Origin of the sequence: Thiospirillum jenense (assembly GCF_014145225.1) — a bacterium.
Lineage (GTDB): Bacteria > Pseudomonadota > Gammaproteobacteria > Chromatiales > Chromatiaceae > Thiospirillum > Thiospirillum jenense.
Window position 1 is genome coordinate 57,672 of the sequence record NZ_JABVCQ010000003.1, and the last position, 57,671, is coordinate 115,342.

Here is a 57,671-nt window from a genome sequence, read left to right on the forward strand (position 1 = left end):
CCTTTATGCCCACGTCCGCAAGTTTTGCCTAAACCAGAGCCAATCCCACGACCGACACGCTTGGCTGCTGTATGCTGCCCAGCAGCTGGTGCAAGTTCATTAAGACGCATGAGCGGTTTCCTCTTCCACCAACTTCACCATATAACTGACTTTATTCAACATACCGCGTGTTGCTGGCGTATCTATTACTTCGACCGTTTGATGCAACCGCCGCAATCCTAAACCATGTACGCAAGCACGATGGTGTTTCAGCCGTCCATAAACACTACGCATTAGCTTAACTTTCATCGTCTTTTCATCTGACATGATTTACTCCAGAATATCTGCTATGGTTTTTCCGCGCTTGGCAGCGACCGTTTCAGCATCAGCCATCCCCATCAATCCTTTAATTGTCGCCTGCACAACATTGACTGGATTGCTGCTGCCAATACATTTAGCTAATACATTTTGAACACCAAGCACTTCAAAAACCGCTCGCATTGCACCACCAGCAATAATACCAGTCCCCTCTGATGCGGGCTGCATAAAAACATGTGCCGCTCCATGATGCCCAAGTATTGGATACTGCAACGTTGCGCCTTTTAATTTGACATCGATCATATTTTTACGCGCTGACTCCATTGCTTTCTGAATTGCAACAGGCACTTCCCGTGCTTTACCTGTCCCATAACCAACGCGCCCTTTGCCATCACCTACGACTGTTAAAGCCCCAAATCCAAACACCCGCCCGCCCTTGACGACTTTCGCAACGCGATTGACCGAAATCAACTTTTCCAACAGTTCGTCGCCACTGTCCGTCTTTTGATTAGAAACCGAATTTGCCATTATTTTGCCCTCAAAATTGCAATCCATGCTCACGTGCTGAATCGGCCAGTGCTTTCACACGACCATGATACTTAAATCCCGAGCGATCAAATGCAACACGTTCAACACCAGCTGCCCGAGCCCGTTCTGCAATGACTTGACCTATGAAGGTGGCAGCAGTCACATTACCAGAATGATTTTGTTTTTCATGGAAAGTCTTTTCAACCGTTGATGCGCTTACGACAACATGACCACCATTTGGCGCAATAATCTGCGCATAAATATGACGCGGTGTACGATAAATACATAAGCGATGTACATTGAGTTCTTGTATTTTAGCGCGGGAACGTCGCGCTCTACGCAACCGGGCTTGTCTTTTGTCCATGCAATCAACTCCCTATTTTTTCTTAGTTTCTTTGCGTAAAACTTGTTCATTAGAATAGCGCACACCTTTACCTTTATATGGTTCTGGTGGGCGATAACTCCGTATTTTTGCAGAAACTTGACCAACTTGTTGTTTATCAGCACCCCGAATAACAATTTCAGTTTGAGATGGAGTTTCGATCTCAATACCTTCTGGAATTTCATAATCCACAGGATGCGAAAAACCCAGTGACAAATTCAAAACCTTCCCCTTGACCTGAGCGCGGTAACCAACTCCAACCAGTGTCAAGCGCCGCTCAAACCCCTGACTGACACCAATAACCAAATTATTGATAAGCGCACGAGTCGTACCCGCCAATGCCCAAGCAAGTTGGCGCTCCTGGTCTAACGGCGCTATTTTCAAGTGATTGTCTTCCAAAGCAACTCGTACTAATGGATGGATAAGCCACGCTAAACACCCTTTATTACCCGTTACAGCAATTTTTTGACCTTGAATATTAACGCTCACACCTGATGGAATAGGAATGGGCGCTTTTGCAATTCGAGACATTGAATATTCCTTATTAAATCAAGCGATTAGCGCCAAAACCTCACCACCATGACCAGCTTTACGCGCTGCTCGATCAGTCATGAGACCTTTTGAAGTGGAAATAACCGCAACACCTAAGCCGCCCCATACCTTCGGTAACTCATCCTTTCCACGATACACTCTTAATCCAGGTCGTGACACACGTTTCAGGTATTCGATGACTGGCTTTCCACGAAAATACTTTAACTTGATTTCAAGTCGGGGTTTTCCAGCATCGCCCACATCCAGTGAAAAATCACCGATATAGCCTTCTTCTTTGAGTAAAGAAGCAATTGCAATTTTTTGTTTAGAAACAGGCATCGTAATAATTATCTTGCCACGAGACTGTCCATTGCGAATACACGTCAACATATCCGCGATAGGATCTGACATACTCATCATTTTCCCCTTAGGTCAAACCACTTTAATCGTGTGATACCTATTTTATTACCAACTTGCTTTAACAACGCCGGGAACATCGCCACGCATAACAGCTTCACGCAGCTTATTACGCCCGAGCCCAAATTTACGATAGACAGCATGTGGGCGACCTGTAATACGACAACGCCGCTGTTGTCGTATTGGATTTGCGTCACGCGGTAGCTTTTGCAATGCAAGTAATGCAACATCAATTTGTTCGGGTGTTGACTGACGATTATTGAGAACTAACTTAAGTGCGGTGCGTTTTTTCGCAAATTTTTGTGATATTTGCGTACGTTTTATATCACGCGCAATCATACTTTTTTTTGCCATATCAAATCTTAACTCCGAAATGGAAACTGGAATGCGTCAAGCAGTGCGCGGCCTTCTTCATCGGTCTTCGCTGAAGTCGTAATGACAATATCAAGTCCCCGCAACATATCAATTTTGTCATAATCAATTTCGGGAAAAATGATTTGTTCACGCACACCAAGTGAATAATTACCGCGCCCGTCAAATGCTCTTGGACTCATACCACGAAAATCACGAATTCTAGGAATTGCAATATGAATGAGTCTATCTAAAAACTCATACATACGTTCCCGTCTCAGAGTAACCATGCAACCCACTGGCCAACCTTCGCGTATTTTGAATCCAGCAACAGACTTACGCGCTTTCGTAACTACAGGTTTTTGCCCGGAAATCTTAGTCAAATCAGCTACAGCAAAATCCATGACTTTCTTGTCTGCAACTGCTTCACCGACCCCCATGTTCAGGGTAATTTTGACTAACCGTGGCACCTGCATAACACTTGCATAATTAAATCGTGTACGCAGATCTGTAATCAACTTTTCCTGATAAAGTTTTTGTAACCTTGCCATAGTTTAATTCTTTTAAGTTTCTGCCATTCTCAATTAAAACTGGGGAGCGTCACCTAACATGTGACAGCCATTATTCTCAGTGTCAGCAAAACATAAGTCGCACACAAGTTCATTTAAACATCTACCACTTCACCATCAGATTTAAAAACCCGCACCTTTCGGCCATCGTCAAGCACTTTAAAGCCAACTCGACCAGCTTTACCTGTCACTGAATTAAACAAACCAACATTAGAAATGTGAAGAGGCATTTCCTTATCCACAATACCACCTGGCAAACCACGCTGCGGATTTTGCTTTTGGTGTTTTTTTGCCATGTTCACGTTTTCTACCACGACATACGAACCATCAATAACCCGCAAGACAGAACCACGCTTCCCTTTATCTTTGCCGGTTATGACCATCACATCATCGCCTGTTTTTATTTTACGCATAACTCTAAGCCTAAATTTAACTTGACTAACAAAACACCTTTCAATCTACTAATTGGCAGGCACAACTCACAGCACCTCAGGCGCTAAAGAAATAATTTTCATAAACTTATCACCACGCAACTCACGGGTGACGGGGCCAAAAATGCGAGTGCCGATTGGTTGCAACTGATTATTAAGCAGTACTGCCGCATTACCATCGAATCGAATAAGTGAGCCATCTGCACGTCGTACACCTTTGCGGGTACGCACAACCACTGCATTAAAAACGTCACCTTTCTTTACTTTACCACGCGGAATTGCATCTTTAACTGACACTTTAATCACATCTCCAATGCCCGCATAGCGCCGATGAGAACCACCGAGAACTTTAATACACTGCACTGACCGCGCACCGCTATTGTCAGCAACATCTAATTGAGTTTGCATTTGAATCATAATCGCACTCCAAAAGAAATTTTTGAAAAACTCAAAAATTGAAAAATTGAACCCCAGAACAAATGCAAGCGATTCATTTAATCAACGTGCTTTCTCTAGTATTTTCACGAGACGCCATGTCTTAGTTTTCGATAACGGACGACATTGTTGCACACAGACTACATCACCTAAGCTACATTCATTATTCTCATCATGCACATGGATTTTCAGCGAGCGACGAACAAACTTACCGTAAAGTGGATGCTGAATCCTGCGCTCCACCAAAACAGTAACTGTTTTTTGCATTTTGTTGCTTAAAACCTGACCGGTGATTGTCTTACTAATCTGATTAGCCATTGAATTTGCTCATCGAAATTTCAGTCATGATTGTTTTCACACGCGCAACATCACGGCGAACTTCACGCACCCGAGATGAACGGCTAATTTGATCTGGACTACCTCCCTGCATACGAAGATTAAATTGTTCTTTAAGCAGTTCAAGTAACAAATCTTGCAATTCTGGCATTGCTTTTTGTCTTAGTTCATTCGCCTTCATCACAACACCGTCCTTCTCTCAAATCGGGTTTGCACAGGCAATTTGGCGGCAGCGAGAATAAAAGCCTCACGCGCTAATTCTTCCGGAATGCCCTCAATTTCATACAGCATTTTCCCGGGTTGTACTAACGCAACCCAATACTCCACATTTCCTTTTCCTTTGCCCATGCGCACTTCGAGTGGCTTTTTAGAAACAGGCTTATCTGGAAACACGCGAATCCACAGTTTGCCACCACGTTTTACCTTGCGAGTAATAGCCCGCCGTGCTGACTCAATCTGACGCGCTGTTAATCGCCCGCGCTCTATTGCTTTAAGCCCAAAGTCACCAAAGCTAACGGCATTACCGCTCTGTGCAAGTCCGCGGTTTCTTCCCTTATGCTGTTTGCGAAATTTTGTTCTTTTTGGTTGCAGCATGATTAACCTTTTCTTGAGCGTGAACGTTTTTCTTGAGGTTGTCCCTCAATACGGTCACCAAAAATTTCACCACGAAAAATCCAAGTTTTCACACCTAAAATGCCATAGGTTGTGCGCGCTTCGGCAAAGCCATAATCAATATCAGCTCGCAACGTATGCAATGGCACCCGCCCTTCACGATACCATTCAGATCGCGCAATTTCAGCGCCGTTAAGACGTCCGGCGATATTGACACGAATTCCTTCAGCCCCAACGCGCATAGAGCTTTGCACAGCACGTTTCATAGCACGCCGAAACATAATGCGCCGCTCAAGTTGTTGGGCAATTCCTTCAGCAACTAGTTGGGCATCTAATTCTGGCTTACGTATCTCTTCAATACTAATATGCACAGGAATGCCCATCAGATTTGAAATCTCTGCACGCAACTTATCGATATCTTCACCCTTCTTACCGATGACAACGCCAGGGCGAGCAGTATGAATTGTAATGTGTGCATTTTTTGCAGGGCGGTCAATTTGAATACGACTCACCGACGCATTAGCAAGCTTTTTTTTAAGAAAGGCACGTACCGACAAATCTGTATTTAACAAATTAGCATAATCTTTCGAGTCAGCGTACCACTTCGATGTCCAACTTTTTACAATCCCAAGACGTATTCCAATCGGGTGTACTTTTTGTCCCATGCTAGTTTCTCTGTTGTTTATTTCTCAGCTACAGTCAAAGTAATATGACTAGTGCGCTTTAAAATGCGAGATGCGCGCCCTTTTGCACGCGGTCTGATTCGTTTCATTGTTGGCCCTTCATTCACTTGAATGGACGCAACACATAACTCATCCACATCAGCCCCGACATTCGTTTCAGCATTAGCAATTGCTGATTCGAGAATTTTTTTGATAAGTTTAGCACCTTTTTTTGTGCTAAAGGTTAAATCATATAATGCTTTCTCGACATGTTGACCGCGAATTTGATCGGCAACCAACCGTGCTTTTTGTGCCGAAATTCGGGCAAACCTTAATTTTGCCTCTGCTTGCATGGTCATATTTCCTATCGCTATTTCTTTTTCACTTTACGATCAGCAGCATGTCCCCGAAAAGTTCGGGTTAATGCAAATTCACCCAACTTATGTCCAATCATATTTTCGTTAACGAGTACAGGAATATGCTGCTTTCCATTGTGAACCGCAATAGTCAGCCCCACCATTTCTGGTAAGATGACTGAACGACGCGACCAAGTTTTAATAGGTCTTTTGTTATTCTGAGCAACAGCATCATCTACTTTTTTCAACAAGTGATGGTCAACAAAAGGCCCTTTGCGAACTGAACGTGGCACTGATCAATACCCTCTACCAAAAAAAAATAAAACCATTTGGCTACTTCAATCCGCGGCGCCGAACAATCATACTATCGGTGCGTTTGTTATGGCGCGTTTTGTAACCCTTAGTTGGTTGTCCCCAAGGAGTTACTGGATGACGTCCACCAGAAGTGCGTCCCTCACCACCACCATGTGGGTGATCAACTGGATTCATCACCACACCACGCACGGTGGGACGGACACCACGCCAGCGCACTGCTCCTGCCTTACCTAACTTACGCAAGCTATGTTCGCCGTTACCAACGGTACCAATAACCGCCCGACACTCCACATGCACTTTACGCATCTCACCTGACCGTAACCGCAATGTCGCATAATTACCTTCTCGAGCAATTAATTGCACCGATGCACCAGCGGCACGCGCAAGTTGAGCGCCTTTACCCGGACGCATTTCAATACAATGAATTTCTGTACCAACAGGTATATTGCGCAAAGGCAAACAGTTACCAACACTAATAGGTGCAGTCTCTGATGCCAATACGGTAGCGCCGGACTGTATCCCTTTCGGCGCGATAATATATGACCATTCACCATCAATATATTTCAACAGCGCCAGATTAGCACTACGATTAGGATCGTATTCAATCCGTTCAACAGTCGCCGGAATATTTTGTTTATTACGTTTAAAATCAACTAACCGATACAATCGTTTATGTCCGCCGCCATGATGACGCACGGTAATACGTCCCTGATTATTTCGCCCCCCTACGGACTTTTTTCCAGTCAACAGTGACTGTAATGGGCGACCACGGTAAAGTTGTGCATCAACCAACTTAACGACAAAGCGTCGGCCAGGCGAAGTCGGATTTGTTTTTATAACAGACATAATTAGCTATCCAAGTAAAATAAATCCAGCGTCATCATGCAGCGCCACCAAAGTCAATACTTTGCCCAGACTTAACACGCACATAAGCCTTTCGCCAGTTACTCCGTTGGCCTAAACGTCCGCCAAAGCGCTTTTTTTTACCTTTGACATTTACAACCTGAACATTTTCCACATCAACTGCAAACAAATTTTCCACTGCTTGGCTGATTTCTAACTTGGTTGCGTCCGATAATACTCGAAATGCATACTGTTGGTTTAATTCAGTCATTCTATTCGACTTTTCGGAAACAATAGGACGCAATAACACTTTCAACAAGCGTTCTTGATTCATATTAACCGTTCCTCTAACTTAGTGATGGCGGCTTCAGTTGCAATAATGTGAGCAAATGCAACTAAACTCACTGGATCAACCATGCGCGCTGTTAAAACATCAACATTAGGCAAATTGCGTGATGCTAATGTTAGAGGCGTGTTCACCTCATCAACTAAAATCAGCACATCATTAGTGACCGCCAATTCAGCGAGCTTATTGGCCAGCGCTTTCGTTTTTACTTCGGTCAATTCAAAATTAGGAACAATAAGCAACCGTTCTTGACGTACTAATTCTGACAAAATGGAACGTAACGCACTGCGATACATTTTACGATTCACTTTTTGGGCAAAACTTTGCGGTTGTGCAGCAAAAGTACGCCCACCACTGCGCCACAATGGACTACGCGAAGTACCAGCGCGGGCGCGCCCTGTGCCTTTTTGACGGTGTGGTTTAGCACCACCACCACTCACAGCTGCTCGATTTTTCTGCGCTCGCGTTCCTGATCTGGCATTCGCCAAATAAGCAGTAATCACTTGATGAACCAGCCCGGGTTTATATTCTAAACCAAAGACATGATCTGAAACAGATATTTCACCAAAGTCACCATTTTTATTCCGCGTCACTAATTGCATTGCGATTAGCCTTTATTCTTCTGCTTGACAGTTGGAACTATAATCAAATGGCTACCGGTTGCCCCCGGAACACTTCCTTTAACCAGCAACAACTGACGTTCAGTATCAACCTTGATTAGTTCAAGGTTCTGTTGACAACGGATCGCTGCGCCTAAATGACCCGCCATTTTTTTACCTTTAAACACACGACCAGGAGATTGATTCTGACCAATTGACCCTGGAGCGCGATGCGACAAAGAATTGCCGTGTGTTGCATCCTGACCACTGAAGTGATGGCGGCGAATGGCACCGGTAAATCCTTTTCCTTTACTCACGCCACGAACATCTACTTTTTGCCCAGCTGCAAAAACATCCACTGTGATTTGGTTGCCGAGTTGGAATGATGCAGTTTCATCAGCATTGTCCAATCGGAATTCATGCAGCATTGCAACTGCACCTACTTTTGCTTTAGCGATATGACCAGAAACTGCTTTAGTGACACGCGATGCCTGACGTTGTCCATAACCAACTTGAACAGCATCATAACCATCAGTTTCTAATTGCTTGACTTGACAAACGTAGTTCCCACCAACATCAATAACTGTTACCGGAACAGCAGTGCCATCACTATTGAAAATACGCGTCATACCCGCTTTACGCCCAATCAAACCAACTGCCATGTTTATCCCCTTAACTCAACTTGATTTGCGCATCTACACCAGCAGGAAGATCAAGTTTCATGAGCGCATCAACTGTTTTATCTGTAGGATCAACAATATCCATTAATCGTTTATGCGTACGCAGTTCATATTGATCCCGTGCATCTTTATTAACATGCGGTGAAATTAACACCGTGTAACGTTCTTGTTTTGATGGCAATGGGATTGGCCCACGAACTTGCGCACCAGTACGTTTTGCAGTTTCAACAATTTCACGCGCCGACTGATCAATCAATCGGTGATCGAATGCTTTAAGACGAATACGAATTCTTTGATTAGTCATGTCTTAAAATCTCACCCGATAACCTTCGCAACCACACCCGCTCCAACAGTGCGTCCGCCTTCGCGTACCGCGAAGCGCAGCCCTTCTTCCATTGCAATTGGCGCAATCAATTTAATAGTCATTTTGACATTATCGCCGGGCATGACCATTTCAATTCCTTCCGGCAACTCACAGGCACCTGTAACGTCAGTAGTACGGAAATAAAACTGCGGACGATAACCATTAAAAAATGGTGTATGGCGTCCACCTTCTTCTTTACCTAACACATACACTTCGGCCTCAAAATGCGTATGTGGCGTAATGCTATTTGGCTTTGCTAATACCTGTCCACGTTCCACATCATCACGTTTAACACCGCGCAATAGCACACCAATATTATCGCCCGCCTGCCCTTGATCGAGCAATTTACGGAACATTTCAACGCCGGTACAGGTCGTTTTCACGGTGTCACGCAAGCCAACAATGGCAACTTCTTCACCAACTTTAACAATGCCACGTTCCACCCGACCAGTTACAACTGTGCCGCGTCCTGAAATGGAAAACACGTCTTCAATAGGCATTAAAAAAGCGCCATCAATCGCCCGTTCTGGCTGCGGGATATAGCTATCTAGCGCATCCATTAAGCGTTCAATAGACTGCGTTCCTAATTCAGAAGTATCGCCATCCAATGCCATTTTAGCCGAGCCAGTGACAACTGGTGTATCGTCGCCGGGGAAATCATAGCTTGACAGCATTTCCCGCACTTCCATTTCCACCAACTCTAATAATTCAGCATCATCCACCATATCGGCTTTATTTAAATAAACCACGATATAAGGCACACCGACTTGGCGAGATAATAGAATATGTTCGCGTGTTTGAGGCATGGGTCCATCCGCCGCCGAAACGACTAAAATAGCACCGTCCATTTGCGCAGCACCGGTAATCATGTTTTTGACGTAGTCAGCATGTCCCGGACAATCCACATGTGCGTAATGGCGATTTGCAGTTTCGTATTCGACATGCGCTGTTGCAATGGTAATACCGCGCTCGCGTTCTTCAGGTGCATTATCGATTTGGTCATAAGCCCGCGCTTCGCCACCAAACTTTTTTGACTGCGTCACGGTAATTGCAGCAGTTAATGTCGTTTTACCGTGATCAACATGACCAATCGTGCCAACATTGACATGCGGTTTTTTGCGCTCAAACTTCTCTTTGGACACAGTTAATTTACTCCAAAATATGCACAAGCCTGTTTTTTATTTAATGCTTTTTAGTGATTGTTTCAGCGATGCTAGATGGTACTTCGCTGTATTTAGCGAATTCCATACTATAGGTTGCGCGTCCCTGCGTTGCTGAACGTAGATCAGTAGCATAACCAAACATTGATGAGAGCGGCACCTCAGCACGAATAATTTTACCTGAAGGCGCATCTTCCATCCCTTGAATCATTCCGCGCCGACTATTCAAATCTCCCATGACGTCCCCCATATTTTCCTCGGGTGTCACTACTTCAACTTTCATAATTGGTTCAAGTAGAATGGGTTTTGCTTTTGCGCTGCCTTCTTTAAATCCTATCGATCCAGCAATTTTAAATGCCATTTCACTTGAATCTACTTCATGATAAGAGCCATCATAAAGTGTCACTTTAATATCAACCATAGGAAAGCCAGCCAGCACTCCATGAGTCATTGCTTCCTTGATCCCTTTATCAACCGCTGGAATATATTCTTTTGGCACTGAACCGCCAACTATTGCATTAACGAATAGGTACCCAGCGCCAGGGTCTTGTGGTTCAATACGCAAAAAGACATGTCCAAATTGACCGCGCCCGCCTGACTGCCGCGCAAACTTGCTTTCTTGTTCAACCACCGCGCGAATCGTTTCACGATAACTGACTTGCGGTGCGCCAACATTTGCTTCAACACCAAATTCACGTTTCATTCGATCTACAATGATTTCCAGATGCAATTCACCCATACCAGAAATAATCGTTTGTCCAGATTCTTCATCAGAACGCACTCTAAACGACGGGTCTTCTTGTGCCAACTTTGACAAGGCGACGCCCATCTTTTCTTGGTCACTTTTACTTTTTGGTTCAACCGCAACTGAAATCACTGGCTCTGGAAACTCCATGCGCTCCAAAGTAATCGGTTGATCGAGCGCACAGAGCGTATCGCCAGTAGTCACATCCTTCAAACCGACTGCCGCCGCTATATCACCTGCCCGCACTTCTTTAATTTCTTTACGGTCATTGGCATGCATTTGCAGGATGCGCCCAACCCGTTCTTTTTTACGCTTTACTGGATTAAAAACCGTGTCACCAGAATTCAACACGCCTGAATAAACACGGAAAAAAGTTAATGTGCCAACATAAGGGTCGGTAGCAATCTTAAAAGCCAGCGCGGCAAAAGGTGCATTATCAGTTGATGTGCGTTCTTCAAACACCTGACCTTCATCATCGACAGCACCTTGTATAGATGGAACATCCCCAGGGGCCGGCATATAATCAATCACTGCATCTAACATGGCTTGCACACCTTTATTCTTAAATGCAGAGCCACACAAGATCGGGACAATTTCATTTTTTAGAGTACGAATTCGCAAACCTAATTTAATTTCTTCTTCGGATAATTCACCATCTTCGAGATATTTTTCCATCATTTCATCATTGGCTTCCGCAGCTGCTTCTATCAAGCTTTCGCGCCAAGTTTGACACAAATCAACCATGTCTTTTGGAATGTCACCTAATACAAACGTCATGCCCTTGGTTTCTTCATCCCAATAAATCGCCTTCATTCGTACTAAATCAACAATACCGCTAAAAGTGTCTTCAGCACCAATTGGCAATTGAATAGGTATTGCATTGCCACCCAACCGCTCTTTGACCTGCGATACAACCCGCAGAAAATTTGCACCCATGCGGTCCATCTTATTAACAAAAGCTAAACGCGGTACCCCGTATTTATTTGCTTGACGCCAAACGGTTTCTGATTGTGGCTCTACCCCGCCAACCGCACAAAACACAGCGCAGGCACCGTCGAGTACGCGCAATGAACGTTCGACTTCAATAGTGAAATCAACATGACCTGGCGTGTCAATAATGTTAATTCGGTGTTCTTGGTATTGCTGATCCATCCCTTTCCAAAAACACGTCGTGGCCGCAGAGGTAATAGTAATTCCACGCTCTTGTTCCTGCGCCATCCAATCCATTGTCGCAGTACCATCGTGTACTTCACCAATCTTATGTGACAGCCCCGTATAAAAAAGAATACGCTCTGTGGTAGTCGTTTTTCCGGCATCAATATGCGCCATAATGCCAAGATTGCGGTACCGCTCAATGGGGGTGCTACGTGCCACGACTATTCCGTCCTATTGCTATCTCTAAAAAACTAAATAAACAAAAATGATCCAGTGTTAGCAACTCAATTACCAACGATAATGTGAAAATGCTTTATTGGCCTCGGCCATCCGGTGTGTATCCTCTTTCTTTTTCACTGCGGTACCTCGTGAATCAGCAGCATCCATAAGTTCACCTGCAAGTCGCAATGCCATTGATTTTTCAGAACGCTTACGCGCTGCATCAATTAACCAGCGCATTGCTAATGTATTACGCCGTGATGGTCGCACTTCAATAGGCACCTGATAGGTTGCACCACCAACACGTCGTGATTTTACCTCAACAACTGGACGTACATTTTCCATTGCTTGGTCAAGTAATGTCACCGGATCGGCGCCTTTTTTCTCAGCAACTTGATCGAGAGCGCCATAAATAATTCGTTCAGCGACAGACTTTTTACCATCTTCCATAATCATGTTAATAAACTTTGCTAACAATTCACTACCATGTTTAGGGTCAGGTAAAATTTGACGGCGTGCAACAATACGTCTTCTTGGCATGAGATCGGCTCCAAATCTTTAATCATTAAAACGACTTAAAACTCACTGATTTTTATCTTTTAGGCCGTTTAGCACCATACTTAGAACGCCCTTGTCGCCGTTTTTCAACACCTGAGGTATCTAGCGTACCGCGTATTGTGTGATAGCGCACACCCGGCAGATCCTTAACACGTCCGCCCCGAATCAAAACGACCGAGTGTTCTTGCAGATTGTGCCCTTCGCCACCAATATATGATGTCACTTCATAGCCGTTGGTCAGGCGCACCCGCGCAACCTTACGCAATGCAGAATTCGGTTTTTTAGGCGTCGTGGTATAAACGCGGGTACATACACCACGCTTTTGCGGACACGCATCTAATGCTGGCACGTTGCTTTTTGCAACTTTACGCTGACGCGGTTTGCGTACCAATTGATTAACTGTTGCCATAACTTAAAATTGACTCTCCGACGGCGTCTGACATCTAAAATTCTCACGGCAGCAGCACCCGCTGGTCAACTGCGACCGTTTTAAATTAGTGTTATTTATTTTAAGGATACTCAATCGCGTTACGCCTTATCGTCTCCGCGCAATCCGTAACACATTGCCGAAACCATTCCTCAGGCGTAGGCACACATTCGAATATCAGTTGGTTTTACGCTGACATCGTGTTTAGCGCCCGCAAAATTCACGCTCTAAACGTGACATTCTGACACTTGGTAACACTTGATGCAGGAAACAAACAAGCCGGCCAAAAGCCGGCTGACTGAGAGGCGGAAGTATAGAATCGTAGCGCTGGGTTGTCAATCACCTAAAACCTAGCCCGGCAACTATCTCGACAAAACCTGTGATTCAGAATAATCCTTCATTGCCTGCACTAATTCTTTATTTGCAATCTCTCGCCGTTCAATTGCTGTCGTTTCATTTTCAATCGGTTCAATGCGGCGCCGTTGCCGCCGTTCATTATGATGAGCGAGGCCAGTTCCGGCGGGGATCAATCGTCCAACAATCACATTTTCTTTCAGCCCATTCAAATTATCCAATGACCCGCGTACCGCCGCTTCAGTTAATACCCGCGTAGTTTCTTGGAAAGAAGCTGCCGAAATAAATGATTCTGTTGCAAGTGACGCTTTTGTAATACCCAATAACAACGGCTCCCATATTGCGGGGTATTTATTTTCCGCAATGACACGTTCATTCTCAGCGACCACTGTTGAATGATCAACTTGTTCACCGCGCAATAGTCGGGTGTCGCCAGGATTAATAACATGCACTTTACGCAACATTTGACGCACAATCACTTCAATATGTTTATCGTTGATTCGCACACCTTGTAATCGATAAACATCTTGAATTTCTTTAACCAGATATTCTGCCAGTGCAGTCACGCCTTTCAACCGCAAAATATCATGGGCATTTAACTCACCCTCGGAAATAACCTCACCGCGTGCCACCCGTTCACCTTCAAACACACTCACATGTCGCCATTTTGGAATCAGTTCTTCAATGGTTTCCCCATCATCCATTGTAATAATTAGGCGCTGCTTACCCTTAGTATCTTTGCCAAAACTCACTGTGCCAGTTGCTTCTGCCATTAATGCCTGATCTTTCGGTTTGCGCGCTTCAAATAAATCAGCTACACGCGGCAAACCACCTGTAATATCACGAGTTTTACTCGACTCTTGGGGAATGCGCGCCAGAATATCACCCACTCCCACTTGCGCACTGTCAATCACATTTACGATTGCACCAGATGGTAGATAATAGCGCGCCGGCAAATCCGTCCCTGCGAGATTCAATTCCCGTCCCTGTTCATCAAACAAAATGACCACAGGACGTAAATCTTTGCCTAAGGTGGGACGCTGTTTTGGATCAATAACAACTAATGAAGTTAATCCTGTCACTTCATCAGTCTGAGATTGTACCGTTACATTTTCAATAAAGTCTTCAAAGCGCAAACGTCCGGCAACTTCAGTCACAACAGGATGTGTATGCGGATCCCAAGTGGCAACAATTTGCCCCCCTTCGACGTTATCTCCATCATTTGAATGAACTGTCGCACCATAAGGAATTTTGTACCGTTCTTTTTCTGCACCTTTATCATCAACAACGGTTAATTCACCAGAGCGAGAAACAGCAACAAGATTGCCAGTATGATGCCGCACCGTTTTAATATTATGCAGCTTAATAAAACCCGCTGATTTCACTTGAACATCTCTGACAGCGACCGTTCTTGATGCGGCGCCACCAATATGAAATGTCCGCATGGTCAATTGGGTGCCGGGTTCACCAATAGACTGCGCTGCAATAACACCAACAGCTTCACCGATATTAACACGATGACCACGTGCGAGGTCGCGTCCGTAACACTGGGCGCACACACCAATACGCGCATTGCAGGTAATTGCCGACCGAACTAATACTTGACCAACACCATCTTTTTCTATTTTTTCAACCCATTGTTCATCAAGTAATGTCCCAGCTGGACATAAAATTTCATCGCTGCCTGGGCGATAAATATTTGTTGCGGCGACACGCCCAAGAATACGTTCACGCAATGGTTCAACAACGTCACCGCCTTCAATAATGGACGCCATTACCAAACCATTTTCAGTCCCGCAATCTGGTTCAATAACCACCATGTCCTGAGCGACATCAACCAAGCGGCGAGTGAGATAACCCGAATTAGCCGTTTTTAATGCCGTATCAGCCAATCCCTTGCGAGCGCCATGTGTGGAAATAAAATATTGAATAACGTTCAAGCCTTCACGAAAATTAGCGGTAATGGGTGTTTCAATAATGGAACCATCCGGTTTTGCCATTAAACCTCGCATACCCGCCAACTGTCGAATCTGTGCTGCTGAACCGCGTGCACCAGAATCAGCCATCATATAAATTGAATTAAAAGAATCTTGTTCAACAAGATTTCCGTTACCATCAACAATCCGATCCTTGCCCAATTTTCGCATCATTGATTTAGCAACCTGCTCATTGGTATGAGACCAAATATCAATGACTTTATTGTAGCGTTCACCAGTGGTAACTAATCCAGATGCGTATTGCTGTTCAATTTCTTTAACTTGCTCCTCAGCCGCCGCAAGAATCGCTGGTTTTTCATCTGGAACCTCCATGTCTTCAAGCCCAATTGAAATACCTGCACGAGTTGCCATACGGAACCCGAGGTACATAATTTGATCTGCAAAAACGACAGTTTCTTTTAATCCCAAAACACGATAGCATGTATTGATTAGTCGAGAGATTTGTTTTTTACCTAAATTTTGATCAACCAAGGCAAAAGGTAAGCCATTAGGCACAATTTCCCAAACTAATGCTCGCCCAATTGTCGTTTTTTTGAGGCTAATAGTTTCTTGCGGTTGTCCATCTGCAGAAAAGCTGACTTCACGAATACGAACTCTAATTTTTGCATGAAGATCAGCGTGACCAGTTTCATAAGCGCGCCGTGCTTCGGTAATATCACTTAGGATTAAACCTTCACCTTTTGCGCTAATACGTTCGCGGGTCATGTAATATAAACCCAAGACCACATCCTGCGACGGCACGATAATTGGTTCGCCATTTGCGGGAGATAAAATGTTATTTGACGACATCATGAGCGCCCGTGCTTCAAGCTGCGCTTCTAATGATAACGGCACATGAACAGCCATTTGATCGCCATCAAAATCTGCATTAAAAGCAGTACATACGAGCGGATGCAGTTGAATAGCTTTGCCTTCAATTAACACCGGTTCAAATGCTTGGATGCCTAAACGATGCAATGTGGGTGCGCGGTTGAGCATGACGGGATGTTCACGAATAACTTTTTCAAGTGCATCCCATACTTCAGGGGCGCCGCGTTCCACCATTTTTTTTGCTGCTTTAATCGTGGTGGCAGTCCCATTGTTCTGTAATTCACCAAAAATAAATGGTTTAAATAGTTCCAGCGCCATTAACTTGGGAAGCCCACATTGATGCAAGCGCAATGTCGGCCCCACCACGATGACAGAACGACCTGAATAATCAACGCGTTTACCCAAAAGATTTTGCCGAAATCGCCCCTGTTTTCCCTTAATCATATCGGCAAGTGATTTAAGAGGACGTTTATTAGTGCCAGTGATGGCGCGGCCGCGCCGTCCATTATCTAATAGTGCATCAACCGCTTCCTGTAACATGCGTTTTTCATTGCGCACAATAATGTCTGGCGCAACCAAATCAAGCAGCCGTTTTAAACGATTATTACGATTGATGACACGGCGGTAAAGGTCATTTAAATCAGAAGTTGCAAAGCGTCCACCATCTAACGGGACTAAGGGACGCAATTCAGGTGGCAACACTGGTAAAACAGTTAGAATCATCCATTCTGGACGATTGCCTGACGCCTGCAATGATTCAATTAATTTTAGCCGTTTGCTTAATTTTTTAATTTTTGTTTCAGAGCCAGTGGATTCAATATCTTCCCGCATTAATGAAATTTCGGCAGTAAGATCAATTGTGCGTAATAATTCATAAATCGCTTCTGCTCCCATACGCGCATCAAACTCATCGCCATGCGCTTCTAATGCTTCCAAATATTGTTCATCGGATAAAAGCTGCCGCCGTTCTAAATTAGTCATGCCTGGATCAATCACGACAAACGACTCGAAATACAGCACACGCTCAATATCACGCAAGGTCATGTCGAGTAATAAACCAATGCGTGATGGCAGCGATTTTAAAAACCAAATATGTGCAACTGGGCTGGCAAGATCAATATGCCCCATTCGTTCGCGCCGCACTTTAGCAAGGGTTACTTCAACCCCACATTTTTCACAAACTACCCCACGGTGTTTGAGACGTTTATATTTACCACACAAACATTCATAATCATTTACTGGCCCGAAAATTTTAGCGCAAAATAAGCCTTCACGTTCTGGCTTAAAAGTACGATAATTGATTGTTTCAGGTTTTTTTACTTCCCCATAAGACCATGCGCGGATAGTATCTGGTGATGCCAACCCAATTCTAATTGCATCAAATTCTAATGCTGGAACTGCTTGCTTGATAGTCTTTAATGATTCTTTCAAGATGCTAACTCCTAAATGTTCATTACTGTGATGCGTCAAAACAGCGTTTTATGATAGGCAATCGCTGCATAACAACTTGAGGTGTTGAGAGTAATAGTTTGCGACTGACTATTTAAGTCAACAAACCAGATTTATCGTACCTCATTGACGACATCGTCAATATCATTCTAATTCTATATCAATTGCCAACGAGCGAATTTCTTTCACCAACACATTAAATGATTCCGGCATTTCTGCTTCCATTTTATGGTTGCGATCCACGATATTTTTATACATCTTGGTGCGCCCGTTGACATCATCTGATTTAACCGTCAGCATCTCTTGTAGTGTATAAGCGGCGCCATAAGCCTCAAGCGCCCACACCTCCATTTCACCAAATCTTTGCCCACCAAATTGTGCTTTACCACCAAGAGGTTGTTGCGTAACAAGACTATAAGGACCAGTTGATCTTGCATGCATTTTGTCATCCACTAAGTGATTTAATTTAAGCATGTACATATAACCAACGGTTACAGGACGTTCAAAGGTATCACCTGTACGGCCATCATAGAGTATGGTCTGACCGGTCTGAGATAGTCCGGCCAGCGTTAACATTTGCCGTATTTCATTTTCATCAGCGCCATCAAATACTGGCGTAGCCAGCGGAACGCCGCCGCGCAAGTTATTAGCCAGCTCAATAATTTCAGCATCGGTCAATTCATCAAGATTTTCAGTTTTACCACTACTATTATAAATTTGAGTTAAAAAAGTACGCAGTTCAATAATTGCAACCTGTGCTTGTAGCATCGTTGCAATGCGTTGCCCTAATCCCTTTGCCGCCCAGCCTAAATGCGTTTCTAATACTTGACCAACATTCATGCGTGACGGAACCCCAAGCGGGTTTAAAACAATATCAACTGCTTCACCATCAGCACTATATGGCATATCTTCAATTGGTACGACACGCGAAATAACACCTTTATTACCATGTCGCCCCGCCATTTTATCGCCGGGCTGTACACGACGTTTTACCGCCACATACACCTTGACCATTTTTAATACACCTGGGGCAAGATCATCTCCCTGTGTCACTTTACGTTTTTTCGCTTCAAAACGTTCACGAAAGACCTCGCGCTGTTCTTTAATTTGTTTGGCAACTGTTTCTAATTGATGTGCGGCATCTTCACTGCGCAAACGGATTTCTAACCACCGATCACGTTTATTATTGCGCTCTACTAACTCACTTAAATACGTTTTAGTAATTTTAGCGCCCGCTCTCAACCCGTTAGGTCCGCCATCTGCAACCTTGCCCAATAACATCTTCTCGACACGATTAAACGTATCATTTTCCATAATACGCAATTGGTCATCCAAGTCTTTTCGCACCCGTTCAATTTCGGCTGCTTCAATTTGTAATGCTCGTTTATCCTTATCTATTCCATCGCGGGTGAATACTTGTACGTCAACAACCGTACCCGCCATTCCCGACGGCAGACGCAACGACGTATCCTTTACATCTGACGCTTTTTCACCAAAAATAGCGCGTAATAACTTTTCTTCTGGCGTTAATTGCGTTTCACCCTTTGGCGTGACTTTTCCAACTAGAATATCGCCATCACGCACTTCAGCACCAACATAAATAATGCCAGATTCATCCAGTTTTGCTAATGCCGCTTCACCGACATTTGGAATATCACTAGAAATTTCTTCTGGACCTAATTTGGTATCACGCGCTAAACAAGATAATTCTTCAATGTGAATACTGGTGAACCGATCTTCTTGTACAACTCTTTCGGAAACTAAAATAGAATCTTCAAAGTTGTAACCATTCCAGGGCATGAACGCGACCCGCAAATTTTGCCCTAATGCTAATTCACCCATATCAGTTGAGGGACCGTCAGCTAATATATCGCCACGCCCCACAATATCTCCAGGGCGAACTAATGGGCGTTGATTAATACAGGTGTTTTGATTAGAGCGGGTATATTTCGTTAAATTATAGATATCAACACCCGATTCACCCGTTTCTGTTTCATTATCATTCACGCGGACTACAATTCGAGCGGCATCTACTGAATCAATCGCACCGCCACGTCGTGCCCATACCACAACGCCAGAATCCTTTGCAACGACACGCTCCATTCCTGTACCAACTAATGGTTTTTCGGCTCGCAACGTTGGCACTGCTTGACGCTGCATATTTGATCCCATTAATGCCCGATTGGCATCATCATGTTCCAAAAAAGGAATTAACGATGCAGCAACAGAGACAATTTGGCGCGGCGAAACATCCATATATTGAACATCTGCCGGCGATTTCATTGTGAATTCATTTAAATGACGGCAGGATACTAACGCATCTGTCAAACAACCGTCAGCATCAAGCGTCGCATTTGCTTGTGCGATCACAAAATTGCCTTCTTCAATTGCTGATAAATGTTCAATTATTTTAGTCGCATATCCATTTTGAACTTTACGGTATGGAGTTTCTAAAAAACCATACTTATTTGTTCTAGCATACACTGCCAATGAATTAATCAGTCCGATATTCGGGCCTTCAGGCGTTTCAATCGGACAAACTCGTCCGTAATGGGTTGGGTGTACATCGCGTACTTCAAACCCCGCACGTTCACGAGCTAAACCACCGGGACCTAAAGCGGAAACGCGACGTTTATGAGTCACTTCAGATAATGGATTATTTTGATCCATAAACTGAGACAATTGGCTTGATCCAAAAAACTCTTTAATAGCGGCGGATACTGGTTTGGCGTTAATCAATTCTTGTGGCATTAATCCTTCAGATTCCGCTAATGATAGGCGTTCTTTAACTGCGCGTTCTACTCGAACTAACCCAATGCGGAATTGGTTTTCAGCCATTTCACCAACGCAACGAATACGCCGATTGCCGAGATGATCAATATCATCTACGGTGCCTTTTGAATTACGGAGTGCAATTAAAACGCGCAAGGTATCAACAATATCGGAACTATCACCCTGTTGTGCGTATAATTGACGGGCGAATTCATCATGGCGCTGACTGAAATATCGGCTGTCATATAAAATGCCCGGACCTTCAGTTGCTTCACGCGCTAGACGCCGGTTAAATTTCATTCGCCCAACGGCGGATAAATCATAACGATCTGGTGTAAAAAAGAGATTATGAAAGAGGTTTTGTGCTGCTTCACGCGTTGGCGGTTCACCCGGGCGCATCATGCGATAAATTTCAATTTGAGCTTCCAAATCTGTGCGTGTATGGTCAATACGCAAGGTTTCTGACAAATAAGCACCATGATCGAGATCATTAACAAATAGTGTTTGTAATTCGGTCACGCCTTTTTGACGCAGCGTCATAAATAACTCAGGCGTTAACTCACTATTCGCTTCGGCAATAACCTCATTTGTTTCGGTGTCAATGAGAGTTTGGGCAAGTGTTCGTCCAAACAAAAAGGCTTCTGGGACAACAAGACGTTCAATTCCAGCTTTTTGTAATTCACGGATATGGCGTGTTGTGACGCGCCGTCCCGGTTCAACCAAAACAGTATCGCCAATGCAGATTTCAAAGTTGACAGTTTCACCGCGTAACCGTTCTGGTACCAGCACAAATTCAATGTCATTAATAAAATAAAACTGATCCGTATCAAAAAATAGCCGCAATATGTCATTTACGCTATAGCCCAATGCGCGCAATAACATAGTCGCCGGTAATTTACGACGTCTGTCAATACGAACATACACATTATCTTTTGGATCGAATTCAAAGTCGAGCCAAGAACCACGATAAGGAATGATGCGTGCTGAAAATAACTGCTTGCGTGATGAATGTGTTTTGCCTTTATCACTATCAAAAAACACGCCAGGAGAGCGATGTAATTGCGACACAATGACACGCTCGGTACCATTAATAATAAAGGTGCCAGTTTCAGTCATTAGTGGCAAATCGCCCATATAAACTTCTTGTTCTCGAACGTCTTTAATAACTTTCGCACCAGCGGGCGCATCTTTATCGTAAATCACCAAACGTAATAAAACCCGTAACGGCGCTGCATAGGTCGCGCCCCGCAAATGACATTCACGCACATCAAATGCCGGTTCACCCAAGCGATAACTGACATAATCCAACACCGCATTACCTGAATAACTTTCAATTGGTAATACTGATTTAAACGCTGCATGTAACCCCATGTCTTGGCGTTGATTTGGACGCTTATCGCTCTGCAAAAAGTCACGATAGGAATCAATTTGAGTTGCGAGCAGAAAAGGAACGTCCAAAATACTCGGACGTTTGCCGAAGTCTTTGCGAATGCGCTTTTTTTCGGTGAACGTGTAGGCCATTCTGCCTGATCCTCTTGAGGAAACTAGGAAGTGACGCTGACGCTAATAAAACTGGGTAGTGCCATGATGTTTAGAGGGTATTTGCTAGATAATTGTCATTAAATGACTAGCAAAACCGCTCCATTTTATCAACAGGATCACCACCACAACCAATGCCTTGCTATCTTAAATAACTCCATAGGCACAGGCGCGTATTCTTAAATGATAATACGCGATCAAGTTTTTATAGTTGGATATTAATCAGCGCGGGTCTTTAACTGGAAACAACAAAAGGCCGGCAGCCAATTGCTACCAGCCCGCGTTGTGCGCTTAATGCACAACGACCTAAAAAGGCTGCTTGTTTATTTAATATCGACAGAGGCGCCAACCTCTTCGAGTTGCTTTTTCGCTGATTCAGCATCTGCCTTAGAAATCGCTTCTTTCAGCGTGGTTGGCACTCCTTCAACCGCATCTTTGGCTTCTTTCAAGCCTAGTCCGGTAATTGCACGGACGACCTTAATAACTGACACTTTGTTCGCGCCAAATGAAGTTAAAATGACATCGAACTCAGTTTGTTCCTCAACGGGCGCTGCTTCTGCGGCCGCTGCCGGGGCCATTGCCACTGCCGCTGCCGCAGTGACACCAAACTTTTCTTCCATTGCGCTGATTAAATCAACGACTTCCATCACCGTCATATTGGCAATGGTTTCCAAAATGTCTTCTTTTGATACGGCCATTTATAAGATGCTCCTGAAATCTAATGTGGGAATAAGTCAATTCCCCAAGTACGCTTAATGGCTTACGCAGCCTGTTTGGCATCGCGCACAGCCGCCAATGTTCGTGCCAATTTAGAGGGCACTTCATTAAGCGTCGCTGCCAATTTTTGTACGGGCGCTTTCATCACGGATAATAACTGACTAATCGCTTCTTCATAGGTCGGCATTTTTGCCAACATCGAAAGTTGCGATGGATCCAACAACTGACCAGATACAGCTATCAGTTTGACTTGAAATTTGTCATGTTCTTTCGCAAAGGCTTCCGCGACACGCGCCACTGAACCCGGATCGTTGCGCCCAAATGCAAGCAACAGAGGACCACGCAACCCCGCTTGCATACACGCAAAATCCGTATTTTCTAAAGCACGTCGCGCCAGCGTGTTTTTGACCACTCGCACATAAACACCGGCTTTACGCGCTTCAACACGCAGCTTTGTCAGTTGCTCAACGGTCAATCCACGATACTCGGCACCGATCGCCGAATAGGCAGTCTTTGCGACTTCCGCGACTTCGGCGACGACCAGTTCTTTTTGGGCGTAATTTAGCGCCACGTTCGTCACCTCAATTGATATTATGAGGACTTCAATAGCCCCCCACATGACTAACACGTTTGTATTGATACATCCACTGCATCAACACTAACCACTTGTAACGTGCACTGTTAATTAGGCAAATATACCCAAATCAAAAGCACCGTTTGCGCAGGCAAGTATTAAGCTGGGCATCGCTCAATCCTGATCTCAAACACCAACACCTGCGGTCTTCAACGGCAACTGACAGCGAACGCCAGCGCCTTAAAGTCAAATAACTTAATGCTGTATTACTAAATAAATCTATACGACACATTAAGCAAAATTCGTCAACATTATTATTGATGATAAGCGGGTGCTATTAAAAGAAACAGCAACCCGGCTTATCTCAACTACATTAAAACTTCAGGGAACTTTGGTCTAATAATAACCCCGGACCCATTGTTGTTGAGATCGTGACTTTCTGCATATAAATCCCTTTAGCAGCACTTGGTTTAGCCTTCATCAAATTGGTCAACAAGGCTTCTAAATTTTCCTTGAGCTTGATTGGTGTAAAGTCTGCCTTACCGAGTGGGCAATGAATAATTCCAGCCTTATCAGTTCGATAGCGCACCTGACCAGCTTTCGCATTCTGTACCGCTTCAGCAACATTTGCTGTCACTGTACCAACTTTTGGATTTGGCATTAACCCGCGTGGACCAAGCAACTTGCCAAGTTGACCAACCACGCGCATTGCATCAGGCGAGGCAATCACCACGTCATAAGGCAAATTACCCGCTTTCATGTCCTCAGCCAGATCGTCCATGCCAACGCGCTCGGCACCCGCCGCCACCGCTGCGTCAGCATTCGCACCCTGCGCAAATACCGCCACGCGCACCTGTTTGCCAATCCCATGCGGCAACACCGTCGCGCCCCGCACCACCTGATCGGATTTACGCGGATCAACGCCAAGATTCACTGCCACATCAACACTTTCCACAAACTTGACTTTGGCAAGCTGTTGTAAAAGGGCAAAAGCCTCTTCCGCCGGATACAATTTACCGCGCTGAACTTGGGCGCGAATCGCCTGCATTCTTTTAGTTAACTTTGCCATTAGTCCAGCCCCTCAACATTAAGTCCCATTGCACGAGCGCTGCCGGCAATTGTTCGCACCGCCGCCGCCAAACTGGCCGCATTCAAATCTGGCATTTTAGTTGTTGCAATTGCTTCTAATTGCGCTCGATTGACTGTGCCGACCTTAACTGTATTGGGTGTACTACTCCCTTTACTAATTCCCGCCGCCTTTCTTAATAAGACCGCGGCAGGCGTCGTTTTAGTAACAAAAGTAAAACTACGATCCGAATAAATCGTAATCACAACCGGCGTTGGCAATCCTTTTTCCAAGTCTTGTGTACGCGCATTGAAAGTTTTACAGAATTCCATGATATTAACGCCATGTTGACCCAATGCCGGACCAACAGGAGGGCTAGGATTTGCCTCACCCGCTTTAACCTGCAATTTGACATAGGCAGTAATTTTTTTTGCCATGAAAATAATCCTCGCGGGTACGAACGCTGGCGCAACGCACAACAGCTCCCCAAATGATTGAATACTTTAAACACACATCCACAACGCGAACACTGCTGTTCTGTGAGGGATTTTTAATGGAAAACGAATGATGTGAGTCACATCGTATTGAATAAGCAAAACAGATTGTTTGAACGCTGTTTTTTATTCAATGAGATATTTAACTCTTTTCGATTTGGGGGAAATCCAATTCAACTGGAGTGGGACGCCCAAAAATTAATACTGACACCTTAACTCGACTTTTATCGTAGTCTACTTCTTCAACTACACCATTAAAGTCAGTGAAGGGACCATCAACAACACGCACAATTTCACCTGGCTCATAGAGAACTTTCGGGCGGGGTTTTTCAACTCCTTCCTGAACTCGTTGCAAAATCGCCTGTGCTTGTGAATCAGGAATCGGGGCGGGGCGATCACCCTGTCCACCAATAAAACCCATAACTTTTGGCACATCGCGCACCAAATGCCAAGTTTCATCGGTCATTTCCATTTGAATCAAAACATATCCCGGAAAAAATTTCCGCTCGCTTTTACGTTGTTGACCACCACGCATCTCGACTACTTCTTCGGTTGGCACCAGAACATCCCCGAAATATTCCTCCATTCCAGCGCGAGCAACTCGCTCTTTCAGGGAACGTTGTACCTGTGACTCAAAGCCCGAAAACGCATGGATGACATACCAACGCATTGACATGCGTTATCCCCCATGCCCAGTCAGTAAGCGCAAAATGGCCATCAACATCATATCAAATAGCCACAATAAAACACCCAGTATCAGCACCATGATTGAAACAATCAATGTTGTCTGAAATGTCTCTTGACGAGTTGGCCAAATAACTTTGCGCACCTCGACCCGAGCATCGACTGCAAACCGCCACATCTGCTGCCCTATTTCAGTAGTGAGTGCCAGTGCCGTTGCACCCGAGGCAAAAACCAACAATGCAACCACCCGCAACAACAGAGAATAGTCTGCAAAAAAATAAAACCCCCAGATACCAATAATGACAACCATTATCGCTGCTACGAGTTTGACCGTGTCCAGACTAGTTTCACCAGTCTCGGCTCGAATATTCATTAGATTAGGTGTTATCTGAAATTATCGGAGTTATATGGCAGGCCAGGAGGGAATCGAACCCCCAACCTGCGGTTTTGGAGACCGCCGCTCTGCCAATTGAGCTACTGGCCTAAAAATTCATGACGTCCTGTTATCAATCAATTTGACAACCAACACGTCATTTTATGATTGATTAGGCAATCACCTTCGCAACCACACCCGCCCCAACAGTGCGCCCGCCTTCGCGTACCGCGAAGCGCAGCCCTTCTTCCATTGCAATTGGCGCAATCAATTTAATAGTCATTTTGACATTATCGCCGGGCATGACCATTTCAATGCCTTCCGGCAACTCACAGGCACCTGTAACGTCAGTAGTACGGAAATAAAACTGCGGACGATAACCATTAAAAAATGGTGTATGGCGCCCACCTTCTTCTTTACCTAACACATACACTTCAGCCTCAAAATGCGTATGTGGCGTAATGCTATTTGGCTTTGCTAATACCTGTCCACGTTCCACATCATCACGTTTAACACCGCGCAATAGCACACCGATATTATCGCCTGCCTGCCCTTGATCGAGCAATTTACGGAACATTTCAACGCCGGTACAGGTCGTTTTCACGGTGTCACGCAAGCCAACAATGGCAACTTCTTCACCAACTTTAACAATGCCACGTTCCACCCGACCAGTTACAACTGTGCCGCGTCCTGAAATGGAAAACACGTCTTCAATAGGCATTAAAAAAGCGCCATCAATCGCCCGTTCTGGCTGCGGGATATAGCTATCTAGCGCATCCATTAAGCGTTCAATAGACTGCGTTCCTAATTCAGAAGTATCGCCATCCAATGCCATTTTAGCCGAGCCAGTGACAACTGGTGTATCGTCGCCGGGGAAATCATAGCTTGACAGCATTTCCCGCACTTCCATTTCCACCAACTCTAATAATTCAGCATCATCCACCATATCGGCTTTATTTAAATAAACCACGATATAAGGCACACCGACTTGGCGAGATAATAGAATATGTTCGCGTGTTTGAGGCATGGGTCCATCCGCCGCCGAAACGACTAAAATAGCACCGTCCATTTGCGCAGCACCGGTAATCATGTTTTTGACGTAGTCAGCATGTCCCGGACAATCCACATGTGCGTAATGGCGATTTGCAGTTTCGTATTCGACATGCGCTGTTGCAATGGTAATACCGCGCTCGCGTTCTTCAGGTGCATTATCGATTTGGTCATAAGCCCGCGCTTCGCCACCAAACTTTTTTGACTGCGTCACGGTAATTGCAGCAGTTAATGTCGTTTTACCGTGATCAACATGACCAATCGTGCCAACATTGACATGCGGTTTTTTGCGCTCAAATTTTTCTTTAGACATAAATGCGTTCTCCGCAAACTAAAATCTTTTGGTATCTAATAAACTAAAACGAATAATCGCATAATGTTCAGTGACACGGTGCGATTAAAATTGGAGCCCATGATCGGAATCGAACCGATGACCTCACCCTTACCAAGGGTGTGCTCTACCATCTGAGCTACATGGGCAGTCAATGTGCCGAATGGAAGCGCTTGATTGCACAAGGGAAGTTGGAGCGGGTGATGGGAATCGAACCCACGCCATCAGCTTGGAAGGCTGAGGTTCTACCTTTGAACTACACCCGCGACAAGCTCTAATACGCCAACAATTATTTGGTGGAGGGGGGAGGATTCGAACCTCCGAAGGCTGAGCCGTCAGATTTACAGTCTGATCCCTTTGACCGCTCGGGAACCCCTCCAAAATGAGCTATTCAGTCTATATGCTCAGGCGCACGAGGTCAACTGTTAAAATGCACCACTACCCACACTAACCGCCATACACTGTCATGCCAATCGTGTGTCCCGCTGCGCTGCCAGCACCATTTTAGACCGGCAGCACTACATATTGCACACATTATGAGCGCACCTGACACAACACATCGGTTAAACTAACCCGCTATATGCCTGCCCGCTGGTCAAGATCCCATCATCAATATTTCCCTTTTACTCTTTCAGGAAACAGCACGACATGGTTGCTTTAGAATTGCTCGTTGAGTTTTTATTGACAGTCAGCCTCGCCATGCTCGCGGTCATGTCGGCACACTTGGGACTATTGGCACTGGCGCGCTGGTCAACGCACCGCCCATCATGGTTACCAAGTCCGCCCCGCCTGATCCCCGCGTCCCCACTGACCAATTATCCGGACGTGTTGGTGCAGCTCCCTTTATTTAATGAGGGAGAATTAGTGACACAAATTCTCACCGCGGTCACCGCCCTCGACTGGCCGCGTGACAAATTATGGATTCAGGTGCTAGACGACAGCACCGACGACTCGCTCATCACCAGCCGCCGGGCGGTGGCAGCGGTCAAACACGCCGGATTTCACGTCGAACTACTGCATCGCCGCAAACGCACCGCATTCAAAGCGGGCGCACTAGCAGCCGGGCTGCGCCGCTCAACCGCCGCCTACGTCGCCATTTTTGACGCCGATTTTCAACCACCACCCGACTTCCTCCAGCGCACCGTCGGCGTACTATTGGCAAATACAGATTTGGCCTACGTTCAAACCCGCTGGGGACATGCCAACCGTGATCACAGCCTACTCACCCGCGCCCAAGCCCGCCTGCTAGACGGACACTTCCGCGTCGAACAAGAAGCGCGTGACAGCCTCGGATTACCCGCCCCCTTCAACGGCACCTGCGGCGTGTGGCGCCGTACCGCCATCAACAGCGCCGGCGGCTGGCACGGCGACACGCTCACCGAAGACCTCGACCTCAGCCTCCGCGCACGGCTACACGGCTGGCGCGCCGCCTACCTCAGCGATCTAGTCGTGCCGGGTGTGCTCCCCACCTCACCCCGCGCCTGGCGCACCCAACAATTCCGCTGGACAAAAGGCTTTGCCCAATGTGGCATTAAATTATTACCCGCCGTCTGGAGCAGCCCCCGCCTATTCCACTGGCAACGACTTATGATTACCTTGCAATTAATTCAACCATTAGCATTTTTATTTGGCATTTTATGTTTATTACTCGGTCTACCATTCATTGCGGGCAACATGACACCAGGCTATGTTTTAACCGCTGTTGCACTCATCACCAGTGGTGTTGGATTAATTGGACCCATTGCCGTCTTATTACTCGGCGGCCGCGGTGAACCAAAATTAAGTGTACTCCGCGATGCCCTCATCGCAATGGTATTAACTGCCGGCTTATTGCTCTCAAATGCCCGTGCGGGTTTTGAAGCCATGATTGGTTTTCGCAGCGACTTTATTCGCACACCAAAAGCGCGTTTACACACTTCCAATAACAATCAAAAACGCTGGTGGCGCTGCGGTTTAGCCGAACTCATTGCCGGGTTTAGTTTATTAATCTTCTCACTTCTTGAAGCACCAGCCGCCACCGTTTCACTCACACTGGTCATCGGTGGATTATTAAGTTTTGGTTTGATGCAAGCCCACGAATCCGGCGCTTTTAATAAACCAGCGCAGATATGGGCGCGGTTAGGGGAATAAATATACACTTCCAACAACGATGATAGGTTTATTACAACGTGTCACCCGCGCACAAGTGGAAATCGCCGGGTACTGCGTCGGCACAATTGGTCATGGATTACTTGTGTTCATCGCTGTACAGCCAAATGATAACGAAGCAAATGCCATGCGTTTATTAGAGCGGTTGCTGAATTATCGCGTATTCCCCGACGACGCCGGACGCATGAATCTTAGCTTGCGTAACACGGGCGGCGGTTTATTATTGGTGCCGCAATTCACCCTTGCCGCAGCCACCGATCGGGGCAATCGCCCAAGTTTTACCACCGCCGCCTCACCTGAATTAGGCGCCCGTTTATTTGAATTAACCTGCCAATATGCAACCAGTCAACACGCACCAATTGCTACCGGGCGCTTTGGTGCAGATATGCAGGTCAGTTTAATCAATGACGGCCCCGTCACCTTTTGGCTCACAGCATAATAAAACATATTGCCTGCCATGCCAATTGAACAGCACGATATTGAATTATTAACTGGGCGCCTCAGCGTGACGGTGTATGATGCAGACTGGCCATTAAACACACTCTGCGGCTTTGCGGCACGGGCAAACCCAAAACGTGGTTTTTTATTTGTCAGCAAGGTATTAGGCAAGCATCTGCCGTCATCCCCAAATCAAATGCAACAATTGCATGAATTATTAGCTGCGAAATTAACTGACCTACAGCAACCATGTTTATTTATTGCATTAGCCGAAACAGCAACCGGATTAGGTCAAGGGATTTTTGAAGCAGCACTGAACCAACAACCTAATTTACAAGCATTATTTATTCACAGCACCCGCTATCTATTGCCAGAACGTCCGCATTTTGCATTCCAAGAACCACATTGCCATGCGCCAACCCATTTTCTTTATCAACCAATCACACCCCCGCATTTGCGTTTATTCAACAACGCTCGTGAGTTAGTCATTATTGATGATGAAATAAGTACCGGCACAACGCTATTCAATTTAATTAATCTGTATCGTACGCATAACTCATGTTTAACCCGAATAACCTGTGTTACAATTACCAATTTTAGTGGTCTTGACACCGCCGAACACTGGTCAAATCAACTCGGTCTCCCCGTACGTTTTGTGACAGCATTATCGGGTGAATTTAGGTTTCAGCCAACATTACATCAGCCATATCAATTTGCACCGAATGCGACTGGTTATGATGCACAGCAAGATCAAGCTATTGCACAACATTATGGAAGATTTGGTATTAACCGAGCGGTGATTTTATCAGACACAGAATTAAATTTATTAACTGCGGATTTACCCCCTAATACAGCGGTATTGCTATTAGGCACAGGTGAATTCATGCACATGGCATTTCGGCTTGGATTAGCATTAGAACAGCGCGGTTACGTTGTGAGCATTCAAGCAACCACGCGCTCTCCCATTTTAATTGGTGCAGCTATTCAACGCCGTTTAATTTTCGCAGATAACTATAGTGAAGGCATTCCAAATTATCTATACAATGTTGATCCAACGCAATACACCCGAATTATTATTTGCCATGAAACGCTGTCGTCAGCTATTCAGCCATTGATTCAACAACTCGGCACTAAATGCGTAAATTATTCTGTTTTAACCTAATGAAAGCAGTGATTTTAATGGCAGCATTTGCTATCAAAACGGCGGCTAAACTCATTGCAATGTCTATTTACAATCACACTGCTGGTAAATACCAACTCATAAGCTCACTGACGTTAATCTAACACTATATGCCTGTTTTTGATGTATTCAATCGTTTTCGTGAAGAAATTGCCTGTGTTTTTGAACGCGATCCGGCAGCGCGCAATCTTTTTGAAATAATAACCACTTATCCCGGTTTACACGCCGTCTTTGTTCATCGCATTTCACACTATTTATGGCAAACAGGATTTAAATGGTTAGCGCGTGTTTTATCGAATGTAGCGCGATTATTCACAGGTATTGAAATTCATCCGGGGGCGCGAATTGGTCGGCGTTTTTTTATAGATCATGGCATGGGCGTTGTGATTGGTGAAACAGCAGTAATTGGTGATGATTGTACCCTGTATCATGGCGTAACACTCGGAGGCACCAGTTGGCAAAAAGGCAAGCGACATCCAACACTTGGCAATGATGTTGTAGTTGGTGCCGGCGCAAAAGTATTAGGCCCTATTAACATAGGCGACGGTGTGCGTATTGGTTCTAATGCTGTTGTGATCAAACCCGCCCCCCCAGGGAGTACGGTAATCGGTATTCCAGGGCGTATTATTAACCGCCCTGATGATGCAACCAGTCGCCGCCGTGCGGATACGGCAAAACGAATTGGTTTTGATGCCTATGGGGCGACCCGCGATGTACCTGATCCGGTGGCAAATGCCATTAACCGCATGTTGGATCATATTCACTTACTTGACCAACGTGTTGAAGCTTTATCACATGCATTAGCCGCACAAGGAATGATTGAACACTTTGAACATATTAAAACGTTGGATCAATGTGAATTAGATCAGGAAAGTGCGCCGCCTCAGAATCAATAACATAATGATTGTTGGCAGCTAATAACCGTGAATCAATATTGGTAACGCTCTTTTGAAATTTAATCAAATATTTAGTACAGGTAAAAAATACAGTTTTTGTTTAGTAATGATAATTTAATCGCAAACCCTTGGCGATAAAATCAATCTTTCCAATGGAGTGAACTATTACCATGTCACCATCACTATTAAAACTAGGCATTCCTAAAGGCAGTCTTGAAGAAGCGACGCTTGCGCTTTTTGCTCAAGCGGGCTGGCGTATTATTACGCACTCACGCAATTATTATCCGTCTATTAATGATCCAAATATTCGCTGTTCATTAGTTCGCGCTCAAGAAATGGCGCGTTATGTTGCACATGGTATTTTAGATGTCGGATTAACTGGATTAGATTGGATACTCGAAACCGAAGCCGAAATTGAAACCGTTTGTTCTCTAACATATTCTAAATCTTCTAATCAACCAAGCCGCTGGGTACTTGCCGTACCAGAGGATTCATCTATTCGCAGTATTGCCGATTTAGCGGGTAAAAAAATCGCTACTGAATTAGTGGGATTCACTCGCCGTTATTTAGCAATGCACGGTATTGATGCGCAAATTGAATTCTCTTGGGGCGCTACTGAAGCAAAGGTTGTTGAGGGATTGGTGGATGCCATTGTTGAAATCACCGAAACAGGCAGCACAATTCGAGCGCATGGCTTGCGAATTGTTGAAGAATTATTAGTCACTGAAACAAGGTTAATTGCCAATAAGACTGCATTAAATGATCCTACGCGCCGTGCTAAAATTGACCAAATTGCATTGATGCTACAAGCAGCATTAACTGCCAGGCGCAAGGTTGCATTAAAATGCAATATTGCGGCCGACCGTTTAGACGACTTAGTTGCGTTATTACCCAGTTTACATGCGCCAACCGTCAGTCATTTATACGATCGGCGCTGGATGGCAGTGGAAACGGTGGTAGATGCAGCTGAGGTACGCGATTTAATTCCACGATTACGCGCCGCTGGTGCCAAGGGAATTTTGGAATATGAATTGAGAAAAATTGTGTAATTGAATGATAAATTAATTACATTGTTGTCGTCACCCTGCGCATTTTTTTCATACGCTCATTGCATCATCTATTTGGTCTTATCAGTGACTCGTATTTACACACCCCAGCCATTATCAATCACAGCACCAGTCGTATTAGATGGAAATGCTGCCCGACATTTAATACAAGTACTGCGTTTAACCACTGACGATGCGGTTGTGTTATTTAATGGCGACGGCTATGAATACAGCGGTCATATTGTCACTGCTGCCCGTCATGCAGTTACAATCACGCTCATTCACCGCAGTGAATTAGAACCGCCATCTCCATTAAACATTGCATTAGGGCTTGGAATCACTAAAAGCGAACGAATGGATTATAGTTTGCAAAAATCAGTGGAACTGGGCGCCAGTGCATTTGTGCCACTATTCACAGCGCGTAGTGTCATTAAATTAGATGCGCAGCGATTGAAAAAGCGTCAGCAACATTGGTGGGGAATTATTATTGCTGCATGTGAACAAAGTGGGCGACGGCGTATTCCAACATTAGCAACGGCAGTACCGTTAGCGACGTGGCTGACCGAACAGTACGAAATGAGTTTATTGCTTGATCCGCGTACCACGTTAGGGTGCGATGCGCTCACGCCACCGCCGTCAGGTTGTATTCGTATTTTAATTGGACCCGAGGGCGGTTTAACGCCCGCTGAACGAATGTCCGCGCACGAAGCTGGTTTTCAATCTATCCGTCTTGGCCCGCGCATATTACGCACTGAAACCGCGCCGCTGGCTGCACTTGCCGCCTTGCAAATATTATGGGGTGATTTGCGCAATGGCTATTAAAAATAACCCATTAAACCGTGTTTTTATCGCAGTCTTTATTAAAGATTTCAGTGAATAAACCAAGCACAAATTAGGGTGGCAGTATTGATATTGGCGACTCATCCGGCAATGAACGTAATTTAACTGATTCTGCCGCTCCAAGAAAGCGCGGCGGACGATCAATCATAATATCAAATACAGCTATTATTCGCGCCGGCACCTCGCGCACCCGGGTTTTCATTAAACCCGGCGCTGTTGGATTCGGTGCCGCCAAACCAATTGCGCGAATACCAACATGCTGCGCAATAAATAATGCCCGCTCGACATGAAAGCGTTGGCTAATCACCACTATCTCATCTAACCCAAATACTTTTTTTGCACGGACAATTGAATCCAGAGTACGAAAACCGGCGTAATCCGATGTAATAACCGTGTCAGGCACACCCAAAGCAATTAAATCTTTGCGCATAAATCGCGGTTCGTTGTAATAAATTGAGGCATTATCACCACTGACTAAAATGCCGCGAACTCGCCCACTATGATAAAGCGCCGCCGCTGTTTCAATACGAGCGCGATAATACTGATTAGGTCGCCCTTCATGCCAACGTGTAGTGCCAAGTACCAATGCAACTGGCGTCGGTGGTACTTGTTCAATTTGCGTCATGACTTGTGACTGCGTTTGAAATGAAATAAAGAAATCCGCACTCAGTGCTAAAGCAATAGTTAATAGCAATACCATAAACAGATATTTAGCAAACAACCAAATAGTACGTCGCCAGCATTGCCATTTGTCATGTCCCATTGCAGCTAATAATTGGATGTGTTCTGCGGATGTTTCGACAACCGAAGATTTCATCTTTTTTTACTAACATAGTTGAATTAGGGTAAGCATGTTTGCTGTTATTTTTGCGTGTTTTTTAGTAGTAAAACTATTGATTTTCTAATACAGGATTACTAGCATTTACAACCCGATTACGTCCAGTTTCTTTAGCGCAATACAGCGCTTCATCCGCCCGCCGAATTAAGTTTTCCAGGACTTCAGTTTGTATCCGTTGCGCCATGCCAAAACTAGCCGTGACATGTAATGGCGCATTAGTATCAATATCAAATGCATGTTCGGCAATACGCAACCGCAGCCGTTCGGCAAATAAACAGGAATCGGATTTACCAACAACAAATATAATAAATTCTTCTCCCCCATAGCGCACGACAACATCAGTACTCCGGCTTTCACGGCTCAAGATCACACCCACTTGTTGTAATACACGATCACCCGCACCATGCCCATAAGTATCATTTACCCGTTTAAAATGGTCAATATCTATTAAAATAGCAGTCACTTCTGCATCGCGGTCACGGTCATGCAAATTACAATAGCGTGTCATAACGTCGTGCATATAAAACCGTGTGAATAATCCAGTCAATGAATCCCGAATTGAACGTTGATAAGCTCGTTCACGTTCCATATCAATCATGCGGTAAATGACTTCACGTTCTAATGCAACTTGCAGTGGTTCAGCAATTTGACTCACAATTTGAATAACTGCTTGCGTAATTGGAATACACGTTTTCAATGTCATCACGGCAAAGCCATCAATACGTTCCTGACCATGCCCGACTAATGGAATACGGATTTGTTGTTCATTTGAATCTGCGTCTTTATCGACACAAAATAATTCGTTGTGCAAACAATGTCCATGCGTTGCAAGGGTATCATTGTGAATGATAATCCAGTCCTCCCGATTACGCCCGATGAATGTACAAAAATAAGGTAAATGTATAGATGATTCTATCGTTCCTGAAAACCGAGTTTCTCGTTTTAAAACTAATACATTACTATCTGATAATGCAGCATAATAATCTAAGCGTTCAACCGGCAGACTGCGCTGCACTAATTCTAATAAGCGTGTCGCAATATCGCGGAAATCACGATAAAGTAACATGGTTTCAGCAATATCGCGTAACGTCGCATTTAATCGGGATAACCGCTGAATATCAGTATCGTCTTGCACTAATAGATAAATCCCGCAATTAATATGACGCAGTTTTTCAATCATAAACCCGATCAATGGACGCGGAATGATCGAGCCATGTTGTGAGCAAATAATTTCCACTGGATAACGTTCAATTTGCGTCAATGCATAACCTAAAATGTCATTGCTCGGCATGTAATGCTCATGGAATGGACGCAGTGCTTCAAAATGCGATTCGTCTTGCGCAACTAATGTTGGTGTTTGAGTAAAACCTCCAAATAAATCGCTGGAAAAAAGTACCCTAGTGCGCCGATCAAAACTACAAATTGCACCAGGAAAATGTGCGTACGGCGTGAAAATGAATTCAAGTTCTCGATCTTGTAATTGCAAACGCCATTCATGCTGATCCACTAACCAAAATGGCAGTTTTAATCCGTAATGCCGTAATAACGCTTGAGCGCGCCAATGCGTTACAATACAAGCATCAGGACGATTTGTCATGTCATCAATCAATGGTAATGCGGCAGTAATGTCGGGGTCTTGATGATGACAAACGAAATAACGGATATGAGTAAATGGAATTACCTGTTCAATTTTGCCCAATGTACCGGCAAAGGTCAGCCGAGAACCAGGATCAAATAATACGGATTGATCGCCCTGTTCAAGTAAATAAACATGGCATTGAAAAGGATCATTCGGTAATACATGTCCCACCCACCAAATACGGTCAGCAACTTCTAATGCTTGCGTGGTATCAGCATGACGCAAATGCGCCAAGTCAGAAGTCATAATATTCAAAAGTTTCTCCTGCACAATTCTTAGATTCGCATTGAATGAGAACCTTATTAACATTGTTATTGAAACGCGGTCATAATATCAAATTTAGTTAAAAACATTTGATAATTATCAAGTCAGAATTTTAATGTTTGGTATTGCTGCAATGTCATATATCTGTTAAACTTTAATTTATGGCTTTGAGTGTATACTACCCACAACGCCTCTTGCAAAATTCTCATATTAAATAAAAAATTAGTCATTCACTATGTTCAAGAATGATCTTACGCACCCCATATCTGTTGTCACCTGCCGACCAGAACTCGCTGTCATTATTCCCACCTACAATGAAGTTGACAATGTCGTACCAATTATAACTGCTTTGGAAAACGCGCTTGTTGGAATTGAATGGGAATTAATTATTGTTGATGACGATTCGCCTGATGAGACAGCAATGCAAGTGCGTATTCTTGCCTGCCATAATCCTCGTGTGCGCGTATTACAACGCCTCGGTCGCCGCGGATTAGCATCTGCCTGTATTGAAGGAATGTTGGTGACAACTGCACCCTTTTTAGCCATTATGGATGCCGATTTACAACACGATGAAAACTTGTTGCCAACTATGCTAATGCGTTTAAAACAAGCACCATTAGACATCGTTATTGGCAGCCGTTATGTCAACGGAGGAACGGTTGGTGAATGGAACAAACAACGCCAAAAAATGAGTCAATTTGCCAGTCAATTTGCACACTCACTTATTCACGCCAAGCTGCACGATCCAATGAGTGGTTTTTTCATGTTGCGCGCCGAGGTATTTCATCTCAGTGTGCGCAAACTCAGTGGTGTTGGCTTCAAACTATTATTAGATTTATTCGCCAGCCACCCCGAAACATTACGATTTGAAGAATTACCTTATCAATTCCGCACCCGCCAAAACGGTACCAGCAAACTCGAGAGCGCGGTATTGTGGGAATACCTACTCATGTTACTACAAAAATTCACTGGCAATTGGTTGCCGGTGCGATTTATCAGCTTTATTTTCATTGGTGCGAGTGGTGTTTTAATTCATTTATGTGTGTTGTGGTTACTTTACAAATCACTGGCAACCAGTTTTATTGTTGGTCAATCAGTCGCAACATTGGTTGCAATGACAACTAACTTTTTCTTTAATAATTTACTCACCTATCGTGATATGCGTTTGCGGGGTAAACAATTAATTCGTGGCTGGTTTAGTTTTATTCTTGCCTGTAGTGTGGGGGCAATTGCAAATGTCGGGGTAGCAAATTATCTGGTACAAGCCCACTCGTGGTGGATGCTATCGGCAATTGCTGGTATCATTGTAGGTGCAGTCTGGAATTATGCAGTAACCGCCGTGTATACCTGGAATAAACCGCGCTAATTATTTCAATCAAATTGATAGCCAAACAGCGCAATGTCAGATGCAAAGTGTTGCGCAACCAACGCCGCAGTATCGTCAGTGTAATAATAACGATAATCCTTAACACGATCTGTTGCTTGACGGCGATGCGGCAAAGTGAGTTGCGGTAATTGAAGATGCTGACAAACTGTTGCAAAATCGGCTTCTAATTGTTCATAACGTCCAATAAAATCCACGCAAATATGACCATGCAAATCCATTAAATAATCACGTTGCAATTCAATTGACGTGTCAAGGTGGTATTGATAAGGACGCGCCGGATTTAATTTCCAACGTAAAAAATCATCGAATTCTTGATGACCATTTAAATAATGCGGGCGTTCGCGGCGAATATGATGGAATGAACTCACTTGCAAATCCCAGGGATTACGCACAAATGCAAATTTGAATAGTGATTCAAAATAGTCGTGTGGTAATAACTCTTTTGCCAAAACCACTTTAGCATGACGCGGCAATTTGGTGCCAATTCGATGCCCACTCCAATGACTGAAGCGCGCACAGACCGCCATTGGCCAATACCAGGGATCCATCCAACGCTGACGTTCTAATGCAGCGCGAATACTGGTACCCCCAGTTTTTGCAATATGAACAAACAAAAATTGCCGTTTTATAGATAACAACATGTTATGTAAAACTAATTGAATGACGGCTCACAATCTTTATTGCGTTTAATAAAAATCTGAACGAAATCATGCGCCGTCACTCAAGCGGTCTAAAATAAAACCGGATGGGTGTTCTTATTTCCCTGCAATTCCTTCCAACTTTTTAGCTGGAATGACTTGTCCCCCGAGAGCGGCATCCTTTGCATTACGCCCATAAGCAACTGCCATCAGCGTTGAATAATACACCACCGGCATCTTGAATTGTGTGCCATAGGTGGTGTTAATTTGATCTTGATACACCTCGACATTCATTTGACACACCGGGCAAGGTGTCACAATTAAATCAGCACCATGATCGTATGCCGCCTCAATAATCCCTTTAATCATTTCTTGGGATTTTTCCGGCTCTGAAAATGCTAATGCACCACCGCAACACTGCACCTTTTTTTCATAGGTCGGAATCGACTCAGCACCTAAAACTTCAATCAGTTTATCTAGGTACTTGGGATTTTCATAGGATTCACCGGCAATCCCAAACGGACGATTGGTTTGACAACCAACGTAACCGGCAACTTTAATACCGGTTAGCGGTTTTTTGACCTTCGCTTTTAATTCTTCATATCCAATATCTTCAATTAACACCTCGACCATGTGTCTAATCGGTGTTTCATTTTTCAAGGTTAATCCAGCTTCACCCAGCGCTTGCTTTGCCTCTGCATTGAGTTGCGCATCGTGTTTTAATCGTTCAGCGGCTTCACGAGTGGATAACCAACATGCCGCACAAGTGGCGACAATTGGTTGCCCGGGATTGTGTTGTTCGGATAATGCGATATTGCGTGCCGACAAGGTTAAGCGTGGTAATTCACCGCCGCCGGCGTAACCAATAGAAGCTGCGCAACAATTCCAATCTGGAATTGAATTAAGTTGAATGCCTAATTCTGCACACACGCTTTGCGCCGATACGAGATAATTACTGGATGATGCCCCTTTTTGTGAAGAGCAGCCAGGATAAAAAGAGTATTCGCGTTTTGCCATCATCGTATTCCTTTAGGGTAATAAAACGCAGGTTAAGCTGTAGGACGTGGAGCAACACTGTATTGTGCAATACGCAGCGCTTCTAATTCCTGTGCTTTTTGCATGATAGCGTGAAACCCTTTTAAATCCTTAATAGCGTGACCGCCAAATAACTCCATTGCTGACATCCGTTGAGTGCGTTGCATTCCAATACCAACCGGCGCCATTTTAATTGCGGTTTTTACCCCGGGACCAATCCCATTCATAAAATATAAACTGACGCCCAATTTCAGTTCATTCACCCGCCCTTTTTTGAGCAAGTTATTCCAAAATCGTTGTGCAAACTCAGCCGTCGGTTGATTTTTAGGTGTTAGTCCCAATCGTTTTGCATAATGCGCTAAACCGTGCATAATATGCGTAATTGGCACTTCTCGGGGGCACCGCACAACGCAGTTATAACACGAAGTACACATCCACATTGCATCAGAAGTTAATACTTCTTCACGCTTACCGGCGCGAATCATCATAAAGATTTCTTGCGGCGGATGATTCCAAAATTTGCCGAGCGGACAAGAGCCGGAACACACGCCGCACTGCATACACATTTTAACCCATTCGCCTTCTTCGACATTCGCTTCAACCTCTTTGAGGAAGCTGGTGCGATATTTTTCAATCATCGCTTGATTCAAGTCGCCCATCAGATTATCTCCATAGACAACAACTGCCAATTGGCTGTTTATTTGGCAGTTGTCAAATCAAAACCATATTCGTTTTTTATTCCAGCCTACCCAGTCGCATTGATTAAACGAGCAAATATACTGGACGGTTAATAATAAGATACGACGTGGGCAGTCAACTGGACTAAAACTCGGTAACTGTTTAGAATTTAAACGGACTCATACCGATTTTTTCAATCGTTGTCGCCATGTCATTAATTAACTGGGGCGCTCGGTGAATATCGGTAATTGCTACTTCATAAACGGCAACGCGCTCGGTTTCTAATTTCAATTGCTGGAGCGTATCACCGACTTTACTCAAACGCTCGGCTGCCATTGCTGAACCGCGCACGAAATGACATTGATAATCATCATCACGGCGACAACCCATTAATACAATGCCATCAAATCCAGAATTAAGTGCATCCGTTATCCATGACAAACTGACTGATCCCAAACACCGCACTGGAATAACCCGCGCAAAGGGTGTTAATTCAATACCATTGCCCGTTCGCGCCGCCTGTGCGGCCATATCTAATGCAGGATACGCATCATTTTCACAGGCTAATGCTAAAATACGCGGCTTTTCGGAAAATTCATCTGGAATTTCCACGTTTTTAATTTGCTGCCCGACGGTATCAATTGAATAATTTTCAAATGAAATAACCCGCACCGGACACGCGCCCATGCAAGTACCACACCGCCGACACCGTGATTCATTAAACACGGGATATTTTTGCTCATCTTCATTGATGGCGCCGAATGGACATTCCACCGTACAGCGTTTACATTGGGTGCAACCTTCTTTACGGAAACTCGGATAACTTAAATCACCTACTCGCGGATGTGCGGCGGCACCACGCGCTGCATTTTCGGCGGCTTGAATCGCTTTCATTGCCGCGCCAACCGCATCTTCCATTGCCTGTTTCATATCCATTGGGCGACGGACGGGGCCGGCGGCATAAATACCAGTACGGCGCGTTTCATAGGGGAAGCAAATGAAATGGCTATCCACAAAGCCGTGCCGCAAATGCGGTAAATCCGTGCCTTGCCGATAATCCAGATTGAGAATAGACGGCGGGGCGTTTTCTAATTTAAGCCGCGCTGCCGCTTTTTCTTCTTCACTCTCCGCTTCTTCAACCGCTAATTGCGCATACGGATCGGGACCATTATGCGGTATTTGACCCGTTGCTAATACCACCAAATCACAGTCTAATTCGGTATCTTCATCCAGAATTAAATCTTTAAACTTGACTTTCAATCCCGCGCCATTTTGCACCACAGCACTGGCTTTGCCTTTAGTAAAGGTCACCATTGACTGTTGTCCGCAGCGATAGAAATCCTCACCAGCGGCACCTGGTGTGCGCATATCAGTAAATAAAATGGTCGCGTCGGCACCATTTTGTTCACGGAAATAGAGCGCCTGTTTAATGGATTCAGTGCAGCAAAATCCCGAGCAATAGGGCAAGTGACCCGGCTGTTCTGATCGCTGACCGGCGCACTGAATAAATGCAACTGAGCTGACTTCTTTACCGTCACTCGGGCGTTTAATGGGCGCACCATTCGCCTCTTTGGCTAACTTTTCTAATTCAAAGTTAGTCACCACATCCGGGCGCTTGCCATACCCAAATTCGGGTAATTGACTGGCATCATAGGGTTTATAATCGGTGGCTTGTATAATTGCACCGAAATTTTCCGTCACCGTTGAACCAGATTCAATTGCAATATCGGCAGTGAACCGTCCCGGTGCACCACTGGTGCGGGCAATACGCGCATTCAAATGCACGGTGATTAATGATTCCGCATTAATCTGCGCAGTTAAATCAGCAATACCCGGGTCTTCCGGTCGCGGTAAATCAGCGTCATTATTGCGCACAACATCAATGGCCGCGGCGCGGAATGGCACTCGTTTATACAAGTTATTCCACACGCCACCCAATTGGGCTTCTTCGGCAACTAAATGAACGGGATAACCAGCGCGGGCGGTTTCTAATGCGGCAGTCATGCCAGTGACGCCCCCGCCAACGACCAAAATCCGTTTATTTAATTCCTGTTGACCAGATGACTTTGGCACCGACATAAACTTAATTTCTGCCGCCGCCATGCGAATATAATCATTCGCCATTTCTTGCGTGGTTTCACGATTGGCATCGGTATTGGGGCGCAACCAAATCACGCCTTCACGCAAGTTAGCGCGGGAAATAGCAACGGTGGGGAAATTAAATGCTTCTATTTTCGCCCGCCGTGAACAACCGGCAATCATCATGTGTGTGACTTGGCCGGCGTCAATATCATCTCGAATTAACTTAACGCCTTCTGCGCTGCACAGCATTGGATGCGTTTTACAACTGGCCAATTTACCTTCACGCACGGCAATGGTGGTTAGTTGTTGAACATCTAATCGTTCACCAATACCGCAGCCGGTGCAAAGATAACCGGCTAATTTCTTTTGTTCCGCCATAATAATTTATACTCCCACACCGCGAACCCGATTAACAACTTGTACCGCTCTTAATGCCGCGCCAGTGGCATGTTGCACAGCGCGATTAACATCGAGTGCATCGGATGCGCCACCAGCGGCGAATACACCACCATTCTCTGGTGCTGCTTCAATAAAGCCGGCGCGATTAACCACAATTGGGACGGGGAATGCGTCTTTTGGCACGGCGGGTTCCATTCCAACGGCGAGTACCACTAAATCAAATGGTTCGGCATAACGATGATACCCTTCGGTGTCAACGCCATTGACAATCGGATTGCCATCTTTATCAACGGTAACGGATGCCGGTTTTGATTTAATAAACTTGACCTGCGGGATGGCGCTGACTTTATTATAAAAGTCTTCAAAGCGGTCAATTGCCCGAATGTCAATGTAAAAAATCCGAATATCCGCCGCGTCTTGATACGCATCAGCCACATAGGTAGCTTGTTTTAAACTCGCCATGCAGCAAATCCGCGAGCAGTGTAATAAATGATTACGATCACGCGAGCCGGCGCATTGAATAAACGCGACCTTTTTCGCTGGCTTTCCATCGGATGGACGGACTAATTGACCGCCAAAGGGTCCATTCGGATCCGCCATGCGTTCAAATTCAACACTGGTGACGACATTGGCAATGCGATCATAGCCGTAGGGTTGGATTTTTGCCGCATCATACGGTTGCCAACCGGTCGCCCAAACAATAGCGCCACAGGGGAAAGTGATTTCCTGTGGCGTCATGTCTAAATCAATTGCATTGTATTGACAAGCGGCTTTTGCCTGCTCCGCTTCTGGCGTACCAATAATACGCGGGTCAATGACGTAGCGTTGCGGTTGAGCCATCCGATATGGCAAATACGCCCCTTTACGTTGGCTTAATCCGTAATTAAACTCATCCGCAAATTCGGTATTGACCACTGTTGCACAATCACCGCACGCGGTGCAATTTTCATTGACATAACGCGGGTGCAATCGTACTGTTGCTTGATAATTCCCCGGCGTCCCGTCAATGCGCGTCACTTCAGCAAGTGTTAATAAAGTGAGGTTGGGATTCATTCGGGCGCGGCGTTGATTAATTTCTAACCCACAGGTTGGAAAACACAGTTTGGGGAAATATTTATACAACTGCGTGGTGCGTCCACCCAAATACGGACGCTTTTCAACCAGTACGACCTGTTTGCCCGTCTCGGCGGCTTCCAGTGCGGCGGTCATGCCACTGATGCCACCGCCGACGACCAGAATGGTCTCGTTGGTCGCGACAATTTCCGTCATTCGACTTGCCTGCTATCAAGAGAGTGCGCACACGGCGCACGGTGTGGTTCCTGTCATGTGCGGTTATGGCCACAGTTGCGTCAAAGCGACAGGCATCACCTTCCCGACTGTGGCAAAGACCCTCTCTGGCACAGCGCCGCCGTTGCCGGACGGACTTGTTGCGGGTAGCGCAGTTGTGGTTGCGAGCCAACTTTTCACTGACGGTGCGCATCACATCGCCACGTCATTTAATCATCTATTGCAACAGTGCGCTAAGATACGCCGACCGTCGCGTTGCGGCTAGATTCAATCAGGGATAGATTCAGGCTATCATATACGGAATAATTGACATATGCAGTCATCATGCCCGCACTCGACTCACGTCATCACCGAATGAAAACACCTTGAGGAATTGAATACGTGGACATTACGATTTTTGGCAGTGGTTATGTGGGATTAGTCACAGGCGCTTGTTTAGCGGAAGTGGGTAATCATGTGTTATGTATTGATGTAGATCAAAGCAAAATTGATTTATTGAATAGCGGCGGTGTCCCGATTTATGAACCAGGATTAGACACATTAATTGCAAAAAACCGTGCCGCTGGACGCTTAACTTTTTCCACTGACGCTGTCGCCGGTGTTCATCACGGTTTATTTCAATTCATCGCAGTTGGTACGCCACCGGATGAAGATGGTTCGGCCGATTTACAATATGTTTTAGCCGTTGCAAAAACCATTGGTCAGCATTTAACTCAATACCGCATCATTGTTGATAAATCCACCGTACCAGTAGGAACAGCAGATCGGGTACAGCAAACTATTAATGACACCTTGGCGGCACGCGGTATGTCAATTGAATTTGACGTGGTTTCCAATCCAGAATTTCTTAAAGAAGGGGCGGCAATTGAAGACTTCATGCGTCCAGATCGCATTGTCATTGGCACCGATAATCCGCGTACCGCCGAATTATTGCGCGCTCTTTATGCGCCGTTTAATCGCAATCGTGACCGTTTGGTATTAATGGATATCCGTTCGGCCGAATTAACAAAATACGCCGCCAACGCAATGTTAGCAACCAAAATCAGTTTTATGAATGAATTATCTAATATCGCCGAAGCCGTCGGCGCCGATATTGAAATGGTGCGCGTTGGCATTGGCTCCGATCCACGCATTGGCTATCAATTTATTTACCCCGGCTGCGGCTATGGTGGCTCATGTTTTCCCAAAGATGTCCGCGCATTAGCCCGCACTGCAACTGGCATCGGCTATCAACCGCAATTATTACAAGCAGTTGAAGATGTTAACGACCGTCAAAAAGAGTTGTTATTTGCTAAAATTGACCAGTATTTTAATCACGCCCTTACAGGTAAAACCTTTGCAATTTGGGGATTATCGTTCAAACCTAATACTGATGACATGCGCGAAGCCGCCAGCCGCCGTTTAATGGAACAATTATGGCAAGCGGGCGCTATAGTACGCGCTTTCGATCCAGTGGCAACACATGAAGCAAGGCGAATCTATGGTGAACGTCCTGAATTAATATTAATGGATGACCCAATGGAAGCATTAGAAGGTGCTGACGGTTTGATTATTGTAACCGAATGGAGTCAATTCCGCAGTCCTGATTTTACCGCCATTCGTGTTGCCTTGCGCACACCGGTGTTATTTGATGGGCGCAACTTGTTTGATTACAAACACGTCACCACCGCTGGATTAACCTATGTTTCAATTGGTCGCCAACTTCACTCAGCTACGGGTTGAACAACTGAAAAAAGACGATAACTAAAAAGATAACTGAATTAAGTCGTGTGTAAGCGTTGTGTATAAACTTGTATGCTTTTGATTGACAAATCCCAGCAAACTTGACAAACTGATTGACGAAAATCATTGTCAAGTTTGAAATGATTTCATTGTCTGTACCTAACTTCAGGTACGAATATAGTGTCCGCCTCATGCTATTCGTCATACCTGTTAAGCACAAATACTCATTGTTGCATGAGTATCCGGTAGGCGATATTAACTGCATGATCAATAATAACAAAACAGTCATATTACATGGCTGTTATTTTACCCGTCTACTACCAAATATTGGAGGATTCAGATGAATTCAATTATAATGCGTCACTCGACATTATTTATTGCTGCCGCGGGTTTTATATTGCCAAACCTGACACACGCAACCAATGGTTATTTATCACACGGGTATGGCACAATTAGTAAAGGATTAGCAGGCGCCGGCGTTGCATTACCGCAGGATGCTATGATTTCAGCCAGTAATGTTGCCGGTGCAGTTTGGGTAGGACAGCGCATGGATATAGGCGCATCATTATTCGTTCCACATCGTGAATACACCCAACGCTCTTCTACGAATCAATTCCCGCAAGAAGCAATAGCCGCCCAAATGGCGCCGTCCTGGCCTGTGCCAGTTGGCAGTAATAGCGACTACACTGGCACAGTTGAAAGTGAAAAGGATTTATTTTTAATTCCACATTTTGCCTATACACACCCATTAAATGATATTAGTGCAATTGGTGTGTCGCTTTACGGCAATGGTGGGATGAATACAACGTACAATTCACATGATACTACACGTTTATTAGGAACAGCTGCCACAAATGGATTGGGTACCTATGGTGGTGCAACGACCGGCACTGCAACAGCAGGTGTTGATCTTGCGCAACTAGCATTAAATTTGAATTATTCACAAAAGCTCACCGACCAATTTTCGTTTGGTGCAGGATTGATATTGGCCTATCAGCAATTCAAGGCAAAAGGTTTAATGCTGTTTGGTCGTATGGCAGCTGACGGCAATCCAGATGCGTTGAGTAATAACGGACGTGAGGGCGTATTCGGTTGGGGTGCACAAATTGGCGGATTATGGAAACTAAACGACCAATGGTCATTCGGCGCTGCCTATCAAACCCGTATTGACTTTAATGCATTTGATGAATACGCCGATCTATTTGCCGAAGGGGGTGATCTTGATGCTCCGCCATTCCTCAATGTCGGTCTTGCATTCAAACCGCGTCACGATGTGACCTTAGCATTTGATGTACAACACATTTGGTATAGCGATGTGGATGCGTTGGCTAATCCAATGACCAATAATTTAATGCTCTGTATGGCTGGGCAAACTCAATACTGTTTAGGCGGTGATAAAGGTGTTGGTTTTGGTTGGCGTGACATGACTATATTCAAATTAGGTACGCAATGGGAACTGACATCTGATTTAACATTACGCGCCGGTTATAGCTATGGTAAACAACCCGTACCAGAAGAAGGTGTGATGTTTAATGTTCTCGCGCCGGCGGTCATTGAACAACACTTTACTTTAGGCATGACTAAGCAATTAAATCGTAGTACAGACATCAGTCTTGCTGCTATGTATGCACCCGAAAACGATGTTACTTGCGGATGTAAAGTGCCGTTTTCAGGCGGTGCTGATTCAATTAGAATTGCCATGTCTCAATGGGAACTAGAAATGAATTTTGGCTTTAAGTGGTAAATAAATAGCCATTTAACCTACGCAACTTTTTACTTGTAAACTATTGCAAGTATTGTTTTAAAAAATGCATCCGATGGATTAAGATTATTTAATAGTTAGTCTTTCCATCGGATGTCCCGCAATCTAATATCCATTCACAAACCGTCCTGATCATAATAAGTTTATTATGATCTCTTATCGTTCGGACGATAACGCACAAAATCTCACGTTTTGTTTGTGCGACTTGTGACATGGCCACGCATTTTTTTATAATTTATTTTCTTAATCAACCAGTTAGCACCATCCCCATATCAGGCACAATCTTTGCTTTAATTCTCTATAAAGCTAAATTTGCACCCGCATTTTGGTGTTAAAGTTTTTAAGGGGATGCCTAATGAATATTACCCATCTTAAACCAGTCGCTATTGATAATGCACCAGATGCCGCTGGCGGTTGTAAAGCCAATCAGTGCGGCAGTTCAACTGCGCATTTGGCACAATTGCCGGCAAATATTCGCGCCAAAGTGAATAATCATCCCTGTTTTTCTGAAGATGCACATCATCATTATGCGCGAATGCACGTTGCAGTGGCGCCGGGTTGTAATATTCAATGCAATTATTGTAACCGTAAATATGATTGCACGAATGAATCGCGCCCGGGGGTAGTATCCGAATTATTAACACCCGAACAAGCAATACAAAAGGTTCTGGTGGTTGCCACCGCTATTCCACAATTATCCGTTGTTGGTATTGCGGGTCCGGGCGATCCATTGGCTAATCCCCGCCGCACTTTTGCCACACTCGACGCATTAAGTCAGCAAGCGCCTGATTTGAAATTGTGTATTTCAACGAATGGATTAATGCTGCCAAGTTTAATTGATCGGCTATGCGCATACAATATTGAACACGTTACCATTACGATTAACTGCCTTGATCCTGAGATTGGTGCGCAGATTTATCCCTGGATTTTTTGGAATCATCGCCGCATTAAAGGGCGGGATGCCGCACACATTTTAATTGAACAACAGCAATTGGGATTGGATATGCTGGTGGCACGCGGTGTTTTAGTCAAAGTTAATTCGGTGATGATCCCGGGCATTAATGACGAGCATTTGCGCGAAGTAAGCCGCGTGGTTAAAGAAAAGGGCGCATTTTTACATAATGTCATGCCACTCATTGCCGCGCCAGAGCATGGCACCGTGTATGGATTAAATGGTCAACGCAGCCCAACTGCCGATGAATTAACTGCATTACAAACCGCCTGTGCTGGCAATATGCGCATGATGCGTCATTGCCGCCAATGTCGCGCTGATGCGGTGGGTTTATTAGGTGAAGATCGTAATGCAGAATTTGATTTGGCAGCGATTGCAACGCAATCAGTTGATTATGTCGCAGCAATGCGGCAGCGTGCTGAAGTACACGCCAATATTGAAAAACACCGTGCCGCATTGCAACAATCCAGCGTCGCGCAAGTGCCATTGACAGCATTGCGTAATTCAGCGCCAACCAGTGCAATCACGTCCCCTGCTTTATTAATGGCGGTGGCAACGCAGGGGGGTGAATTGGTGAATGCAAGTTTTAATCAAGCGCGTGAATTTTTAATTTACACCGTCACCGCGACTCACAGTCAACTGATTGGTGTACGCAAGAGTCCAGCGCAGTTAAATACCAATAATGATGAATGGCAACAGTCATCAAACTCATTATCTGCCTCGGGGCAAATGACGGTTAATACATTGGCAGGTTGTGACGCTGTGCTATGTGCCACCATTGGTTATCAAGCGTGGGAACAATTAGAAAACGCCCGCATCACGCCGAATAGTGAATACGCGCAACAACCAATTAGCACGGCGCTTACGGCTGTTTACTGTGAATTGATTGCACAGCGCCCAACGCAGCAATCAACCCAGTCAAGCAAGCATTCTATTCCTGACTTATTACGCACCGCGTGATCTAGCAAGTCAATACACTGCCGGGCGTTGTTTCTTAATTAAGTTAAACAACGTCTGGCGGTGGTTGAGTTTTTTATTGTGTTCATTCATTTATGGAGTCGTTATTTATGGCACTTGTGACCTTTTCTAATCCCGATCATAAGGATAAAACGGTGTATGCCGTCGCTGGCAGTCACACCGACACGCTCTTGAAACTGGCAAAAGAAAATAAGGTGCCAGTGCATTTTGATTGTCAAGATGGCGAATGTGGTCATTGCGTGGTGCGAGTTACCAGTGTAGATAATAAAGCGCGGATGGGTTATTATTTGACAGATAAAGAGCAGACGGTTCTAAAGCAGTTGGGCAAATTAACTCAAGATCAAATTGACCAATTGCACGTTGATGACATGCCGAGTGAATGGCGTTTGGCGTGTCAAATGATTGTGCGCGACGAAGACATCCTCGTCGAGTATTAAAAACCGCTGCTATGATAGCCGCCGTGTCTGCTCCGCTTGAGACAAATCACTCTGCCGCAATTCGCTATGCGCAATTGATGCAACATGCGGCGGGTTGGGGTAACGATCATGTTTTTGCCTGCATGATTTCTAGTCTCTGCGCCGTGACCAATGCACTGCCTGATTGGTTAGGATTAGAACCGGCGGCGTTTCACTGTTTAATGCGTTATCATTTTCCTGGATTAAATCTTGGTAATGAACCGAACATTCAACGCCCATTCCCAATACAGCGGCGCGATGAAGCAGATGAATTAGTGCGTTTAATGTTAATGGATAAGGCGGGCGCATCACCATCTGAGGTTTGGATGGCGCATGTCATTGCCGCTGGTTGTTTAGCGAACGATCATTTGTGGTATGATTTAGGTTTATGGCAACGCGCAGATTTAACTGATCTCATGCGGCGTAATTTCCCGGCGCTCGCTGCCCGCAATACAAAGGATATGAAATGGAAACGCTTTTTGTATAAACAATTGTGTGACGCTGAGGGGATTTATTTATGCCGCGCTCCATCCTGTGCCGTATGTTCAGATTATCATGCATGTTTTAATTCGCCGTCGTGAATCGCCATTATTAGCGGGTATTGCTGCCACTAATGAGTTGGAACAGCGCGCTATTAGTGCGTATTTAGGTTTAGCTATTGGTGATGCCTTTGGTGCAACGGTTGAGTTTTTAACGCCGCGTGAAATTAAAGCGCAATACGGCGAACATCGTGAATTGATTGGCGGCGGGTGGTTGCATTTGAAACGCGGTCAGGTCACGGATGATACTGAAATGAGTTTGGCGTTGGGCGACAGTATTTTGCAATGCGGTCAAGTGGATGCGGTCGCCGCCGCCGAGGCATTCAGCGCGTGGATGCGCACCAAACCGGTGGATATTGGCAACACTGTACGGCGCGGCATTGCGTATTACCGTCGCACCGGCGCCACTTGTGTCCCAGAAAATACATACGATGCTGGCAACGGGGCGTGTATGCGCTGCCTGCCCGTTGCATTGGCGACGCTGGGCGCTGATCTGGCGACTGTTGTACAAACGAATCAGTTGCAAGCGCACATCACCCACCACAACGCGCAGTCGGATCACGGGTGCGAGTGCGTGATTCAAATGGTGCAAGCGGCGTTGCTTGGCGAAAAATTGCCGATATTACAACAACATGCCGATGCGTTGGTGGCGACGGATAACCAGTTTGCCTATCAGCGCAAGCGCGAAGAAAATCCCAGTGCGTTTATTGTCGAAACCCTGCGGGCGGTGTTCCAAACGCTTGTTTCTACTGATAATTTTGAGCAAGCCTTAATTGATGTCGTCAATCGTGGCGGCGATGCGGACACGACCGGCGCAATTGTCGGTATGATTGCGGGGGCGCTGTACGGGTCGAGCGCGTTACCAGCGCGGTGGCTTGAGGCGCTTGATCGGCATACCGCGTTGCGCGTCATCGAACAGGCACGCGCTTTGCTTGAATTATCACCGTTGCGCCAACATCCAGTCTAATTGAACCCGCAATTACCCGATTTATCCCGCTCGCGCCTTGCCCTCGGACTTGGCTGCGATCGTGGCACGGCGTTTGCGGCGCTCGATCAAGCAATTGATGCGGCGCTGACGTTAATTGGTGCCGAGCGTAATCAAATTGCCGTGATGGCGACCATTGATCGCAAAGCAGATGAATTGGGTTTAATTGAGTTAGCCGCCCATTATCAATGGCCAGTTTATTATTATTCCGCCGCGCAATTAGCGCAAGTGACTGTTTCCCAACCATCAGAAACCGTGCGTCATTATATGCAAACGCCGAGTGTGAGTGCGGCTGCTGCGTTATTAGCAGCCCATGCTGGCGCGAATAACACCGCATTACAATTAGAGAAATATCGCTGGCGAGCGGCGAGTGGACATCATGTCACCGTGTCGATTGCTGCAATGACTGTTGAATAAAAAAATATTGTTAAATCTTGCATGAACCATCACACGCAGTCGGGTTATTTATTCTTGGTTGGCATTGGTCCGGGCGGGCGAGCGCAAATGACTGGTCAAGCCATTAGCGCAATTAACCTCGCCGATACCATTGTTGGTCACACCACCTATCTACGCCTGATTGCCGATTTAATTAGCGATAAAGTTGTGATTCGGCGCGGGATGACGGCTGAATTAGAACGCGCCCAATTGGCGATTGAACATGCGCACGCGGGGCGGACGGTTGCGCTCATTTCATCAGGCGACAGCGGCATTTACGGCATGGCCGGTTTGACGTTTGAATTACTCATACAGCAGGGTTGGCAACCCAATAGCGGCATTCGCGTTGAGGTTATTCCAGGTACAACGGCTTTAATCACTTGCGCGGCATTAGTTGGCGCACCCTTGAGCCATGATTTTTGCGCCATTTCATTATCAGATTTATTAACGCCGTGGCCAATCATTGCACGGCGCTTACACGCGGCTGCATTGGCTGATTTCGTGATTGCATTGTATAATCCCAGCAGCGGCAGCCGCACTCGTCATATTCAAGAAGCGCAGCGGTTATTATTAGCACAGCGCTCGCCAACCACACCAGTTGCTTGTATTCGAGCCGCCTATCGTGCGAATCAACATGTACACTTCAGCACATTAGAGTTGCTGAATGAATGTGAACTTGACATGCTAACGACGGTATTGATTGGTAATAGCCAAACTTGTATTCACCATGACCAACTAATGATAACTCCACGCGGGTATACGAATAAATATTCACCTGCTTTAATTCCATTATCATCGGCTGCACCCTTGCCAGATAACCTCGCTGACTTTATTGCAACTCTACGCGCTAGTCACGCCACACCGGCGCAATTGGCAACGCAATGGCAATTACCGCAAGCATACATTTTAGAATTATTAAATCCAGAATTAGACTAGCCATATCAGTGCGATGACAGGTCTAGTTGCATTCGCTGTTTTAATTCTTGCCATGCGTTTAAGTGCGCTGAATTGCCCACCTGTTTGCCGCTGCCAATTGTTTTAGCCATCCACAATCCAGTCCCATTAAAACTATACACTGGCACTAAATCGTCACGCTGAGTCGCGGGCAAAATCTGCCGATTAAGATTGTCTAAAACCAACGGTGACGCATTCGGTTTAGCGAAATAAGTCAGTACCATGTGAGGTTGGTTATAATTCGTTGCGGTGACATAGGTCATCCGCAATTTATTTTCGTCAACACCTAACTCCAATAACGTAAAGTATTTAGCAATCGCAAAATCTTCGCAATCACCGCCATGAGTTGTTAATAACTCTAACGGTGTTGCCCAATAATCCTCTTTTCGCCAGTGATGCGCATCATCAATAAAGCGTATTTGATTAAAAAAGTCATTCACCCGTTGGAGTTTCTCTTCATCAGTCGCCAATGATGAATGATTCATCAATACTTGCCATTGTGCCACTCGCTGACCAGCACTTCTACCATATTTGGCAATGATTTGTGCCAATTCTGCAGATGCAATTAACTGTGCCGATAAACTCAATTGCGTTACCAGTGCTAATCCTGTTGTTGATAGGACGAGCCAAGTGTGGGCGTTGAACATTCGCATCTTATTAGATGGTATAAATAATGCGATACTGCACATCAGTAAGACATTTTTTAATTTAATCGCTGTTGTGCAATTGCCACCCAATGTAATGCGGCATCTGGGAAAATCCCAGCGAATAAAATCAGTGTTGCCAAACCTAATAATGGTGCTAATAAACTATGTGGTAGTTCACGCACTACAAGCGGTGGTGTTTCTATAGGTGCTTGCCATAAACGTATGATGATACGATACAAAACTAGGCCAGTGGCAAGACTGCCAAGAATTGCAATCAATCCTGAAATAATCCAACCATTTGTAAATAATGCTTGATAGATAAACCATTTAGAAATAAAACCGACTGTCGATGGTAAACCAATTAAACTGGCAGCGCTGATTAAAATAACCGCTGCTGTAAATGGCATTTGTTTTGCCAATCCACCGAATTGTTGCCATGATGTCGCGCCACTTTGCCGTGTAATAGCCATCACAGCCAACCATAACAAACTTAACGCTAACGCATCGGCAAATAAATGCAATAAACTGCCCGTATTACCCACTCGACTATTTGTCAATAAACCTAATAATAGATAGCCTGCCTGCGCAATACCTAACCACGCACAAGCTGCCCAAACGTCGCGCTGTCTAAATGCAACTAGGGTAGCAATGCCAATTGTCAGTGTAGCGCTACTGACCAATAGATTGTGCAGATTTAACCAAGTAAATAACCAGCTAATAGAGAGCAATTTTTCATAACTAAATGGAACAAGAATTGCGATAACAATACCAAATAAACCGAGGCGGGCGGTCACAGTGGTTAAAACGATAACAGTAGGTGCATCGGTATAGCGATGGACGGGTATTTGCCAATGCGCCCAGGGGATTAAACCCATGCGTAATGTAAAAGCACTTCCGAATAAAATGACTAATGATGTTATTTGTACAGCAGTCAAGTTTGTCAATGCTGTATAGTGAGAAGGTAAATCTAAACTGCCCGTCGTTGCCAACCAAAAAGCAATTGCGACTAACAATATTAATGAACTCGTTAGCATTGGGAATAATTGACGTATGGACCATAACCAGGTGATATTTTTAGAATTGAAAGTCATAAACCATGCTGACCAACTGACCAATTCCCAACTCAGGAAAAAGGTCAACCAATTATGGCTGCCGATTAAAAACAATATGGCTGTGACGTGAACCGCCAACGCCACCACAATACCATGAATGGTTTGTGAGGTTTTACTGTTTTGCCAATATGAATCGGCCGCTAATATCCAAGCACAAATAAACCCTGTACCAATAATTAATAACGCAAATAACCAAGCGAGGCCATCATAGCGCCATGTAAAAAATGATTCGTTGATCGGCAACGGGATAGGTAAATTGACGGTCCAAATTGCTTCAATAGTTTCTCTTGATAATATGCCTGTTTGAGTTAAAAACCAAAATTGCATTGCGTACCCAAACACTAATACTTTGAGCGACCAGCGCCAACGTCCAACAAAAATAGCCAACCCGATTGTCAAACATCCAGTGATTAATAACGCATTCAGTGGATTAAATGATTGCCAGCGACTTATTGTTAATAATTCGATAAGATAATCCCATGTATTAATATTTATTAAATGACCATTAATACTGATTAGATACCAAAGCATTCCAATTGGTAATAAAACGAACAGCGTGGCAATTACACTGGCAAAGCTGATGTCTAACCAGTGTGAAAATTGGGTTGCCTGCCATAATTGAATTAAATCATTTTTGTTGGCGTGATGTGTATATGTCAGTTTGTTTTTATTTTTTGTTAAATAGGCGTGCTTTCTTGATTTAAATAAACTACACACATAGTATATCCAAACAAACGCTATTCCGAGAATGGCGATTAAAATCGTTATTAACATTGTTAATTGAACCCCATTTGCTTGGTGTGCAATACTAAACACCAACCAGAGTTGTAACCAAAAACCTGGCAACGGTGGGATACCAAGCAGTGATAACAACAATAAAATAAAAACGGCGGTTGCAAGCGGTGTATGATACTTAATTTGAGTACGATAGCCTGTAGTATTTTGCCAATGAAAGGTAAGCCCAAATAATGTGATGATGATTAAGGCTTGATGTGATGCCCAAAAAAGTGCCAATCCATTTGTGTTGGCGATTGCTATTATCAATGCGAACAAACCCAACTGAATAAGGCTTGTTACAATTAATAGCTGCAAGATGTTTTGATAAGTTCGTGTCAATAAAAACCCTGTTGTTAATAACGGAATGCCTAATAAAGTCAACAGCGGCATGACACCATCATCTAACCACTGTGCAAGCGCAATGAGTAAAACAATTGGTAATAATACGCCAAGAAAAATGCTGATACGCGCCGCAGTAAGTGTGCCAATTGCTGCCAATCGCCATGCGTGTTGCGATAAGATCGCTATTTTTATTCCAATGCCTAATATTACGAAGTTAGCCCCGCTTGCTAACGATATTGTTAATAGATCTGGTTGCCCGATGACGAGTAGCAAACCAATTAACATGAGCAGAGAACTAATTAGCAACACCCAACTCTGTAATTGAGTGATAATAACTTTTTTGGATTGAGCTGTTAATAAAGTTACTAGTAACATAATGGCGCAAAGTACCACCAACTCTGTGCCAAAATAAAGCCAGAAAGCGGTATGGATTTGTAATAGAAGTGCCATCACGGTTGCTAATAACAGCAGCCAGATTGCATGGCGCTGCGGTTGAAAAACATCTTCGCCGCGCCGCCACAATAATGCTGTCATTAATAATACAGCGTTGCTACTAATAAATGGTAACAAGTGGCTATTGATTTGATACCAATTAATAAATACGTTAATTATGACACTTGTTAACAGTACCAGAGGAATTAATTGTAATAGCCACAGTTGCAAGTAACGCCGGAATAATTGTAAACATACAGCAAGAATAAGCGGCACAATCGCTGTACAGCTGAATGATAATAGTTCAGCTTGTGACCAAAATGACAAAATAGAAATCGTCATAGATTTAGCCAGCCATGTGAAAGTTAAGTTACTAAAGCAGAAACGTATTATTCAACTTAATACATCACATCAATGCGATGTTAATTAACCTGTTTGCATTTTTAATGTATATTGTGAAGCGTATCATTCAACATTACACAATATGACTGCTTGAGTTTGGGGATCAATGGGCGTATTGTTAACATTGTTTTACAATGGCTCGCAACCATCACTGCGCTACCCGTAACCAGACTGTCTAGCCATGACGGTGCTTAGATAGAGGGGGTCTCTGTCATAGTCGGGAAAGTCATGTCTATCTAATGTATCAGGCAACGCCCATACGCGATAGAAATCAATTAAAGCGTGTCACATCACGCATGTTTTAATTAGCTGTTCATTATGCCACTGGTTGCACATAACGCCCTTCCAACTTTTGAACGCCTCCGTCGAGATGGTCAGAATATCTTAGAGTCTGACCGTGCATTACAACAGGATATTCGGGAATTGCATATTGGCTTATTAAATATGATGCCGGATACCGCATTAACAGCAACCGAGCGGCAATTTTTCCGTTTAATTGGTCAAAGCAACCAAATTGCCCAGTTTTATGTGCATCCATTTTCATTAGATGGACTACAACGTTCGCCAGAAACTATGGCGTATATTAAGCGTTATTATGAGTCATTTAATGAAATTAAAACACAAGGACTAGATGCACTTATTATTACTGGAGCGAATGTTGCCGGGGCAGACTTATCTCAAGAACCATTTTGGCAACCATTAAAAGAAGTGGTAGATTGGGCAACAACACAAGTTACTTCTACCGTGTGTTCTTGTTTAGCAACGCACGCCGTCATGCAGTTCCGTTATAATCAACAGCGCCGTCCACTAGGATTCAAACGCTGGGGTGTCTATCCGCATCGAGTCGTGGCACG

Annotated in this window: 59 protein-coding genes and 4 tRNA genes (2 of these 63 cut by a window edge); 16 read left to right on the plus strand and 47 right to left on the minus strand. The window is 44.8% G+C overall.

Translation table 11 applies throughout. The features are described from left to right. The 38 genes from rplO to HUK38_RS01935 form a co-directional block, all read right to left on the minus strand. Window positions 1–110 carry the start of a 50S ribosomal protein L15 gene (gene rplO, locus HUK38_RS01750; protein ID WP_182582068.1) on the minus strand. 322 nt of this gene lie to the left of the window's left edge, so 110 of the gene's 432 nt are visible here — the first part of the coding sequence; it begins with the start codon at window positions 108–110; the stop codon falls past the left edge of the window. Continuing rightward, entirely contained in the window at window positions 100–306 is a 207-nt protein-coding gene (rpmD, locus tag HUK38_RS01755; protein WP_182582069.1) for a 50S ribosomal protein L30, read from the minus strand. Before rpmD ends, rplO begins: the two co-directional genes overlap by 11 nt. Window positions 307–309: 3 nt before the next feature. Next, window positions 310–825, minus strand: coding sequence for a 30S ribosomal protein S5 (rpsE, locus tag HUK38_RS01760; RefSeq protein WP_182582159.1), 516 nt, complete (start codon window positions 823–825; stop codon window positions 310–312). A 10-nt stretch (window positions 826–835) separates the two neighbouring features. Beyond that, window positions 836–1,189, minus strand: coding sequence for a 50S ribosomal protein L18 (rplR, locus tag HUK38_RS01765; protein ID WP_182582070.1), 354 nt, complete (start codon window positions 1,187–1,189; stop codon window positions 836–838). Between the two features lie 12 nt (window positions 1,190–1,201). Further along, on the minus strand, window positions 1,202–1,738 hold the full coding sequence (rplF, locus tag HUK38_RS01770; RefSeq protein WP_182582071.1) for a 50S ribosomal protein L6: 537 nt from the start codon (window positions 1,736–1,738) through the stop codon (window positions 1,202–1,204). Window positions 1,739–1,756: 18 nt separating this feature from the next. Next, window positions 1,757–2,155, minus strand: a complete 399-nt coding sequence (gene rpsH / locus HUK38_RS01775; protein ID WP_182582072.1) for a 30S ribosomal protein S8 — start codon at window positions 2,153–2,155, stop codon at window positions 1,757–1,759. Between the two features lie 48 nt (window positions 2,156–2,203). Further along, window positions 2,204–2,509, minus strand: coding sequence for a 30S ribosomal protein S14 (rpsN, locus tag HUK38_RS01780; RefSeq protein ID WP_182582073.1), 306 nt, complete (start codon window positions 2,507–2,509; stop codon window positions 2,204–2,206). Window positions 2,510–2,517: 8 nt separating this feature from the next. Then, a complete protein-coding gene (gene rplE, locus HUK38_RS01785) occupies window positions 2,518–3,057 on the minus strand; it encodes a 50S ribosomal protein L5 (RefSeq protein WP_182582074.1) in 540 nt (179 codons plus the stop codon). A gap of 113 nt (window positions 3,058–3,170) precedes the next feature. Next, complete coding sequence (gene rplX, locus HUK38_RS01790) at window positions 3,171–3,488, minus strand: 50S ribosomal protein L24 (protein WP_182582075.1); 318 nt, start codon at window positions 3,486–3,488, stop codon at window positions 3,171–3,173. 66 nt (window positions 3,489–3,554) lie between these two features. Then, complete coding sequence (gene rplN / locus HUK38_RS01795) at window positions 3,555–3,923, minus strand: 50S ribosomal protein L14 (RefSeq protein ID WP_182582076.1); 369 nt, start codon at window positions 3,921–3,923, stop codon at window positions 3,555–3,557. Window positions 3,924–4,004: 81 nt separating this feature from the next. Continuing rightward, window positions 4,005–4,259 carry a 30S ribosomal protein S17 gene (gene rpsQ, locus HUK38_RS01800; RefSeq protein ID WP_182582077.1) on the minus strand — a complete coding sequence of 85 codons (255 nt, stop codon included), beginning with the start codon at window positions 4,257–4,259 and terminating at the stop codon, window positions 4,005–4,007. Beyond that, window positions 4,252–4,458, minus strand: a complete 207-nt coding sequence (rpmC, locus tag HUK38_RS01805; protein WP_182582078.1) for a 50S ribosomal protein L29 — start codon at window positions 4,456–4,458, stop codon at window positions 4,252–4,254. The genes rpsQ and rpmC overlap by 8 nt, the downstream gene beginning before the upstream one ends. Further along, entirely contained in the window at window positions 4,458–4,871 is a 414-nt protein-coding gene (gene rplP / locus HUK38_RS01810; protein ID WP_182582079.1) for a 50S ribosomal protein L16, read from the minus strand. The genes rpmC and rplP overlap by 1 nt, the downstream gene beginning before the upstream one ends. A 2-nt stretch (window positions 4,872–4,873) precedes the next feature. Continuing rightward, a complete protein-coding gene (rpsC, locus tag HUK38_RS01815) occupies window positions 4,874–5,554 on the minus strand; it encodes a 30S ribosomal protein S3 (protein ID WP_182582080.1) in 681 nt (226 codons plus the stop codon). A gap of 17 nt (window positions 5,555–5,571) precedes the next feature. Beyond that, window positions 5,572–5,904 (minus strand): 50S ribosomal protein L22, encoded by a 333-nt coding sequence (gene rplV / locus HUK38_RS01820; protein ID WP_182582081.1) that lies wholly within the window; start codon window positions 5,902–5,904, stop codon window positions 5,572–5,574. 17 nt (window positions 5,905–5,921) lie between these two features. Next, the gene (gene rpsS / locus HUK38_RS01825) at window positions 5,922–6,200 is read right to left on the minus strand and encodes a 30S ribosomal protein S19 (RefSeq protein WP_182582082.1); all 279 of its coding nucleotides are present in this window, start codon (window positions 6,198–6,200) and stop codon (window positions 5,922–5,924) included. A 40-nt stretch (window positions 6,201–6,240) separates the two neighbouring features. Beyond that, on the minus strand, window positions 6,241–7,068 hold the full coding sequence (gene rplB, locus HUK38_RS01830; protein WP_182582083.1) for a 50S ribosomal protein L2: 828 nt from the start codon (window positions 7,066–7,068) through the stop codon (window positions 6,241–6,243). Between the two features lie 34 nt (window positions 7,069–7,102). Then, window positions 7,103–7,399: a 50S ribosomal protein L23 gene (rplW, locus tag HUK38_RS01835; RefSeq protein ID WP_182582084.1), complete on the minus strand. Its 297-nt coding sequence runs from the start codon at window positions 7,397–7,399 to the stop codon at window positions 7,103–7,105. After that, on the minus strand, window positions 7,396–8,013 hold the full coding sequence (rplD, locus tag HUK38_RS01840) for a 50S ribosomal protein L4 (RefSeq protein ID WP_182582085.1): 618 nt from the start codon (window positions 8,011–8,013) through the stop codon (window positions 7,396–7,398). The genes rplW and rplD overlap by 4 nt, the downstream gene beginning before the upstream one ends. A gap of 5 nt (window positions 8,014–8,018) precedes the next feature. After that, the gene (rplC, locus tag HUK38_RS01845; RefSeq protein ID WP_182582086.1) at window positions 8,019–8,672 is read right to left on the minus strand and encodes a 50S ribosomal protein L3; all 654 of its coding nucleotides are present in this window, start codon (window positions 8,670–8,672) and stop codon (window positions 8,019–8,021) included. Window positions 8,673–8,682: 10 nt separating this feature from the next. Further along, complete coding sequence (gene rpsJ / locus HUK38_RS01850; RefSeq protein ID WP_182582087.1) at window positions 8,683–8,994, minus strand: 30S ribosomal protein S10; 312 nt, start codon at window positions 8,992–8,994, stop codon at window positions 8,683–8,685. Between the two features lie 11 nt (window positions 8,995–9,005). Then, entirely contained in the window at window positions 9,006–10,196 is a 1,191-nt protein-coding gene (tuf, locus tag HUK38_RS01855; RefSeq protein ID WP_182582088.1) for an elongation factor Tu, read from the minus strand. A gap of 40 nt (window positions 10,197–10,236) precedes the next feature. Next, the gene (gene fusA / locus HUK38_RS01860) at window positions 10,237–12,333 is read right to left on the minus strand and encodes an elongation factor G (protein WP_182582089.1); all 2,097 of its coding nucleotides are present in this window, start codon (window positions 12,331–12,333) and stop codon (window positions 10,237–10,239) included. Between the two features lie 69 nt (window positions 12,334–12,402). Then, a complete protein-coding gene (rpsG, locus tag HUK38_RS01865) occupies window positions 12,403–12,873 on the minus strand; it encodes a 30S ribosomal protein S7 (protein WP_182582090.1) in 471 nt (156 codons plus the stop codon). A gap of 52 nt (window positions 12,874–12,925) precedes the next feature. Further along, window positions 12,926–13,300, minus strand: coding sequence for a 30S ribosomal protein S12 (gene rpsL / locus HUK38_RS01870; RefSeq protein ID WP_182582091.1), 375 nt, complete (start codon window positions 13,298–13,300; stop codon window positions 12,926–12,928). Window positions 13,301–13,680: 380 nt separating this feature from the next. After that, a complete protein-coding gene (gene rpoC, locus HUK38_RS01875; RefSeq protein ID WP_182582092.1) occupies window positions 13,681–17,910 on the minus strand; it encodes a DNA-directed RNA polymerase subunit beta' in 4,230 nt (1,409 codons plus the stop codon). Window positions 17,911–18,072: 162 nt separating this feature from the next. Then, window positions 18,073–22,221 carry a DNA-directed RNA polymerase subunit beta gene (gene rpoB, locus HUK38_RS01880; protein WP_182582093.1) on the minus strand — a complete coding sequence of 1,383 codons (4,149 nt, stop codon included), beginning with the start codon at window positions 22,219–22,221 and terminating at the stop codon, window positions 18,073–18,075. 341 nt (window positions 22,222–22,562) lie between these two features. Continuing rightward, entirely contained in the window at window positions 22,563–22,937 is a 375-nt protein-coding gene (gene rplL, locus HUK38_RS01885) for a 50S ribosomal protein L7/L12 (RefSeq protein WP_182582094.1), read from the minus strand. Window positions 22,938–22,999: 62 nt separating this feature from the next. After that, the gene (gene rplJ, locus HUK38_RS01890; RefSeq protein ID WP_182582160.1) at window positions 23,000–23,527 is read right to left on the minus strand and encodes a 50S ribosomal protein L10; all 528 of its coding nucleotides are present in this window, start codon (window positions 23,525–23,527) and stop codon (window positions 23,000–23,002) included. 376 nt (window positions 23,528–23,903) lie between these two features. Next, window positions 23,904–24,599, minus strand: a complete 696-nt coding sequence (rplA, locus tag HUK38_RS01895; RefSeq protein WP_182582095.1) for a 50S ribosomal protein L1 — start codon at window positions 24,597–24,599, stop codon at window positions 23,904–23,906. Further along, window positions 24,599–25,033, minus strand: coding sequence for a 50S ribosomal protein L11 (rplK, locus tag HUK38_RS01900; RefSeq protein WP_182582096.1), 435 nt, complete (start codon window positions 25,031–25,033; stop codon window positions 24,599–24,601). The genes rplA and rplK overlap by 1 nt, the downstream gene beginning before the upstream one ends. A 199-nt stretch (window positions 25,034–25,232) precedes the next feature. Then, entirely contained in the window at window positions 25,233–25,766 is a 534-nt protein-coding gene (gene nusG / locus HUK38_RS01905; protein ID WP_182582097.1) for a transcription termination/antitermination protein NusG, read from the minus strand. A gap of 3 nt (window positions 25,767–25,769) precedes the next feature. Beyond that, entirely contained in the window at window positions 25,770–26,147 is a 378-nt protein-coding gene (secE, locus tag HUK38_RS01910; RefSeq protein WP_182582098.1) for a preprotein translocase subunit SecE, read from the minus strand. Window positions 26,148–26,182: 35 nt separating this feature from the next. Further along, a tRNA-Trp gene (locus HUK38_RS01915) sits at window positions 26,183–26,258 on the minus strand. Window positions 26,259–26,319: 61 nt separating this feature from the next. Further along, on the minus strand, window positions 26,320–27,510 hold the full coding sequence (gene tuf / locus HUK38_RS01920) for an elongation factor Tu (protein ID WP_182582099.1): 1,191 nt from the start codon (window positions 27,508–27,510) through the stop codon (window positions 26,320–26,322). Window positions 27,511–27,601: 91 nt separating this feature from the next. Continuing rightward, window positions 27,602–27,677 (minus strand) — tRNA-Thr (locus tag HUK38_RS01925). A gap of 43 nt (window positions 27,678–27,720) precedes the next feature. Next, a tRNA-Gly gene (locus HUK38_RS01930) sits at window positions 27,721–27,794 on the minus strand. A 28-nt stretch (window positions 27,795–27,822) separates the two neighbouring features. Then, a tRNA-Tyr gene (locus HUK38_RS01935) sits at window positions 27,823–27,907 on the minus strand. Between the two features lie 269 nt (window positions 27,908–28,176). On the opposite strand from HUK38_RS01935, the gene HUK38_RS01940 reads away from it, so the two are divergent. From HUK38_RS01940 to HUK38_RS01965, 6 genes are all read left to right on the plus strand, one after another. Beyond that, the gene (locus HUK38_RS01940) at window positions 28,177–29,658 is read left to right on the plus strand and encodes a glycosyltransferase (protein WP_182582100.1); all 1,482 of its coding nucleotides are present in this window, start codon (window positions 28,177–28,179) and stop codon (window positions 29,656–29,658) included. Between the two features lie 19 nt (window positions 29,659–29,677). Next, entirely contained in the window at window positions 29,678–30,115 is a 438-nt protein-coding gene (dtd, locus tag HUK38_RS01945) for a D-aminoacyl-tRNA deacylase (protein ID WP_182582101.1), read from the plus strand. 18 nt (window positions 30,116–30,133) lie between these two features. After that, window positions 30,134–31,276, plus strand: coding sequence for a phosphoribosyltransferase domain-containing protein (locus HUK38_RS01950; RefSeq protein ID WP_182582161.1), 1,143 nt, complete (start codon window positions 30,134–30,136; stop codon window positions 31,274–31,276). 128 nt (window positions 31,277–31,404) lie between these two features. Then, complete coding sequence (gene cysE / locus HUK38_RS01955; RefSeq protein ID WP_182582102.1) at window positions 31,405–32,190, plus strand: serine O-acetyltransferase; 786 nt, start codon at window positions 31,405–31,407, stop codon at window positions 32,188–32,190. Window positions 32,191–32,360: 170 nt separating this feature from the next. Beyond that, entirely contained in the window at window positions 32,361–33,239 is an 879-nt protein-coding gene (gene hisG / locus HUK38_RS01960; protein ID WP_182582103.1) for an ATP phosphoribosyltransferase, read from the plus strand. Window positions 33,240–33,323: 84 nt separating this feature from the next. Further along, a complete protein-coding gene (locus tag HUK38_RS01965) occupies window positions 33,324–34,058 on the plus strand; it encodes a 16S rRNA (uracil(1498)-N(3))-methyltransferase (protein WP_182582104.1) in 735 nt (244 codons plus the stop codon). 70 nt (window positions 34,059–34,128) lie between these two features. On the opposite strand, the gene HUK38_RS01970 is transcribed toward HUK38_RS01965, so the two are convergent. Together HUK38_RS01970 and HUK38_RS01975 are read right to left on the minus strand one after the other, a co-directional pair. Then, on the minus strand, window positions 34,129–34,893 hold the full coding sequence (locus HUK38_RS01970) for a SanA/YdcF family protein (protein ID WP_182582105.1): 765 nt from the start codon (window positions 34,891–34,893) through the stop codon (window positions 34,129–34,131). Between the two features lie 73 nt (window positions 34,894–34,966). Further along, the gene (locus HUK38_RS01975) at window positions 34,967–36,799 is read right to left on the minus strand and encodes an oxygen-binding di-iron domain-containing protein (protein ID WP_182582106.1); all 1,833 of its coding nucleotides are present in this window, start codon (window positions 36,797–36,799) and stop codon (window positions 34,967–34,969) included. Window positions 36,800–37,052: 253 nt separating this feature from the next. Here HUK38_RS01975 and HUK38_RS01980 point away from each other — a divergent pair, with 253 nt between their 5' ends. Then, window positions 37,053–38,183: a glycosyltransferase gene (locus tag HUK38_RS01980; RefSeq protein ID WP_182582107.1), complete on the plus strand. Its 1,131-nt coding sequence runs from the start codon at window positions 37,053–37,055 to the stop codon at window positions 38,181–38,183. Window positions 38,184–38,188: 5 nt separating this feature from the next. On the opposite strand, the gene HUK38_RS01985 is transcribed toward HUK38_RS01980, so the two are convergent. The 5 genes from HUK38_RS01985 to HUK38_RS02005 form a co-directional block, all read right to left on the minus strand. Continuing rightward, on the minus strand, window positions 38,189–38,845 hold the full coding sequence (locus tag HUK38_RS01985) for a sulfotransferase family 2 domain-containing protein (protein ID WP_182582108.1): 657 nt from the start codon (window positions 38,843–38,845) through the stop codon (window positions 38,189–38,191). A gap of 114 nt (window positions 38,846–38,959) precedes the next feature. After that, on the minus strand, window positions 38,960–39,862 hold the full coding sequence (locus HUK38_RS01990) for a CoB--CoM heterodisulfide reductase iron-sulfur subunit B family protein (protein ID WP_238787354.1): 903 nt from the start codon (window positions 39,860–39,862) through the stop codon (window positions 38,960–38,962). A 29-nt stretch (window positions 39,863–39,891) separates the two neighbouring features. Continuing rightward, window positions 39,892–40,536 carry a 4Fe-4S dicluster domain-containing protein gene (locus HUK38_RS01995; RefSeq protein ID WP_182582110.1) on the minus strand — a complete coding sequence of 215 codons (645 nt, stop codon included), beginning with the start codon at window positions 40,534–40,536 and terminating at the stop codon, window positions 39,892–39,894. 181 nt (window positions 40,537–40,717) lie between these two features. Further along, the gene (locus HUK38_RS02000) at window positions 40,718–43,015 is read right to left on the minus strand and encodes a hydrogenase iron-sulfur subunit (protein ID WP_182582111.1); all 2,298 of its coding nucleotides are present in this window, start codon (window positions 43,013–43,015) and stop codon (window positions 40,718–40,720) included. Between the two features lie 6 nt (window positions 43,016–43,021). Further along, entirely contained in the window at window positions 43,022–44,305 is a 1,284-nt protein-coding gene (locus tag HUK38_RS02005) for a CoB--CoM heterodisulfide reductase iron-sulfur subunit A family protein (RefSeq protein WP_182582112.1), read from the minus strand. Between the two features lie 399 nt (window positions 44,306–44,704). Between HUK38_RS02005 and HUK38_RS02010 the strand changes: the two genes are divergently transcribed. The 8 genes from HUK38_RS02010 (at window position 44,705) to cobJ (ending at window position 53,087) form a co-directional block, all read left to right on the plus strand. Next, window positions 44,705–46,045, plus strand: a complete 1,341-nt coding sequence (locus tag HUK38_RS02010; protein WP_182582113.1) for a nucleotide sugar dehydrogenase — start codon at window positions 44,705–44,707, stop codon at window positions 46,043–46,045. Between the two features lie 340 nt (window positions 46,046–46,385). Further along, on the plus strand, window positions 46,386–47,789 hold the full coding sequence (locus HUK38_RS02015) for an OmpP1/FadL family transporter (protein ID WP_238787360.1): 1,404 nt from the start codon (window positions 46,386–46,388) through the stop codon (window positions 47,787–47,789). A gap of 373 nt (window positions 47,790–48,162) precedes the next feature. Then, a complete protein-coding gene (nifB, locus tag HUK38_RS02020) occupies window positions 48,163–49,719 on the plus strand; it encodes a nitrogenase cofactor biosynthesis protein NifB (protein WP_182582114.1) in 1,557 nt (518 codons plus the stop codon). 107 nt (window positions 49,720–49,826) lie between these two features. Next, window positions 49,827–50,174, plus strand: coding sequence for a 2Fe-2S iron-sulfur cluster-binding protein (locus tag HUK38_RS02025; RefSeq protein ID WP_182582115.1), 348 nt, complete (start codon window positions 49,827–49,829; stop codon window positions 50,172–50,174). Between the two features lie 23 nt (window positions 50,175–50,197). Beyond that, the gene (locus HUK38_RS02030; protein ID WP_338065341.1) at window positions 50,198–50,773 is read left to right on the plus strand and encodes a nitrogen fixation protein NifQ; all 576 of its coding nucleotides are present in this window, start codon (window positions 50,198–50,200) and stop codon (window positions 50,771–50,773) included. Beyond that, on the plus strand, window positions 50,748–51,698 hold the full coding sequence (draG, locus tag HUK38_RS02035; RefSeq protein WP_182582117.1) for an ADP-ribosyl-[dinitrogen reductase] hydrolase: 951 nt from the start codon (window positions 50,748–50,750) through the stop codon (window positions 51,696–51,698). Before HUK38_RS02030 ends, draG begins: the two co-directional genes overlap by 26 nt. Continuing rightward, the gene (locus HUK38_RS02040; protein WP_182582118.1) at window positions 51,699–52,133 is read left to right on the plus strand and encodes a cobalamin biosynthesis protein; all 435 of its coding nucleotides are present in this window, start codon (window positions 51,699–51,701) and stop codon (window positions 52,131–52,133) included. A gap of 21 nt (window positions 52,134–52,154) precedes the next feature. Continuing rightward, window positions 52,155–53,087 carry a precorrin-3B C(17)-methyltransferase gene (gene cobJ, locus HUK38_RS02045; protein WP_182582119.1) on the plus strand — a complete coding sequence of 311 codons (933 nt, stop codon included), beginning with the start codon at window positions 52,155–52,157 and terminating at the stop codon, window positions 53,085–53,087. A 5-nt stretch (window positions 53,088–53,092) separates the two neighbouring features. On the opposite strand, the gene HUK38_RS02050 is transcribed toward cobJ, so the two are convergent. Both HUK38_RS02050 and HUK38_RS02055 read right to left on the minus strand, forming a co-directional pair. Beyond that, window positions 53,093–53,758, minus strand: coding sequence for a transglutaminase-like cysteine peptidase (locus tag HUK38_RS02050; protein ID WP_182582120.1), 666 nt, complete (start codon window positions 53,756–53,758; stop codon window positions 53,093–53,095). Window positions 53,759–53,808: 50 nt separating this feature from the next. Next, entirely contained in the window at window positions 53,809–56,517 is a 2,709-nt protein-coding gene (locus HUK38_RS02055) for a proton-conducting transporter transmembrane domain-containing protein (RefSeq protein ID WP_182582121.1), read from the minus strand. A 618-nt stretch (window positions 56,518–57,135) separates the two neighbouring features. Between HUK38_RS02055 and metA the strand changes: the two genes are divergently transcribed. Continuing rightward, a protein-coding gene (metA, locus tag HUK38_RS02060; RefSeq protein ID WP_182582122.1) for a homoserine O-succinyltransferase MetA crosses the window boundary here: on the plus strand, window positions 57,136–57,671 show its start. Its footprint extends 538 nt past the window's final position; only the first 536 of its 1,074 coding nucleotides appear in the window; its start codon is at window positions 57,136–57,138; its stop codon lies beyond the right edge, outside the window.

Bases quoted from the DNA above. Each gene is read 5' to 3' on its own strand.
- rpmD (WP_182582069.1), bottom strand. From the start codon at position 306: ATGTCAGATGAAAAGACGATGAAAGTTAAGCTAATGCGTAGTGTTTAT.
- rpsE (WP_182582159.1), bottom strand. From the start codon at position 825: ATGGCAAATTCGGTTTCTAATCAAAAGACGGACAGTGGCGACGAACTG.
- rplR (WP_182582070.1), bottom strand. From the start codon at position 1,189: ATGGACAAAAGACAAGCCCGGTTGCGTAGAGCGCGACGTTCCCGCGCT.
- rplF (WP_182582071.1), bottom strand. From the start codon at position 1,738: ATGTCTCGAATTGCAAAAGCGCCCATTCCTATTCCATCAGGTGTGAGC.
- rpsH (WP_182582072.1), bottom strand. From the start codon at position 2,155: ATGAGTATGTCAGATCCTATCGCGGATATGTTGACGTGTATTCGCAAT.
- rpsN (WP_182582073.1), bottom strand. From the start codon at position 2,509: ATGGCAAAAAAAAGTATGATTGCGCGTGATATAAAACGTACGCAAATA.
- rplE (WP_182582074.1), bottom strand. From the start codon at position 3,057: ATGGCAAGGTTACAAAAACTTTATCAGGAAAAGTTGATTACAGATCTG.
- rplX (WP_182582075.1), bottom strand. From the start codon at position 3,488: ATGCGTAAAATAAAAACAGGCGATGATGTGATGGTCATAACCGGCAAA.
- rplN (WP_182582076.1), bottom strand. From the start codon at position 3,923: ATGATTCAAATGCAAACTCAATTAGATGTTGCTGACAATAGCGGTGCG.
- rpsQ (WP_182582077.1), bottom strand. From the start codon at position 4,259: ATGGCTAATCAGATTAGTAAGACAATCACCGGTCAGGTTTTAAGCAAC.
- rpmC (WP_182582078.1), bottom strand. From the start codon at position 4,458: ATGAAGGCGAATGAACTAAGACAAAAAGCAATGCCAGAATTGCAAGAT.
- rplP (WP_182582079.1), bottom strand. From the start codon at position 4,871: ATGCTGCAACCAAAAAGAACAAAATTTCGCAAACAGCATAAGGGAAGA.
- rpsC (WP_182582080.1), bottom strand. From the start codon at position 5,554: ATGGGACAAAAAGTACACCCGATTGGAATACGTCTTGGGATTGTAAAA.
- rplV (WP_182582081.1), bottom strand. From the start codon at position 5,904: ATGCAAGCAGAGGCAAAATTAAGGTTTGCCCGAATTTCGGCACAAAAA.
- rplB (WP_182582083.1), bottom strand. From the start codon at position 7,068: ATGTCTGTTATAAAAACAAATCCGACTTCGCCTGGCCGACGCTTTGTC.
- rplW (WP_182582084.1), bottom strand. From the start codon at position 7,399: ATGAATCAAGAACGCTTGTTGAAAGTGTTATTGCGTCCTATTGTTTCC.
- rplD (WP_182582085.1), bottom strand. From the start codon at position 8,013: ATGCAATTAGTGACGCGGAATAAAAATGGTGACTTTGGTGAAATATCT.
- rplC (WP_182582086.1), bottom strand. From the start codon at position 8,672: ATGGCAGTTGGTTTGATTGGGCGTAAAGCGGGTATGACGCGTATTTTC.
- rpsJ (WP_182582087.1), bottom strand. From the start codon at position 8,994: ATGACTAATCAAAGAATTCGTATTCGTCTTAAAGCATTCGATCACCGA.
- rpsG (WP_182582090.1), bottom strand. From the start codon at position 12,873: ATGCCAAGAAGACGTATTGTTGCACGCCGTCAAATTTTACCTGACCCT.
- rpsL (WP_182582091.1), bottom strand. From the start codon at position 13,300: ATGGCAACAGTTAATCAATTGGTACGCAAACCGCGTCAGCGTAAAGTT.
- rpoB (WP_182582093.1), bottom strand. From the start codon at position 22,221: ATGGCCTACACGTTCACCGAAAAAAAGCGCATTCGCAAAGACTTCGGC.
- rplL (WP_182582094.1), bottom strand. From the start codon at position 22,937: ATGGCCGTATCAAAAGAAGACATTTTGGAAACCATTGCCAATATGACG.
- rplA (WP_182582095.1), bottom strand. From the start codon at position 24,599: ATGGCAAAGTTAACTAAAAGAATGCAGGCGATTCGCGCCCAAGTTCAG.
- rplK (WP_182582096.1), bottom strand. From the start codon at position 25,033: ATGGCAAAAAAAATTACTGCCTATGTCAAATTGCAGGTTAAAGCGGGT.
- nusG (WP_182582097.1), bottom strand. From the start codon at position 25,766: ATGTCAATGCGTTGGTATGTCATCCATGCGTTTTCGGGCTTTGAGTCA.
- secE (WP_182582098.1), bottom strand. From the start codon at position 26,147: ATGAATATTCGAGCCGAGACTGGTGAAACTAGTCTGGACACGGTCAAA.
- tuf (WP_182582099.1), bottom strand. From the start codon at position 27,510: ATGTCTAAAGAAAAATTTGAGCGCAAAAAACCGCATGTCAATGTTGGC.
- HUK38_RS01940 (WP_182582100.1), top strand. From the start codon at position 28,177: ATGGTTGCTTTAGAATTGCTCGTTGAGTTTTTATTGACAGTCAGCCTC.
- dtd (WP_182582101.1), top strand. From the start codon at position 29,678: ATGATAGGTTTATTACAACGTGTCACCCGCGCACAAGTGGAAATCGCC.
- HUK38_RS01950 (WP_182582161.1), top strand. From the start codon at position 30,134: ATGCCAATTGAACAGCACGATATTGAATTATTAACTGGGCGCCTCAGC.
- cysE (WP_182582102.1), top strand. From the start codon at position 31,405: ATGCCTGTTTTTGATGTATTCAATCGTTTTCGTGAAGAAATTGCCTGT.
- hisG (WP_182582103.1), top strand. From the start codon at position 32,361: ATGTCACCATCACTATTAAAACTAGGCATTCCTAAAGGCAGTCTTGAA.
- HUK38_RS01970 (WP_182582105.1), bottom strand. From the start codon at position 34,893: ATGAAATCTTCGGTTGTCGAAACATCCGCAGAACACATCCAATTATTA.
- HUK38_RS01975 (WP_182582106.1), bottom strand. From the start codon at position 36,799: ATGACTTCTGACTTGGCGCATTTGCGTCATGCTGATACCACGCAAGCA.
- HUK38_RS01980 (WP_182582107.1), top strand. From the start codon at position 37,053: ATGTTCAAGAATGATCTTACGCACCCCATATCTGTTGTCACCTGCCGA.
- HUK38_RS01985 (WP_182582108.1), bottom strand. From the start codon at position 38,845: ATGTTGTTATCTATAAAACGGCAATTTTTGTTTGTTCATATTGCAAAA.
- HUK38_RS01990 (WP_238787354.1), bottom strand. From the start codon at position 39,862: ATGATGGCAAAACGCGAATACTCTTTTTATCCTGGCTGCTCTTCACAA.
- HUK38_RS01995 (WP_182582110.1), bottom strand. From the start codon at position 40,536: ATGGGCGACTTGAATCAAGCGATGATTGAAAAATATCGCACCAGCTTC.
- HUK38_RS02000 (WP_182582111.1), bottom strand. From the start codon at position 43,015: ATGGCGGAACAAAAGAAATTAGCCGGTTATCTTTGCACCGGCTGCGGT.
- HUK38_RS02005 (WP_182582112.1), bottom strand. From the start codon at position 44,305: ATGACGGAAATTGTCGCGACCAACGAGACCATTCTGGTCGTCGGCGGT.
- HUK38_RS02015 (WP_238787360.1), top strand. From the start codon at position 46,386: ATGAATTCAATTATAATGCGTCACTCGACATTATTTATTGCTGCCGCG.
- nifB (WP_182582114.1), top strand. From the start codon at position 48,163: ATGAATATTACCCATCTTAAACCAGTCGCTATTGATAATGCACCAGAT.
- HUK38_RS02025 (WP_182582115.1), top strand. From the start codon at position 49,827: ATGGCACTTGTGACCTTTTCTAATCCCGATCATAAGGATAAAACGGTG.
- draG (WP_182582117.1), top strand. From the start codon at position 50,748: ATGCATGTTTTAATTCGCCGTCGTGAATCGCCATTATTAGCGGGTATT.
- cobJ (WP_182582119.1), top strand. From the start codon at position 52,155: ATGAACCATCACACGCAGTCGGGTTATTTATTCTTGGTTGGCATTGGT.
- HUK38_RS02050 (WP_182582120.1), bottom strand. From the start codon at position 53,758: ATGCGAATGTTCAACGCCCACACTTGGCTCGTCCTATCAACAACAGGA.
- HUK38_RS02055 (WP_182582121.1), bottom strand. From the start codon at position 56,517: ATGACAGCATTATTGTGGCGGCGCGGCGAAGATGTTTTTCAACCGCAG.